Annotated in this window: 37 protein-coding genes; 16 read left to right on the top strand and 21 right to left on the bottom strand. The window is 60.5% G+C overall.

Annotated elements, in window-relative coordinates; all coding sequences use genetic code 11:
- Window positions 1-3 precede the first annotated feature (3 nt).
- Window positions 4-1,698, bottom strand: coding sequence for a carbon starvation CstA family protein (locus tag VGB22_07320; protein ID HEX9751075.1), 1,695 nt, complete (start codon window positions 1,696-1,698; stop codon window positions 4-6).
- Between the two features lie 340 nt (window positions 1,699-2,038).
- Between VGB22_07320 and VGB22_07315 the strand changes: the two genes are divergently transcribed.
- Window positions 2,039-4,618: a hypothetical protein gene (locus tag VGB22_07315; GenBank protein ID HEX9751074.1), complete on the top strand. Its 2,580-nt coding sequence runs from the start codon at window positions 2,039-2,041 to the stop codon at window positions 4,616-4,618.
- On the opposite strand, the gene VGB22_07310 is transcribed toward VGB22_07315, so the two are convergent.
- The 11 genes from VGB22_07310 to VGB22_07260 form a co-directional block, all read right to left on the bottom strand.
- Entirely contained in the window at window positions 4,615-5,142 is a 528-nt protein-coding gene (locus VGB22_07310; protein ID HEX9751073.1) for a DUF309 domain-containing protein, read from the bottom strand. The genes VGB22_07315 and VGB22_07310 overlap by 4 nt on opposite strands.
- The gene (locus VGB22_07305; protein ID HEX9751072.1) at window positions 5,139-7,100 is read right to left on the bottom strand and encodes an aconitate hydratase; all 1,962 of its coding nucleotides are present in this window, start codon (window positions 7,098-7,100) and stop codon (window positions 5,139-5,141) included. Before VGB22_07305 ends, VGB22_07310 begins: the two co-directional genes overlap by 4 nt.
- Window positions 7,101-7,126: 26 nt before the next feature.
- Window positions 7,127-7,951: an ABC transporter substrate-binding protein gene (locus VGB22_07300; GenBank protein HEX9751071.1), complete on the bottom strand. Its 825-nt coding sequence runs from the start codon at window positions 7,949-7,951 to the stop codon at window positions 7,127-7,129.
- A gap of 4 nt (window positions 7,952-7,955) precedes the next feature.
- Entirely contained in the window at window positions 7,956-8,465 is a 510-nt protein-coding gene (locus VGB22_07295) for a metal-dependent transcriptional regulator (protein HEX9751070.1), read from the bottom strand.
- Window positions 8,466-8,559: 94 nt separating this feature from the next.
- Entirely contained in the window at window positions 8,560-10,287 is a 1,728-nt protein-coding gene (locus VGB22_07290; protein HEX9751069.1) for a hypothetical protein, read from the bottom strand.
- The gene (locus VGB22_07285; protein HEX9751068.1) at window positions 10,287-11,612 is read right to left on the bottom strand and encodes a BamA/TamA family outer membrane protein; all 1,326 of its coding nucleotides are present in this window, start codon (window positions 11,610-11,612) and stop codon (window positions 10,287-10,289) included. The genes VGB22_07290 and VGB22_07285 overlap by 1 nt, the downstream gene beginning before the upstream one ends.
- A gap of 9 nt (window positions 11,613-11,621) precedes the next feature.
- Window positions 11,622-12,107 carry a response regulator gene (locus VGB22_07280; GenBank protein ID HEX9751067.1) on the bottom strand — a complete coding sequence of 162 codons (486 nt, stop codon included), beginning with the start codon at window positions 12,105-12,107 and terminating at the stop codon, window positions 11,622-11,624.
- A gap of 90 nt (window positions 12,108-12,197) precedes the next feature.
- On the bottom strand, window positions 12,198-13,415 hold the full coding sequence (locus tag VGB22_07275) for a SpoIIE family protein phosphatase (GenBank protein ID HEX9751066.1): 1,218 nt from the start codon (window positions 13,413-13,415) through the stop codon (window positions 12,198-12,200).
- Window positions 13,412-15,592 (bottom strand): ATP-binding protein, encoded by a 2,181-nt coding sequence (locus VGB22_07270; protein ID HEX9751065.1) that lies wholly within the window; start codon window positions 15,590-15,592, stop codon window positions 13,412-13,414. The genes VGB22_07275 and VGB22_07270 overlap by 4 nt, the downstream gene beginning before the upstream one ends.
- A 33-nt stretch (window positions 15,593-15,625) precedes the next feature.
- Window positions 15,626-16,066, bottom strand: a complete 441-nt coding sequence (locus VGB22_07265; GenBank protein HEX9751064.1) for a cyclic nucleotide-binding domain-containing protein — start codon at window positions 16,064-16,066, stop codon at window positions 15,626-15,628.
- A 63-nt stretch (window positions 16,067-16,129) separates the two neighbouring features.
- Window positions 16,130-18,901: an Npt1/Npt2 family nucleotide transporter gene (locus VGB22_07260; protein HEX9751063.1), complete on the bottom strand. Its 2,772-nt coding sequence runs from the start codon at window positions 18,899-18,901 to the stop codon at window positions 16,130-16,132.
- Between the two features lie 147 nt (window positions 18,902-19,048).
- Here VGB22_07260 and VGB22_07255 point away from each other — a divergent pair, with 147 nt between their 5' ends.
- The 6 genes from VGB22_07255 to VGB22_07230 all read left to right on the top strand — a co-directional run bounded on the left by VGB22_07255 (window position 19,049) and on the right by VGB22_07230 (window position 28,041).
- Complete coding sequence (locus VGB22_07255; protein HEX9751062.1) at window positions 19,049-19,912, top strand: phosphatase PAP2 family protein; 864 nt, start codon at window positions 19,049-19,051, stop codon at window positions 19,910-19,912.
- A gap of 9 nt (window positions 19,913-19,921) precedes the next feature.
- Window positions 19,922-21,073 carry a PQQ-dependent sugar dehydrogenase gene (locus VGB22_07250; GenBank protein HEX9751061.1) on the top strand — a complete coding sequence of 384 codons (1,152 nt, stop codon included), beginning with the start codon at window positions 19,922-19,924 and terminating at the stop codon, window positions 21,071-21,073.
- Window positions 21,074-21,245: 172 nt separating this feature from the next.
- Complete coding sequence (locus VGB22_07245) at window positions 21,246-21,911, top strand: hypothetical protein (protein ID HEX9751060.1); 666 nt, start codon at window positions 21,246-21,248, stop codon at window positions 21,909-21,911.
- A gap of 9 nt (window positions 21,912-21,920) precedes the next feature.
- Window positions 21,921-23,711 (top strand): ATP-binding protein, encoded by a 1,791-nt coding sequence (locus tag VGB22_07240; GenBank protein HEX9751059.1) that lies wholly within the window; start codon window positions 21,921-21,923, stop codon window positions 23,709-23,711.
- On the top strand, window positions 23,692-24,816 hold the full coding sequence (locus VGB22_07235) for a hypothetical protein (GenBank protein ID HEX9751058.1): 1,125 nt from the start codon (window positions 23,692-23,694) through the stop codon (window positions 24,814-24,816). The genes VGB22_07240 and VGB22_07235 overlap by 20 nt, the downstream gene beginning before the upstream one ends.
- A gap of 297 nt (window positions 24,817-25,113) precedes the next feature.
- A complete protein-coding gene (locus tag VGB22_07230; GenBank protein ID HEX9751057.1) occupies window positions 25,114-28,041 on the top strand; it encodes a trypsin-like peptidase domain-containing protein in 2,928 nt (975 codons plus the stop codon).
- A gap of 60 nt (window positions 28,042-28,101) precedes the next feature.
- On the opposite strand, the gene amrS is transcribed toward VGB22_07230, so the two are convergent.
- Window positions 28,102-29,184, bottom strand: a complete 1,083-nt coding sequence (gene amrS, locus VGB22_07225; GenBank protein ID HEX9751056.1) for an AmmeMemoRadiSam system radical SAM enzyme — start codon at window positions 29,182-29,184, stop codon at window positions 28,102-28,104.
- Window positions 29,185-29,248: 64 nt separating this feature from the next.
- The gene (locus VGB22_07220) at window positions 29,249-31,438 is read right to left on the bottom strand and encodes an FdhF/YdeP family oxidoreductase (protein HEX9751055.1); all 2,190 of its coding nucleotides are present in this window, start codon (window positions 31,436-31,438) and stop codon (window positions 29,249-29,251) included.
- A 105-nt stretch (window positions 31,439-31,543) separates the two neighbouring features.
- On the opposite strand from VGB22_07220, the gene VGB22_07215 reads away from it, so the two are divergent.
- From VGB22_07215 to VGB22_07180, 8 genes are all read left to right on the top strand, one after another.
- Window positions 31,544-32,200 (top strand): radical SAM protein, encoded by a 657-nt coding sequence (locus tag VGB22_07215; GenBank protein HEX9751054.1) that lies wholly within the window; start codon window positions 31,544-31,546, stop codon window positions 32,198-32,200.
- Entirely contained in the window at window positions 32,197-32,910 is a 714-nt protein-coding gene (gene queC / locus VGB22_07210) for a 7-cyano-7-deazaguanine synthase QueC (protein ID HEX9751053.1), read from the top strand. The genes VGB22_07215 and queC overlap by 4 nt, the downstream gene beginning before the upstream one ends.
- Window positions 32,907-33,611 (top strand): 6-carboxytetrahydropterin synthase, encoded by a 705-nt coding sequence (locus VGB22_07205; GenBank protein ID HEX9751052.1) that lies wholly within the window; start codon window positions 32,907-32,909, stop codon window positions 33,609-33,611. The genes queC and VGB22_07205 overlap by 4 nt, the downstream gene beginning before the upstream one ends.
- Before the next feature lie 8 nt (window positions 33,612-33,619).
- A complete protein-coding gene (queF, locus tag VGB22_07200; GenBank protein HEX9751051.1) occupies window positions 33,620-34,081 on the top strand; it encodes a preQ(1) synthase in 462 nt (153 codons plus the stop codon).
- Between the two features lie 147 nt (window positions 34,082-34,228).
- Complete coding sequence (locus tag VGB22_07195; GenBank protein ID HEX9751050.1) at window positions 34,229-35,200, top strand: hypothetical protein; 972 nt, start codon at window positions 34,229-34,231, stop codon at window positions 35,198-35,200.
- A 56-nt stretch (window positions 35,201-35,256) separates the two neighbouring features.
- The gene (locus VGB22_07190; GenBank protein HEX9751049.1) at window positions 35,257-37,410 is read left to right on the top strand and encodes a PKD domain-containing protein; all 2,154 of its coding nucleotides are present in this window, start codon (window positions 35,257-35,259) and stop codon (window positions 37,408-37,410) included.
- Window positions 37,411-37,656: 246 nt separating this feature from the next.
- On the top strand, window positions 37,657-38,187 hold the full coding sequence (locus VGB22_07185) for an ImmA/IrrE family metallo-endopeptidase (protein ID HEX9751048.1): 531 nt from the start codon (window positions 37,657-37,659) through the stop codon (window positions 38,185-38,187).
- A gap of 232 nt (window positions 38,188-38,419) precedes the next feature.
- Window positions 38,420-40,996: a hypothetical protein gene (locus tag VGB22_07180; protein ID HEX9751047.1), complete on the top strand. Its 2,577-nt coding sequence runs from the start codon at window positions 38,420-38,422 to the stop codon at window positions 40,994-40,996.
- Between the two features lie 249 nt (window positions 40,997-41,245).
- On the opposite strand, the gene VGB22_07175 is transcribed toward VGB22_07180, so the two are convergent.
- The 5 genes from VGB22_07175 to VGB22_07155 form a co-directional block, all read right to left on the bottom strand.
- Complete coding sequence (locus VGB22_07175) at window positions 41,246-41,461, bottom strand: hypothetical protein (protein HEX9751046.1); 216 nt, start codon at window positions 41,459-41,461, stop codon at window positions 41,246-41,248.
- Window positions 41,462-41,720: 259 nt separating this feature from the next.
- Window positions 41,721-42,674: a Stp1/IreP family PP2C-type Ser/Thr phosphatase gene (locus VGB22_07170; protein HEX9751045.1), complete on the bottom strand. Its 954-nt coding sequence runs from the start codon at window positions 42,672-42,674 to the stop codon at window positions 41,721-41,723.
- Window positions 42,675-42,906: 232 nt separating this feature from the next.
- Entirely contained in the window at window positions 42,907-44,109 is a 1,203-nt protein-coding gene (locus tag VGB22_07165) for an FHA domain-containing protein (GenBank protein ID HEX9751044.1), read from the bottom strand.
- Window positions 44,110-44,138: 29 nt separating this feature from the next.
- Window positions 44,139-46,658, bottom strand: a complete 2,520-nt coding sequence (locus tag VGB22_07160) for a PEGA domain-containing protein (GenBank protein HEX9751043.1) — start codon at window positions 46,656-46,658, stop codon at window positions 44,139-44,141.
- 172 nt (window positions 46,659-46,830) lie between these two features.
- Entirely contained in the window at window positions 46,831-47,886 is a 1,056-nt protein-coding gene (locus tag VGB22_07155; protein HEX9751042.1) for a hypothetical protein, read from the bottom strand.
- 156 nt (window positions 47,887-48,042) lie between these two features.
- On the opposite strand from VGB22_07155, the gene VGB22_07150 reads away from it, so the two are divergent.
- Window positions 48,043-49,458: an MATE family efflux transporter gene (locus VGB22_07150; GenBank protein ID HEX9751041.1), complete on the top strand. Its 1,416-nt coding sequence runs from the start codon at window positions 48,043-48,045 to the stop codon at window positions 49,456-49,458.
- A gap of 28 nt (window positions 49,459-49,486) precedes the next feature.
- On the opposite strand, the gene VGB22_07145 is transcribed toward VGB22_07150, so the two are convergent.
- Window positions 49,487-50,377: a DNA-formamidopyrimidine glycosylase family protein gene (locus VGB22_07145; protein HEX9751040.1), complete on the bottom strand. Its 891-nt coding sequence runs from the start codon at window positions 50,375-50,377 to the stop codon at window positions 49,487-49,489.
- Between the two features lie 135 nt (window positions 50,378-50,512).
- On the bottom strand, window positions 50,513-51,689 hold a 1,177-nt coding region (locus tag VGB22_07140), incomplete at its 5' end, for a T9SS type A sorting domain-containing protein (GenBank protein ID HEX9751039.1).

The raw sequence follows: 51,689 nt of genomic DNA, 5'->3' as shown, positions 1-51,689 counted from the left end.
GTCTCATTGGCCGCTTGTGGTGACAACTGGGCTTTCCGGCAGTCGTTCCGAACGCAGCCACTTGATTAATCCTGCCCCCACAAGATATAGCGCCAGAATGATCAAGGCGAGCGCGGCGGTAGCGTTGACCAGCGCCAAATCAAACCCCTGGGCCGCACGACAGTTTCCGATGACGAGCGCGAGGAGCGACCACAGCGTGATCGACAACACAAACAGCATCGGCAGCAAAGTAAACATGATGCGGCGACGTGAGCGGTACAACCAGACGGTTATTGTCAGAAGCGTCAGCGCGGCCAGCAACTGATTCGACGCCCCGAACAAGGTCCAGAACTTGATCCAAGACCCTTCACCGGCGCCCCATAGCAGAAACACCGGTATGGCCAAGGTCACGCCGGTGGCAATCAACCCGCTGAGTAGGTTGCGCACGCCGATCAACTCCTGAATGATGTATCGCGCCAACCGCGTGCAGACATCGAGCGTGTCGAAGACGAAAGTCGAAAACGCCATCGCGCCGAATGTGATCGCAAACGGCAGGTTGTCGCGCCCGATCAACAGCGTCAGAAAACTGCCGATGCCGTTGCCGTAGATCGTGCCCGGCTTCAGACCGGCGACCTGCTCACGTGCAAAGATCATAATCGTCACCAATGCAATCAACGCGACAAACCCCTCGGCCAGCATCGCGCCGAAGCCGACCGGACGAATGTGCGACTCGCGCTCAATTTGCTTCGATGTCGTTCCCGAGCAGACCAGCCCATGGAATCCGGAACATGCGCCGCAGGCAATCGTGACAAAGAGGAATGGGAAGAGTGTACCGGTCATGGCGCCGGTGTCCCATGTGATAAACGCGGGCTGCTGGATCTCATACCCTCCGAAGAACATGCCGATCACACCGAGCCCCAGTGCCAAAAACAAAATGAACCCACCGAGGTATCCGCGTGGCTGAAGCAGCGACCATACCGGCACTACCGATGCAATGCCGCAGTACAGCAAGATCAACACTCCCCATGTGCGCGCATCGAGAATCAGCAGATTCGAGATATGCGTTCCCAGCCATGCCACTCCCAGCGACGCGGGAACGAAGATCAATGTAATGAGCCAGAGCGGCGGCCGCAGAAACCGTTGCACCATGCCCATCACGACCGAAAGGACAAGATACATCACGCTGGCAGCCGCGACCGCTCCACCTGGATTGAAATTGACCATCAGCCCCTCGAATGATCCGCCGCGATGGACAAATGTCCCCGATGTGATGTCGGTAAAGGCGACTATAACGTAGATCAGGGCGATCCAGATAAACACGAGAATGGCGACACCCGCTTTGGGTCCGAGATGCTCGCGCGTGATCTCGGCAATGGAGCAGGCACGATGACGAACCGATGCCGCCAGTGCTGCGAAGTCGTGCACGGCGCCGATGAACACGACTCCCAGTCCGATCCAGAGCAGGCAGGGCAGCCAGCCAAAAGTCTGTGCCGCCAGGATCGGTCCCGCAATCGGTCCGGCTGCGGCGATGGCGGAGAAGTGTTGCGCGAACAAATAGAATGGTTTTACGGGGACAAAGTCGATGCCGTCGTTGATCTCGGTCGCCGGTGTCGGGCGCCCATCATCGAGCGCGACATGCCGCGCCACCCAGCGGCCATAGAAGCGATAGGCGAGACCCAGCAGGACGATGAATCCGAATGCGAGGAGAGGCAGACTCATACGGCAACTCCGGGACAAGTTAAGCGGCGGCGAGGAGTCTTGTGCAAGGCCAAATAGCCACCCCCCGCCCTTCGGGGATGTGTCACCTTCCCCATGTCATGATGGTATTGTTATTGAGATCGCGCGTGGCCGCCTCTATACTGCCATTGTCAGATTCGACATAGCGGAGGGCTCAATGATCCGTCCTGCGAAGCGATCGCCTATCGGTGTCACGATTGTGATGACGGTACTACTGAATCCATTATCTGTGAATTTAAGCCACGGCGACGATCAAGATTGGACACGGCTCGCGAGTGATCACAATACCAAGACCCTGCCTGATTCGCTATCCGTCCTGACGATGCAACTACTTGGAATTGGTAGTGACTACGCCAGCGCCACCGTCGGTACTCAGTACTCTGTCGGACAGAATGGACAGCTCGGCTTTGGGCTTCCGTCCATCGTCGAGCTTCCGACTCGAGGCACGGTCGATCTGACTGCTCTCCAGCCCGGCGTCGCGCAGCGCGGCTACAGCAATCCCATATGTCTCCGCGGCAGTACCGAAGATCAATTGGAATACTTTGTCGACGGGGTATCGCTTCAAGATCCGTTTACGAACCGATCGATCGCGTTTGCGAACAACAACTCACTTCAGTCGGCGACACTGCGTTCCGGCTCCTTTGAAGTCGACCGCGGCAGTGTGATGTCGGGGCTCACCCTTACAGACATGCGAAGCGGCGGCGGATACCTCAATGGCGCGATCGAGACACTGACCGACAATCTCGACGGCGGCGATCTCGGTTTTCATCTTTTCAGCATGGCCGCGCACGGTTCAATCGACCCGGGAAGCAGACTAACGTATTCCGGAGATTTCGAGCGAAACACGTCGGGCGAGCGCAATCCCGGAGGTCCTAATCCGTGGAATTGGCGCTGGAACTGGCGGGCCAATCTTCGCTGGACGCCTGATTCCCGATTCGCGCTGGCGGCCGGCACCATCGGCAATGAACGGGATCGGCACTGGATACCGCCGGCGTACTACTACGACGCGACCCACGCGCCGCGTTCGATCGACAAACACCATTCGGTCTGGGGGCGGGTGCAATTCAAGCCACATGAGCGCGTCTGGACCCAGACTGAATTACGGTGGTTTTCGGCTGAATCGGAATCCGGCGACGGCGTCTACTTCGATGATCTCCTCGCCTACGGCCGGCCAAATGGGAACCCGCGCAACGATGAAGAAGATTTGTTCCGAAGTTGGGACGATCTGAATCTCGATGCCGATAGCCAGGCAGTTGGCGTGCTGATCCCATTGCACACCGAAACGATGTTCGAGAGCCGGCAAGTCGAATTGCCGGACGGAACGACAATTGAGCGCGACTTTGTCGCCTCCGGCGATGAATCGCACGTACACGATGATTACTTTACACGTGAGAATTCATACATCGGTGGACGGTTCGATTTGTCGATTCACCCCATGCGTGGCAATGAAGTCCTGGCAGGGGCGGAACTTAAGCGGCACACGGTCCGTATGTACCAGCACTACTTCCCGACGCAAATCTATCTCGGTACAAATGGCGGATTCGACGACGCCAACCGGTATGGTTACGACCTTCTTGGCAATCCCATTGACGACGAAAACGTCTTGAACGGACTGAAGCACCCGGTCGATCTGGCGCTGTACCTGCAAGATGAATTCCGATGGGATGATTTGACGATCCGCGGTGGTGTTCGACTCGATCGCTTCGACTATGACTCCTACGTTTTCCGCGACCCCGACCATCCATTCGATCCGAACGGCTACCTTGATCCCGAGATTACTCCTGAACCGACAATGGACGAATTGATTGACGGACAGACACTCACTGAATCGGATTTGAATGAGGCGGAACCGCACACAAGGCTCTCCCCGCGCGTGAGCGCTGGGCTCGCGGCGGGTGAGAACACATACCTTCACTCTTCGTTTGGGCGGTACGTCCAGCGTCCCGCCTTCGAAAACCTGCTCGTGGATTACGAGTTTCTTGAGTACAAGATCCGCACCGGAGGGTACTCGGTCGCGTTCGGCAATCCCGCGTCAGAGCCGCAGGAGACGTGGTCGCTCGAGGCCGGAATTCGCCAGCGTCTCACGGGCAACGCCACAGCCAGCGTGACGGCATTCTCGAAGGACATCAGCAACATACCCATGCTGGACGCTCAGCCGGTTGAACCAAACACATTTGCGCAATACCAAATCTACGGTGAAGCAATCGCTCACGGGCTTGAGACCCAAGTCCGATGGCAGCCGACATCGTCATTTGCAGCGATACTCAACTACACGGTTCAGGAAGCGACCGGAACCGCATCGCCGCTGCCAATCCGTCGAAACATTGCCTGGACGGCCTATCAGCCGCCGACTTCGTCTGATGCGCCCATTGCTCACGATCAGACACACCGTCTGGTCGCCATCGCTGACCTTCGTTCGATTGAGGATGGTCCCGCCGTGGGCGATTGGCATCCCTTCGCGCACTCGGGTATCAGCGCGCTCGTTACAGCGGGGAGCGGATTCCCGTATACGCCGGTCACAGTTTACAATGCGATCTCTCTCGGAGCCCTGTCCCCGAATGCGACGGGCGATATCAACACCGAGCGCACGCCTGCCTACTACCGCGTCGACCTGAAAGCGTACAAAGAGATTCGCATGGACAATGTCGGCCTGGAGATTTATCTCTGGGTTCTCAATCTGCTCGACCGCGACAATGCACTCTATGTTTTTGAGGGCTCAGGCAGCGCTGATGAGACCGGCTGGCTTGACACGCCATCGGGGCAGGAGTTCTCAGACGCACACTCACCCATCGACGATGCGTCGTTGCTCAACGGTGAGCAAAAGTACCGGCTGCGTGAGGGTCTGGAACCCAACTACGACATCGGTCGCGAGATTCGCTTCGGTGCCCGAATTCTCTTCTAATCGAATTGCAGTCTGATAATCGCGGGTGTGTCGGACTTTCCGCCGAAGTACCAGAGCACATCATCGCGAAACTGATCCACGTCGACCCCCATATACGTCGCCGGCACGATCTCCAGATGCTCCAGCGCCTTCGTAGCTAATGATGCACCCGGCGTCTCACTCTGGACCTGCGAATTCATGAATCGTCTGAGATTGGCCGCGGCGATTTGGATGATCCCCTTGAGAAACTCCGACTGCACATGGTTTGACTGGACACGATGCCAGATCGCCTCCAGTTCCTCGTGACATTCCCACCAATAACCGTGGTTGTACAGGTCGATTCCGTAGAGATACAACTCGCAATCGCGCCATTTTTCCGGTGCCAGCGTCGCCCAATCGGGCTGGGGCTCGGGTAGACCGTAGGAATGCCCGGCAGGATCGCGTCGCGGGTGCGGTTTCTGCCCCGGAACAAAACGGTATGCGGGAAAAAGTCGAGTCGTGTAGCGTGGCGGCAGGTTTGATTCAATGTCCGAACCGTCCATCATCCCGCCGCAGCACCGGTCAGCTTTCGGCGCATGTGGTTGATCAGGCCGCCCGCTAACAGGATGTCGACTTGCCGGGATGAAAGGGAATGCTTCAGCGCGAATACGGTGCCGCTTCCGACCAAGGTAGCGCGCACACCGGGGCCGCCACGGATCGCGGCATGGATGTCGTCGAACCGCAGCACGTCGCCTTGGTGGACACGGGCGTAATCGTTCGAATCGGCAAAGGTCAGCGGCAATACACCGAAGTTGACGAGATTCTGCCAGTGTATGCGCGCGAAGTCCTTCACGATCACCGCGCGCAATCCGAGGTAACGCGGCGCCAGCGCCGCATGCTCGCGGCTGGAACCCTGGCCATACGTCGCGCCGCCGACCACGCAGTGCCCGCCATGGTCTCTGACCGCCATGGCGCGGTCGTGGTAGGTCGGATCGATGATGTCGAAGCAGAATTCGGCGATCTTCGGGATATTGCTGCGAAACGGCAACACGCGCGCGCCCGCCGGCAGGATATCGTCAGTGGAGATCTTGTCTCCCATTTTCAGAATGACCGGGAGCGTCAGCGAGTCGGGGATCGGATCCAGTTCCGGCAGTGAGGCTATGTTCGGTCCCTTCTCGAGTGCGACCTGTCGCGCCGCTTCTAATGGCAGCGGCGGCTGCAACATCGCGGTGTTGATGATCATGTCTGCCGGCTCCGTCACATGCGGATAGGACATTCCGAGCGTGCGCGGATCGGTGATCACGCCTTTCAGGGCGGAGGCGGCCGCTGTCTCCGGGCTGACCAGGCACACCCTGTCTTCGATGGTCCCGGAGCGTCCGGGAAAATTACGCGGGACGGTCCGCAGACTGATCTTGTGCGTCGCCGGGGCCTGACCCATTCCGATGCAGCCGTTGCACCCGGCCTGATGTAAACGCGCCCCGGAGCGGATCAACGTGCCGATGTGCCCATCGCGAATGAGGTTTTCGAGGATTTGCCGCGAAGCGGGATTGATGTCCAGCGAGACATGGGTCGGCAGTGGTTGGTCTTTGACCATCTCCGCCACGATTGCGATATCACGGTATCCCGGATTCGCTGACGAGCCGACATACGCCTGATAAATCTCCTCACCGGCGACTTCGCGCACCGGTTTGACATTCCCCGGACTCGACGGCATCGCGATCAACGGCTCCAACTTTGAGAGGTCGATCTCTTCGTCGATGTCATAGCGCGCATCGGATTCGGCCCGCAGTTCGGTAAAATCTTCGGGCCGTCCCTGCTGTGTGAGATAGCGGCGGACTTCGTTGTCCGCCGGGAACACGCTGGTCGTCGCGCCGAGCTCGGCGCCCATGTTGCAGATCACATGGCGATCCATCACCGTCAATTCCGACAATCCGGGTCCGCAGTATTCGATGATGCGTCCGACACCGCCTTTGACATCGTGCCGTCGCAACAATTCGAGTATGACATCCTTGGCGCTGACCCAGTCAGGCAGCCGCCCGATGAGCTTGACGCCCCAGATCTTCGGCATCGGGAAGTGAAACGGCTCGCCCGCAATTGCCATGGCGACTTCGAGACCGCCGGCCCCGATCGCCAGCATGCCGATCGCCCCCGCCGAACAGGTGTGGCTGTCGGAGCCGAGCATAGTGCGTCCGGGTTTGCCGAAACGGTCCTGATGCACCGGGTGGCTGACACCATTGCCCGCGCGGCTGTACCACAAACCGAACCGTTGGCACGCACTGCGCAGAAACAAGTGATCGTCGGCGTTCTTGTGGTCTTCCTGAATCAGGTTGTGATCGACATACTGGCACGACAGCTCGGTCTGGGCGCGCTCCAGCCCCATCGCTTCCAATTCGAGCATGACCAATGTGCCGGTGGCATCCTGTGTCAGCGTCTGGTCGATTCGGATGCCGATCTCGCTGCCGACCGTCATCTCGCCTGCGATCAGGTGCGAACGGATCAGCTTGTGCGCGACTGTTTGTCCCATCTGCTCGTCCTTCAATCACTGATCGATCAATGGCACGCTGCTGTAATGATTCGTTCCAATGCCTCCAGCCCGTCGGTCAATGCCGCCGGGCCCGGCTGCAGGATTATCGTGCTTTTGACCTCACAAAGACAGCCGTTCTGGACGGCGGCGACGCGGTTGAATCCGGGACGCGCCGCAACTGTTTCGGGGCGGAACTTCCGGCCGCACCACGATCCGATGATGACTTCGGGATTGCGGCGGACTATCTCATCAGGCGAAACGATCCGTCCGGAGGCGATCGGCTCCGATTTCAGCTCCGGGAAGATGTCCTCTCCCCCGGCGGTTTCGACCAGCTCGGCAACCCAGCGGATGCCCGAGATCATCGGATCATCCCATTCCTCGAAATAGACTCTTGGATGTCGCGGCAATCGTAATGCCCGCTCGCGCGCCTGATCGACCCGTCCGGCCAGACGCGCCGCGAGGGCATCGGCCGCGCCATGATAGCCGACGATCGACCCGACGACGCGAATCGTACTGAGGATTTCTGAGATGGACCGCTGGTTGAAGGTAAAGACCGACAACCCCTGCCGGATCAGCTCACGGGTGATATCGGCCTGCAAGTCGCTGAATGCGAATACGACATCGGGCCGTATCGCGAGAATCCTGTCGATGCGCGCCGAGGTGAAAGCCGAAACCTTCGGTTTCCGGCGCGCCTCCGGGGGGCGCACGGTGTATCCCGAGACACCGACGACCAGATCGCCCGCGCCGATGGAATAGAGAATCTCTGTGGTTTCTTCGGTGAGACAGCAGATGCGCGCGGGATAACCGTGCCGTGCGGCCGTCGACGTCACCGGGGCCGCTGCCACCGTCATCGCCTCACACCGCCCGGTCTGTGTCGGCGCTCTGCGGTGTTTTGCCCAATTCGCACTCGTGGCAAAAATCGCCGGCGTCCCGCAGCGAGAGGTACTCGTGGAAATGAGAAATCACAGAATGGACATCCTTGCCGCAGCGCGTCATGAACGACAAAAACGAATCCAGCCGGGTGAGTGTTTCCTTGCCGACCACGTGTTCAATCTCGCAGGCATCGCGTGCGGCGGTCTCTTCATCGACTCCAAGGACATCGTGGAGAAAACGCTTGAGCGCTTCAAATCGATGGTTCACCTCGGACGCGGCACGGTAACCCCTGCTCGAGAGCCGCACAGCGCCATAGGTGTCGTGCAGGACCAGCCCTTTGGACTTCAGCGATCCCAACGCACCGGAGACGCTCGGCATGGTCACACGCAACGATTCGGCAATCGCTTTGACCCGGACCGGCTCACCATCCACTCCCAGGCGGAGAATCGTCTTTAAGTACATTTCCATGTTGGGAGACAGATGCTTGTCCATCGCAGACCTCAATTCGAAGATACGACACCAACTCACATTGTAGGGTGAAAAACAGGGATGTCAAGCGCGGCGGACTTGCTCCTGCGCCGTTACTCTATGCGTCCCAGTCGATGCCGACAAGACGTGCCGACGCAGGCGTCCCGTCGTAGTAGAAGTAGACGCGAACCGGCTTGTGCCAACGGCCGTTATGACGGGCTTGGAGCGTAATGTTGAACACGCGGTCATCTGGTGTCTGCGCGGACTGCAGCGCATTGGCGATCTTCTGTTCGGCGCTCTGGTCGAGGGTGAGCGATGTACCCGACAACAACGATATGTACGATCCCCACGACCCGGCCTTGTGTCCGACGCGGTATCGGAATTCTGCGTTCTCCGACGTCAGGCCGTCGGTGATGAACCGATCGACAAACGACAAAGCCAGCGCGCCACCCTCTTGCGATATGGCAAACGCATCGAGCGGACTGACATTGCCGTAGTAGTAGTCGAGAATCTTGCGGCGGCGCTCCATCAATGTCTTCACGAGATACTCTTCCGCCGCCGGATCACTGTACTCAGCCGCTTTAACGCAGGCGCGCAGATCGTCCTCGGTAAACGCACCGACGATGCGCGCGCCCCAATAGGCATCCTCGTCGTCGACATTGTCGAATGCGGGATTGGCGTGCAGCGGCTTCCATCCCGGCGGGGTGAAGCGTTCGCTTTCGAAATACCCTACCGCCGGCGGCATCCCCTTCGATGATGCCTCCTCCCAAGACCACTGGCGCAGCCCAAGCGTGAAGAGCGAGACGACCGCCTGCTCCAGGTCGAGGGTGTAGGCGTATCCCTTGTAGGACGGCTTGGGCTCGTCCGCATCCGAGCCGAGCGTCGAGCCGAAATCGATCAGGTAGTGACGCACGTACGGCCCGTTGCCGTCGTCGGCGATGATATCCAGCGTGTTGTGGTCCTTGGTGTCGTAGTGGTTGACCAGTTGTGCCAAAACCTTCAAACCACGCAATTCGCGCCGGTGCTGATGATTGATGAAATCATTGGGGTCGTCTTTGCGCGTGCCTTTGTACGAGAATGGGCCAATCGGTGTTCCCGGCAGAAACCGGCTGGCCACGACCCGCACCTTGCCATCGGGGCGCCGGGCGACTGTCTGCAGAACCTCGTTTAAGACATCGCGCGTGAATGGCTTGCGATTGCCCCCTTGGTCGGCATACTCGAGACCCTCTTTGAAGCGTATCGTGTTCGGATCGAGAACTGAAATGTAATTCTCCGGGACATTGTAGCCGCAGGCATGGAAAAACTTTGTCGAGATCATTTCCGCCCCGGTCGCCAGTTCGGGATGTCCATCAGGGTCGAACTTGATGATGAACGTTACGCCGTTTGAGTCCTGCGCGAAGAACCCCGGGGTTACGCCTTCGGTCTTGGCGCGGGTGATCGTCCACGGGTGGGTCGTATCGGGACCATCGATGGTGTTGGGGCCGCGCAGGATTTCATCGGGTGTCATGCGATTGGAGCCATGACGATTGGTAAACCAGGCGGAGTTGGGGACATTGCCCCACGCATCGGCATTGTGCGCGTCCTTCGTACTTCCGGTGAGTTTGCGGGTCTGGCGGCCCAGGTTCAGCGAGTTTTCGACCAGGTAAAACGAGCTTTGGTTGACCGCGTCCCAATAGAGACTCGGATCGCGTTCCGACGGCTCCGACGGCAATGGCCGCATCTCACTCTGCTCAGCAGGGGGCGGCTCCAGACTCCAAGGCCGACTCGACGCGCAGCCGCCCAGGAGAATGCCGGCGGACACAATCCCTCCGGCTACGACTCCGAAGCGATGCGTGGCCCGCCTCATCAAAACTCCTCACCCGCTGCGAGGTAAAAACGAAACTGCTCACGTCCCTTGGCGAGCGTCAACTCCAGATGGCCGCCTGTATTCCATACGCGCAGCCCGCCGCCGTAGGCGGAGCGGAAACCGGAAAACTCAAAATCCTCGGAGATATCGTCGAAGACACGTCCCTGATCGGTAAACAGAAAGGCGTCGATCGCCCGCCACACTGGCCATCGGTACTCGGCGGAGAAGAGCACCATGTCCCGCCCCGTAAAACGTCCGCTGCGGTAGGCGCGCAGAGAGTTGGAGCCGCCCAACCGTGAGAGTTCGTAAAACGGAATTCGGGTGCCGTTGCCCGGTTCCAGATGCTGTGCGGCCGCGCGCAGACCGAATACGCGCCCGCGCCACAACTCGATGTACTGGGAGACCTCACCGCGAATGCGCCAAAACCCGACGGTCGTGTCGCCGGGGCCATCACCGCCGACGTAGGAAACTCGCAGTTCATCGCGCCCGCCGCGACGCGGCGAGCCCTTGATGTCGCGCCAGTCGAGCACGACCGCGCCGCCGAATTCGTGGAGGTCGAGCGTGGCATACAGTCCGAAAAGGTCGTCGTCGGGAAAGCGGGCAACGATCGAATCGCGTTCTCCGATCGTTGTCCTTCCGCGCCCGTCGCCGGGGGTCACATGACGGTATTCACCGAATCCTTCAGCCGCCAGCGCATCGGTAATCTGCCAGAAACCGCGCACATTGCCGAAGCCGCCCCGCCGTTCGTAGTTGGATTCATCGTCGGCCGAGGACGACGGTCCGTAACCGTAGTAGCGCTCGCGCGTGTCGCGTCGTGCTCCGATCTCCCCTTGCATTCCGAACGGCGACTCGAACAGACTCGGGCCGCCGATTCGCAGCGACAAAAACTCGTATCGATTCGTCGAGATGGTCCCCTTCAGACGCAGCGGAACACCGGTGGCCAGTGCGCTTCGTGCCCGGTACTGAAGCCCGCCGCGCAGTCCGGTGCGCGATGACGATCCGACTACGGGTCGGAGGCCGAAGGGCACGTCGAAGGAGAAAACCGACTTCAGCGATTCGAGAAAGTCCTGGTCCTCGACGAGCTTGACCGGCCCGGAAACCACGACTCCGAACACCCGGAAGGGAAGCTGCAGGGCAAAACTGGGGACGGCAAAGACATAGTCGAGCGCGTCGTGCCGGGAGCGCGATGCTCCTGACGTACGTGACGAATCCGTCTCGCCGGCTGAAGTCGCAAGTTCCGGAGTGAATGAGACGAGCAAAACAGCCCACAACGGCCACAGAACCGGGTGACCGTGCGAACGACGTGCGCGCCGGAACAGACCCATAGAGCGAAGCTACTTGAAGGCCTTCATCAGGTCGGAATAGACGCCCTTTAAGGCGGCCGAGGCGCGGTCCAGTTCGGCGACTTTTTCGGAGAGGCGTTTCAGCAGCATGCGCTTTTCGATCGCGTTGCGGATGACCAGGCGCAAGTCCTCGTTTTCCCAGGGCTTTTCGATGTACTGATACAGTCCGACGTCGTTGATGGCCTTAATCGCGTTTTCCTTGTCGGCATAGCCGGTGAGCAGGACGCGCGTCGCTTGCGGCTGCATTTCCTTCATCTGCAACAAAAACTCAATCCCGTTGATCTCCGGCATGAGATAGTCGGAGATGATGACATCCACGGGCTGCTCGCGAAGCCCGTCGATCGCCGACTTCGGCGATGTGTACGTGAGCACTTCGTAGTCGGTTTCCAGATTCAGGAAGTTCTTGATGCTCTGCAGGACCATCGGCTCATCGTCGACGACGGCGACGACACGGTGGTCATTTGTGCTGATGTCCATTGTGAATTCTCTCTTGGCGCACCGGATGTCAATATCGAAATCGCGAACGAAGATAGTCGAACGATGACCGGGAGTCAACGGCCGCCGGACTCATCGCGGACGATCCTGTGCCTCGATCAGCAGCAGATTGATGTCATCGGGAAGCATGGACCGTCGAGCGCCGCAACGGTCCACCAGCCGCTCCAAAAACTCCTCACCGCGATGATTCCGCAAGCCGTCCACAAAGGCGGCGATTTCGTGCGGCTCGCGCGACTGCCCCGATTCGATCTCGACATCCAGCAAACCGTCGGTATAGAGAAGTATGCGATCGCCGCTCCGCAACGGTCGTGATTGCGCCTCCGGCTCGCGGAAAATGTCTCGGTTGAAAGCACCCAGCGGCAGACCGTTGAGATGCCACTGTTCGACCGGGACGCCGTTCCCGGAGCCCAGGATGATCGGATGCGGCCCGCCCGCCGATGCGGCGGAGACGATACCGGCGTCCAGATCAACCTGCAGAACGAAGGCGGTGACGAACTGCTGTTGCGGGAGGAATCGCACGAGACGGTCGTTCATCTCGATGAGCATTTCGGAGCAGCCGAGGCCACGCTGCGAGGCGTCGGCGAAAATCACTTTGACCAGCATTGTCCCCAAGGCCGCAGCGACCCCATGGCCCGCCACGTCGCTGACAATGGCATTGAAGCGATTCTCACCCGTGAAGATGACATCGAAGTAATCGCCGCCAAGCCGTCCGGTGGGGTAGTAACGGTGGTAGAACCGGACCGCTCCGGCGCCGTCGAGGTCACGCGGCAGAATCGACTGCTGCACCTGTTGCGCGAGCGCCAGCTCTTGTTCGATGTGTTCCGTCGTCAGCCGCAACGTGTCCCGATCCTTGAGGACCGAATCCAATTCACGCAGGCGCTCGACCAGTTCCTGCTGGAGCGTCCGGTGGCTGACCGCGTTGCGGATCACCAGTTGCAGATGATCGTTGTCCCAGGGCTTTTCCAGGTACTGGTAGAGATTGACCTCATTGACCGCCGCAATGGCGCTTTCCTTGTCGGCATATCCGGTCAGCATGATCGCCGGCACGTCCGGCGCCATCCGGCGCAGCCGACGCAAAAACTCCAGCCCATCCATCTCCGGCATCAGGAAGTCCGTGATGACGCAGTCGATCCGTTCGCGTCGCACAGCGTCCAACGCTTCGCGGGGTTGCTGGAACGGCAGCGTCTTGTAGTCGGTCTCCAGTGCCAGCAGATTGGCGATCGAACGCGTGACGATCTCCTCGTCGTCGACAATCATGACCGCTGAGGGCCGCCGGTCTTTGCCGCTCAAGTTCCCTCTCCGTCGATGGATCGCTTCGCCGAACCCACCGGGAGGGTGAGCGTGAAGGTGCTCCCGGCTCCTGGCTGGCTTTTCACATCGATTTTGCCGCCATGCGACTGAACGATCTTGTAAACAATCGACAGTCCCAGACCGGTGCCGACGCCGACGCCCTTGGTGGTGAATCCCGGGTCGAAGATGCGCGGCAGATATTCGGGACGAATCCCGACCCCGGTGTCGCTGATGGCAACATGGACACCGTCGGAATCGGCGGACGTCCGGATCGTAATCGTCCCCTTGTCATGGATGGCGTGAATCGCATTCACCAGGATATTCATAATGACCTGATTGATCTGGTTGGGATTGCAGCGGACCGGCGGCAGCGACCCGTATTCCTTGACGATTTCGATGCGATTCTTGTATTCGTGATGCGCCAACGTGAGGGTGGATTCGATGCCCTCGTGCAGATCGACGTCCTTGAATTCGGCTTCATCCAGACGCGCGAAATTGCGCAGCGACCGGACGATTCGGATGATCCTTTCGCTGGCTGTGCGTGTCGTCTCGTTCGACTCCGTCAGGATACGCACGGCCTGCGCCATTCGCTGGTTGTCGCCGCCGCCTGAGTCGACCGCGGCCAGCAGTTCCAGCGCACGACGCGACACGTCGGCATTGGCATGGATCGAACCCAGCGGCGTGTTGATCTCATGGGCGACGCCCGCCACGAGATTGCCCAGCGCCGCCATCTTCTCCGACTGGACCAGTTGCGCCTGTGCTTCACGCAACTCCTGATTGGCCTGCTCCAGTTGGAAGGCATACGCGCGGATTTGCTCCTCGGCGCGAGTGCGCTCGGTCGCGTCGACGATCCAGACGAATATCTCCCGCGTCGCCGGCAGCGGCCGATATGTGATCGAAAAGACCCGGTCGTCGAAGTCGTGGCGCGCATCGATCACTGTCGTGTCCGACTCGATCAACCGCGCGATGCGCCGCTCAAAGTCGGGCGGCAATAGATCGGTGATCGATGCTTCCGGATGCCCGATCTCCGAAGGGAACCGGCGGGCGGCGGGATTCATGTACAGCAGGCCCCCGATGTCGTCGAAGCGCAGCACCGGAAACGGGTTGGTCTCCGAAAGCTGCGCCAACTGCGCGTTTTCCTCTTCCAGTTTGACCTGGGCGGTGATGTCGCGCAGCGCCCCGGCGGTGATCGAGGGATCGCCGGTCGTGTGGATGGTCATCTCGCAGATGACCGGCGCGTCGTCATCGGGGCGTTTGAGTTTGAGCCGGTAGCGCGAGGGCGCCGGCTCACCCCGCACGCGCGCCGCGTGAATCCCCGCAACACGTGCCAAATCGTCGGGATGAATCACCTTGGAAAAGTGCGTGGCCGCCAGCTCCTCCGCGGACCGTCCCAGGATGTGTTCGGTCACGGCGTTGACCAGCGGGAACCCCGATGTCGCCTCGCTGTAAACGAACAACCCGTCGGACGAATCCTCGAAAATGGAACGATACCGCCGCTCGGAATCCTGCAGCTTGTGGCGCAGAGACTCCTCCTCACGGCGCACCGTATAGTCGCGGTGTCGGATGCTGTACAGCAGGGCGCTGATCCCGGCGCACATAACCGTCAGCGTCAACATGAAGACGGGGAGTTCGGGAAAAACGTCCAGCGGGTTATGTCCGTGCTGCCCGGGAATCACCAGCGCGGTCAGGCCGTACGTCATCATCAGGAGAAACCCCAGGATCGTCGTCTGCCAGGCGCGAAAGGGCATCGTGCTGATGCCGACGAGCATCAGCAGACTCAGGATGCCAAACTTCGAAGGATGGTGCACACCCGCTGCGGCAAATTCCAGACTCGACAGGTACGCGATCGCCATCAGCGCGACGCCCACGATCGGTCGCCCCCATCGGACCGCGCGCGGCCAGAACGACAGCCCCTGAATCGCGATGCCGACCGCGCTGGCACTCAACGGGACCCACACAGCCAGCGTGCCGCTCCTGGCATCGACCGACATGGTCATGTCCCAATGCAGGGCAAGTGCCGTCCCAAAGGCGTAGATGGGCGGGCCGATCATCCCCAGGACACCACCCAGACGCATGCCTCGGCGCGTGGTTTCCGCGAGGTACTGCGCGAACCCCGGATCGCGTTCGGCGCGATGCGGGGCGTACAGATTGAGTCGCGACAGCAGACGTTGAAACATGGTATGCATCAGGACATTGATGCCATCGTCCTATCACCCGGGCCCGGCAACGACGCCGCGTTCCTCGAGCAGACGACGGATGCGGCGCACAATGGTGCGAAAGAGCGTCTGGATGATATCCGTGTGATCAGCCAGCAGATCATAAAAGTCTTCACGTTCGATTTTCAACGCGTGTGTATTCGATGCGGCGCGCGCTGCAAACACGCGCGGTTCGCCGTCAAACAGCGCCCACACACCGATATCCTCGCCGGGGCCGACGGACAGCTCCGTCTGTCCGGCACGTGTCATGCTTACGGTGCCGGCCAGAATCAGGTAGCAGGCGTCGGGGATTTCCCCATCGTGAAACAACCATTCTGCGGGCTGAAACTCGACCTCGTGCGCGATCGCCGCCAAATGCGCCAGTCCTTCGGTCGAAACCTCGGCAAAGATCTCATTCTTTTGCAGGGCGAGAACTCGTTCGATGGTCGTCAGCATTGGGATGGTCCTGGGGCCAAGGTTCACCTGTCGGGATCGGTGCCCGTCAATCAGAGACGGCAATCATTCGGCTGCGACACGTCCGCGCAGCGCCTGCATCGTCTCCCGCGTGAGGGCAAAGCGCCCGGCGGGCAGCAAGGCAACATCGCGGGTAATGAGATGATACAACGAGCGCTCGTGTTCCTCCCAGATCGAATACAGCGCGCATGCCGCCAGCCAGTCATCGTCGCCCGATGCCTGCCGTGTCAACGCCTCCCGACGGTCGTCCAGAGTCTCGCCGAATTCCCGCAGTGCGCGCGACACCGCGTCGCGTGACGGGCGGTCTTCGACCAGCCCTAAGACCCAACGCTTTTGCGGCGCAACCAGCAAGTTGTCGAGATACTCCACGGCATTGGCACGGATGCGGGCATTGGGCGAGAGCAGCCCCCGCGACGCCGCGTACACTTCGGCCGGCGGATGCTTCATGGCCAGGAGGCGAAAGACACGATCCTGCGTTTTGTGCGACTTCTCACGGAGTGTCTTGCGCAAGAGCAAACTCCGCTCGCCGTCCGCGCTGGCCAACAACCACCCCTGGTAACGATACGCCTTGCGGATTTCCTCGCCGAGTCGTCGCTCGACGCGCTCATTGGCGTAATCCAGTTCGGAGTGAGACGCGCGCAGTCGCCCCAGCGCTCGCAGCGCCGAGAAGCGGACGCGTTCATCGGGATCCTCGAGCATGGCCGCCAGCGAATCGACCGAGCGCTGCACGGGGATGCGTTCGAGAATCCGTGGAATGTATTGCCGTACGCGCCGGTCCGTCGCCTCATCGCGCAGATAGTCTTCCAGCGTGCCCAACGCGGCCTCTTCATAGGCAGCCAGCGCATCGCGGACGCGATGCCGCACACGACGATCCGCACAGACGGCAATCAGCGGTTCGACCAGGCAGCGGGGTTTCAGGCGCCCCGCCGCCGCGATCGCTTCGCCTCGCAGCGCCGGATCGTCGCTCTTCAGGAACCGCAGGATGTACCGTTCGGCGGTCCCATCGGCAACCGGCAGGACCCGAAGCAACTTGGCGAGCATCCGCTCCATCTGCCCGGCTTGCTGCGGTGTCGCCGAATCCAGCAGAAACTGCTCCAATGCTTCGGGATCGATCATGTCGCCGGCGGCGCCGCCCCACACCAGCGAACACATGATCGCGCCCAGACGAACCTGCGGCCGCTCGTCGGCGAAATAGAGCCCCAGTTTCAACGGTGAGACATTGCCCGCGTCGCGGCAGGACAAGCGCAGGACCCGCCCGACGACTTCCACTTCGTCGGAATCAAGCAGATCGCGCAATTGATCGACGGGAATGTCACCTTCCTGCTCGGCCAGCAGATCCAGCGCTCGACAGGCGACGGCGGAGTCGGATGCGTGAGCGATGCGGATCAAGGGCGCGATGAGCAGCGACGAGCGCACGCCGGTCACCAGGTCGAGGGCACGGGACAGTGAGGCACCCTGTGCGCGGTCGAGCGATTCGGCCAGCGCGCCAACCGTTGCCGCGTCGGTCCGCGAGATGATGAGCGCGTCCTCGTCGATGCGTCGACGCAGCAGCGAGTCGCGAAACGCCGCAACGTATTCGCGCCGCGCCAGAATGGTCACGCCCACCCAGACAAGTGACAATCCCATCAGTACCCACGAGAGAGCGCCATAGTGAAAACCCAGCGCCGATGTCATCAGCAGCACCAGGAGCGCCGCAATTCCCTTGGAAAAGCGGTCGGTGAACATGTCGATGAACGCTTTGGTCTTGTTCTTAACCACGATGGGGATGGGAAGATACAAGAGTTCCAACGATCCCTTGTGCGTCGTGTAACGAAAGGTGCCATCGGCCAGTTTGATCGCCACACCGGTTGCCATCATCGGGAACAGAACGAATGCGCCCGAGGAGAGGAACATCGCCCATGGCAGTATGGCCATTGTCAGGCCGACGCCGAAGCGACGCAACAGCCGTCCGGTCAGGAAAAACTGGGTGAGAAACGCAATCCATCCCAGCCACGTGAAAAACTGCCCGAAGAATGCGGTCTTGCCGTCCTTGGTGGGAATATGCTCCTCGACAACGAACGAGAATTGGTTGTCGACGACGGTGGCGATGATGATGCTCAGCGTGATGATCACCATCACCAGTTTCAGATATCGCGACTGCCAAATCAGCCGGAACCCTCCGGCGGTCTGCTCCACCGAAGATGATTTGAATCGTTTGGCGCGCGCCGCTTCGACAATGGCCTTCTTTTGGCTGGCGGCGAGATAGACGCCCAACGCGGCACATCCGCCCAGCAGCGCGGCCCCGATCAACAGCAGATTCTCGGTGCCGACCAGTCCCGCGCCGTATTGGGTGACGTAGCCGCCAACAATGCCGCCGAGCGTTGCGCCAACTCCGAGATAGGCGAACAGACGCTTCGCCTGACGCGGGTCATATACGTAGTTGGCGAGCATCCAGAATTGCGCGGTCGCGAGAATCCCGTAGACGCCGACCCATACATAGAGCACATAAGCCAGCGCACCCCACTCATAGGAGACCAGCCAGCGAAACACAACCAGGTTGGCGACCAACACGAGCATCGTGCCGACGATCAGCCGTCCGACGGCGACATTGCGCGAAAAGCGCTGGTACAACGCCGCCACACCCCCGGCCACGAAGGCGATCAACAGGTAGACATACGGCAGACTGGCGGCGCCGAAGCTCTGCAGGAACAGCGCCTGGCGGACCGACTTGACGATCACCAGGACCGCAATCACCAGGAGGATGTACACGAACATCGCCGCCGTGCCGGCACGCTCTCCCTCCCGGACGTCGAGGAACCCTTTCAACCAGGATGACATAGTCTGGAAGGTGGCGCGGCGGGGAGTTGATCCGGCATCGTGAGGAAACGATCTAATATACCGCGGGCGGGTTCTGCTGTACAATTCCTTTGCATCCAGGGGTCCTTGTCGCGATTGTCGCCTTCCGGATCGCTTTCCGGATGCCGCATGTGCTTACCGCCCACGATGCCCGCTCGCTGCCTGTCCGGGCGTGGCCCCGCCGTATGGCTGCTTGCCATCGTGATGGCGAGCGCTCCGCTCGCTCACGCAGAGAGCAACCTGCGCGATCTGAGTGATGGCGAGGAAGCGCTGATCATCGGCGCGTCGGCCTCGGTTTGCCTCCTGGGGTACTTCCTGCCACGGTCGGAAACGGCGATCGAATCGGCGTCGGAGTTCCGACTCAACCCGCTCGACCGAATCATGCGAAACGCGATTCACCCCGGCGACGAATGGCGCTCCAACTTTCTGGATAACCGTTTCGGCAGCGTCCTGACCCCCACCATGGCTGCGATCGGAGTGGCGGCAATCGATGCGGACCGACGCGAATTCTCCCGCGACATCCCGATGTTTTTATCGGGTTGGGCGGCGACGGCGGGACTGACTCGCATCGGCAAGTCGTTCGTGCAACGGGAACGCCCCTACCGCGCGGCCGGCGCTGAATTCCCGCCGGGTTTGGAACCAGGGGATCCTGACCACCGGCGCTCGTTTTTCTCCGGCCATTCGTCCACGGCGTTCTTCGCGGCGGCTTTTTTTAACAAGCGGTTCCGCCGCCACATGCGCAGTGAGTGGAGACGCGACGAGTATGAGACCGGCCGTTGGCTCTCACCGGCCATCTCATTCGGCTGGGCGGGCATCGTCGCGCTGTCGCGTTTGCATGCCGACCGTCATTACTTTACCGACGTCGCCGTCGGCGCGGCAGTCGGTGCGGCATTGGCCGAATTGTATTATCATTTCTCCTATGAGACTGGCGGCGACGCCACGGATAACGCCGGCGCGCGCCGCTACGTCTTCAAATTGAGCTTTGCCTTGTAAGGAGCAGCGGTGACACGATTGCGTGGAGCAACGCACTTGGCGGCGATTGCCTTGCTGGCGATCGCCTCCTGCAGCGGGACCGGCACCAATGCGGAAACGGACCTGATGTCGGCGTTTCCCGGTTTGACGTTCGACCGTCCCTTGTGGATCGGTCACGCCGGTGACGGCTCCGATCGGCTGTTCGTAGTCGAGCAGGCGGGCCTGATCCGGGTGTTCGAAAACGATCCCTCGGTCGAGTCGATGACGACGTTTCTGGACCTGCACACCAAAGTCCGCACATCGCACACCGAAGAAGGAATGTTGGCGCTGGCATTTCATCCGAAATACGCCGACAACGGATTGTTCTTCGTGTACTACAGCGCCTCCGATCCGCGTCGGGGCGTGCTCTCCCGGTTTCGCGTGTCGACAGACGATCACAACCACGCGGACCCTGCCAGTGAAACGGTCATGCTGGAAATCGAGCAACCGTACGGGAACCACAATGGTTCGACTCTCGTATTCGGCCCGGATGACTTTCTGTACATGAGTCTGGGTGATGGCGGCTCGGCGGGTGACCCGCATGGGCACGGACAAAATCTCGGGACGCTGTTGGGGTCGATCCTCCGCATTGATGTCGATCAGGGCGGAAAGGGACTGGCGTACGCAATCCCGTCCGACAACCCCTTCGTCGACAGCGTCGGCGCGCGCGGTGAAATCTGGGCCTACGGGCTGCGCAATGTCTGGCGCATGAGCTTCGACTCGATGAGCGGCGAGCTGTGGGCCGCCGACGTCGGGCAGAATCTGTGGGAAGAGATCGACCTTATCGTCAAGGGCGGCAACTACGGCTGGAACATCCGTGAGGGCGCCCACCCGTATAAACCCGCCGAAACCACAGCACCGCTCATCGACCCGATCTATGAATACGATCACTCGCAAGGCGCCTCGATCACGGGCGGGTATGTGTATCGCGGATCACGATTGAAAGACCTCTACGGTGCGTACATTTACGCCGATTTCGTCACCGGCACGATTTGGGCGCTGCGGTACGAGGTCGGCGAGATCGTTGAGAACAAGACGCTTCTCCTGCAGCCCAAAAACATTTCGTCGTTTGGAATCGATGCGCACAACGAGTTGTACCTCTGCGCCTTTGACGGCAAGATCTACAGGATTGACTCAGAGTAGTATCCGCACAGCCAATCAATTCCACGGTTTCCCGCAACCCGGGTCCGGTGTAACATTATGCCGGACAATGCTATAAGTTGCCTCGACGACCGCGGCACTCCTCTTTTTCAAAGCCGGACTAAATCGGCGGGTCCACCCATGTTGGCCCCCCTGGACACATCCGATACAAATAATGATGCGAGAACGCCTTACCAGAATTGTCGTGTGTCTGCTCCCGGCCCTGCTGGTGATGGCCAGCACGGGTCTGGCGGCCGAGGTTCGCGGAACGGTCTCTGCATCGGGGTCGTTGTCAAAAAAGCCATCACGCTATGTGACCCGAGGTGCGGCAACCGAAGCGCCGTCGACGGATGGCGGCTCGGCGATGGTGGCCGTGGCGTTGGAGTCACTCGACCATCCGACTCCGCTCATCGTCCCCGACACGCCTTTTGTCATGGCGCAGGAGAACACGGCGTTCGTGCCCGACCTGATGGTCGTACCGGTCGGCGCGACGGTGACGTTTCCAAACCGTGACGCGTTCTTTCACAACGTCTTCTCCTACTCGCCACCGCGCAACTTCGACCTGGGGCGTTACCCGAAGGGCGAAACTCGGACCGTCACTTTTGAGATGTCGGGAATTGTCCGTCTGTTCTGCGAAATCCACGCGTCGATGTTCGCCAGTATTGCCGTCGTCAATACGAATCGTTCACAGATCGTCCCGGCCGGGTCGGAGTTCGTGTTCACCGATGTTGAGCCCGGACGGTATCGGCTCCTGGCGATCGACGCACGGGGACGCCGCGGCGCACAAGAGATTACGGTTGGCGAACAGTCGGCGCGGGCGATTGCCATGACATTGGAGTAGCGGGCCTCAATGCATCTGACGCTGCGAGTCAAATTCATTCTCGTCGCCGGGAGCGTGTCGATCATCGCGCTGGGTTCCGCGTTGGTGGCGCTCAGCTACCAGTTGGAACGCGACCTTGTCCGTCAGATCGCCGAGCAACTGATCAGCGCTGAATCGACCTTCACCGAGTGGCGGCGCGAGAGCCAGGAATACCTCAGTGCCGAGGCACGCATCGTCGCCAACGATCCACGTTTCTTTGCCGCAGTCGCCGAATCCGATCCCAATACGGCCATCCCGGTCGCACGTCAATTCCAGCGCCTCTCCGGCAGCCAGCTCTTCCTAGTCTGCGATGCACGGGGAGACAAGTTGGCGCACCTCGACTCGCAGGAGGGAGTGCTTTCGCTCGACTGGCCGGATTCGATCCCTCCGAAAGGCACCTATCTGAGGTTGGACGACGGTTTGTACCTGCTCTCATCGCAGGCGGTCATGGTCGGCTCCGAGACGATGGGGTATGTCGCGCTGGGTCGTCGTGTCGATGCCGGACTGGCGGCGAGCATGGGACGGGTCGCGGGAGCCGATGTCATCTTCCACGACGACGCGCTCGTCTTCGGTTCGACGCTGGCCGACCCGCGCTCCAATAAGCTGATCGCAGAAATCCGGGCACAATCGTCGGAATACGCGGAATCGGGATCGGCGCAAACGGTCACGGTCGAGGGTGAGCGCTTTCTGTTTCGCTCCGGACTGCTGCACGCCAATGCACCGGCACGGTATGCCATTCTGATGTCATTGGATCAACGGCTGAAAGCGCCGGTGGCCGACCTGCGCGCCACGATGCTGTGGCTGGGCACGCTGGCACTGGCGTTGGCTGTCGCGGTGTCGCTGACCGTCGCACGGCGAGTAACGGCGCGGGTTCCACAACTGGTCGCGGCCGTGGAGGCGGTGGCCCGTGGAGACTACGGGCATGAAGTCACACACAAAGGGCACGACGAGTTCAGGATGGTTGCCGACGCAGTCGACAGCATGCGCCATGAACTGGCGGCCCAGATGGAAGCGATCCGTAAAGCCAACGCGGAGAAGCTCGACGCCGAGCGGCTCGCGGTCATCGGCAAGATGGCATCCAGCATCATCCACGACTTCAAGACGCCGATGCAGGTGATCCGGGGCGTGCTCGACCTGACAACCGACCGTGAGATGCCCGCGGACAAGCGCGCACGCTATGCGGCGATGGTCCATTTCGAGCTGGAGCGAATGATGGGCATGACGCAGGATCTGCTGGACTTCGCGCGCGGCGAGACGCGCATGGCGCGCCGTCCGACCAACGTCGACGCCTTCCTCGCCGAGGCGGTCGACGCCTGGAATCACATTGCCGAATCGCGCGGCATCAAAATCGAGTTCTCCGGCCAGGCCGATACGATCGCCGGCATCGACAAAGACAAGATTCGGCGCGCGCTCGACAACATTGTGAGCAATGCCCTGGACGTTCTGACAGAGGGCGGTGTCATATCCATCCGATCGCGCGCGAACGGGGGCGTCGCCCAAATCAGCATTGCCGATTGTGGGCCCGGGATTCCCGCCGAGTTGCATCAGCGCATCTTCGAGCCGTTCGCCACGTTCGGCAAGACCAAGGGTACGGGATTGGGTCTGGCCGTAGCCAAGAAGGCGGTCGACGATCACGGCGGCACGATCCGCGTCGAGTCGGAGGCGGGCGAGGGGACGACCTTCATCATCGCGCTGCCGCTCGCGACGAACGGCAAGACCGCGGAGAGAGAAACACAGCATGCCGAATCAGGGGTGTCTGAGAATGAACAAGTGGCTGCCTGAACTGACGCTCGCGCTGGCCATCCTGGCATCGGCCCAACCGGCGCGGTCCGAGTTCTTTGTATCGGGCCAGTTTGCCTCCGTGGCGCGCAATAAGACCGACGATTGGTTCAACGTCTCCAATGCCGGGTATTCGCCGTTCGATGCCTTTCGCGCACGTGTGTTCCTCGATGCAACGATCACAGAACGGCTCTCCGGGTTTGTTCAGATCTTCATGAATTCAACCTCCTATAATTTCTCGCAGTATGGCGCCTACATCCGGTACGATCACACACCGCGGGTGCATCTTGAAGCGGGATTGATCCCGACTCCAGTCGGGCTCTGGGGACAGAGAACATACGACGACAAAAACCCGCTGGTGTCGGTGCCCGCGATCTTTCACTACAAGACCTCACTGAATCCCGGAGCGCTCCAGAGCGTCGAAGATTTGCTCGCATATCGCGGAACATCGGAATACACGCCCATCGTATACGACTTTTGCTGGAACACGGGCGTCCATGCGTATGCGACCCTGGGCCAGGTCGATTGCGGCGTGGCTCTGACCAATGGCGCCCTCGGACAGCCGGCTCGCGCGATCATCTACGAGTATCCGAACATCGCCGCGCATCTGAGCGTTACTCCCGCACCGGAATTGACGGTCGGAATCTGGGGAGCGATGGGTCCGTATCTGAGCCCCAAGCTCAACGGATCGCTGCCGGACGGGAATCGACTGGAAGACTACCAGCAGTTGACGGGCGGCGGGCTCGTTCATGCGTCCTCGGGCCACTGGGACGCCTATGCCGAGGCCCTCGTGAATCGATTCGAACATCCGACGCTGGGCGACCTGGAGAGCGTCGGCGGGTATGTCGACGTGAAATACTCGCTGGCCACCTGGTGGTATCTCGCCGGCAGGGCCGACTTCCTCACCTTCTCAGAACTGGCCGATGCAAAAGGCGATGGCGCCCGCTGGGACTACCCAATGCAGCGGTTCGAAGCGGGCCTGGGACGCCGACTCAATGAAAAGTCGCGGATCAAGCTCGTGACTCAGATTGTGCGGTTCTCCGATCTCCCGGACGGTCTCGACCTCGATGATGAGATCGTTGCCCTCCAGTTCTCTACCGACTTGTAGACCTAAGCCGATCTCCGCGATGTCCGTCCCTCGCGGGCGGTCTTGTGTCCGCGATGGCAGGCCACCGGCCCATCCCGATGGAGACAGATGGCGGCCCAAGGCAGCCCCTCAATGGGCCGATTACATAGATAGGGGGCGGAATAAACGGCGGATATACGGGCGAGCGTGATCGGCCGAAAACCTTATGCGGACGCCGCAAATGCCGTTGCAAGCGTCGGACCCCGGGGGTATCTTAGATTGGCCGATTCATCGATGTGGCCGAACCCCCTATCCCGTTAATTTCGTCCGAGGAGTGTGATGACAATTCGCAGCGCTCTGTCCGTCGTTTTCGTGGCCGCGACACTCGTGTCCGTTCCGTTTTGGCAAACAAACAGCCCGGACGCGGCCGGTCCCGGAAACCGCAGCGTGTCGCCAAAGCCGGAGATCGTCACTCCAATCGAGACCGGTGTCGCGCCTCGGCGCGCACATGCCGATTCGGTTTACGGTGACGTTCGTTCGGCCCCCGAAGGACTTGTTCCCGGGCCCGCCGAAATCGAAGTCATCTATGGCGCGGACAATCGTCGCGAAGTGTACGATATTATCAATCCAAATCTGCAAGTCGTCGCAGAGGCGGTTTGCGTGGTCGTCGTCGAAAGTGAACTGACGGACAACGGCAACGGCACCTACACGCTGGCGACGTCGTCATGGACCTTTCAGAGCGGCAGCCCGTTATGCCCCGATGAGCGCTTCTTTGGGCAGCAACAGGCCGGATTCTGCACTGGGTTTCTCGTGGGCGACGACATCATCGCCACGGCAGGTCACTGCGTCAGCGCCGGCGACTGCGGGATTACCGCATTTGTGTTCGACTGGAAGAAACCCGATTCGATGACGGCGGCGCCGACCGTTATTCCAGCCGCCAACGTCTACTTCTGTACTGGCATCATCGACCGCGTGTTGGCAGGCGACCAGGACCACTGCGTGTTGCAAGTTGACCGCGCAGTGACCGGTCGCAGTCCGGTGCCGATTCGCCGCACGGGGATCGTTCCAAACAGCGACCCGCTAACGGTCATTGGACACGGGATTGTGCTGCCCATGAAAGAAGCCGACGGCGCCGAAGTGAAGAACAACCAGCCCGCGCTCGATTACTTTCAGGCCAATCTGGACACGTATGGCGGCAATTCCGGCTCGCCGGTCTTTAACCTGAACAGCTATGAGGTCGAGGGCATTCTCGTCCGCGGCGCCCCCGATTTCGTCTTCGACGCCGGCGGTTCCTGCACGCGTTCGAACGTGGTTCCGAACACCGGCAACACCGGCGGCGGTCTGCAGTTCGAAGAGGTCAGCAAGACCACGTCGTTCGCCGCCTCGGTTCCGCCGCTGGTGACATCCGCTGGCGAAATTAAATTCATCGGAGATCCTTATTTGTGCGCCGACATGGTCACCGTGGAGATGCGCGACCTTGATCTGGCCGGATTGGGAAGCTACGCGGTCGATGTGACATCGGATGCCGGTGATGATGAATCGGTCACGCTCACCGAGACGACCCCGGGGTCGGGGATCTTTCTGGGGACAATCCCGACCGCCCCCGGCGCACCGGTGGCATCCAGCGGGACACTGGAAGTCTCCGACGGCGACCAGCTCACGGCCACATACGAGGATGCCGATGACGGAACGGGCAGCCCGGCGACCGTCGAAGACATCGCCGATGTGGACTGCAACCCGCCGGTGATTTCGAATGTAGTCGTGCAGGATATCGACGGCACGCAAGTGACGATCACCTTCAACACCGACGAGCCGGCCGGCGGCACAGTCCGCTTCGGCCCGTCGTGCGGTTCGCTGACAGGCGCGCAGACCGGCGCTTCGGGACAAACCGCGCACACGGTCGTACTGACTGGCCTGTTGCCGTTGTCGGATTACTATTTCGCCGTCGATGCTGAGGATGCAGCCGGCAATTCCGCCACCGATGATAACGGCGGTGGCTGCTATACGTTCACGACCGAAGATCAAGCCGACTACTTCACCGAGCATTTTAACGAGGCCGAGCTTGATCTGGAAAACTCGACGCTGAAATTTGCCCCCAACGGCTCGCCGGACTTCTATGCGGTCTGCCGCGAGGATGCGACCGCGTTCCCGACCGATCCGACCGGCGGCACGACACTGTCGATGAGCGATGACTCCAATCTCCAGGTCAACGTGACGGGCGGCAATCAAGTGTCGATCTATGGGACGGCATACTCATCGTACTTCGTTGGTTCCAACGGCTACGTGACCTTCGGACAGGGCAGCAGTGACTTTAGTGAAACGCTTGAAGAGCACTTCTTGCTGCGACGGGTCGCGGCGTTGTACGATGACCTGAATCCCGCCGCGGGCGGTACGGTCTCCCATCGGCAACTGGCCGACCGCGTGGCCGTCACCTGGCAGAATGTCACTGAGTACAACGAAGGCAACGTCAACAACATGCAGATTGAGTTGTTCTTCGACGGCACGATCACCATCACACAACTGTCGATGGACGCGTCCGACGGCATTGTCGGACTCTCGAATGGCGCCGGCCTGCCGGCCGACTTTGTCGAAAGCAACTTCTCCAACGCGCAGTCCTGCACCTGCCCCGATGCGGACAGCGACGGCATCTGCGATGCCGACGACAACTGCCCGAATGTCGACAACCCCGGACAGGAAGACGCTGACTCAGACGACATCGGCGACGCGTGCGACAATTGTCCATCGGTGGCCAATGCCAACCAGACCGACACCGATGCCGACACGTTCGGCGATGCCTGCGACAACTGCCCGACGGTCGCCAATCTGTCACAGAGTGACGGTGATGCCGACGATGTCGGCGACGACTGCGACAACTGCCCGTCCGTGGCCAACCCCCTGCAGGAAGACGGTGATGCCGACGACGTCGGTGATGTGTGCGACGATTGCCCTGAGTTCCCCGATCCGGGCCAGGACGCGTGCGCCCATCACGCCGACCCGGTCGCCGACGATGTGACCGATGTTTTTGACATCGTCGCCGCTGTCGACATTGCGTTCCGCGCCGAACCGGCGATCATTCATGGCGACTGCCCGCACGCTCCCGGCGGTGCAACCGACGTTGACTGTAACGGCACGACGAATGTCTTCGACGTCGTGCGCTTTGTCGATGTCGCCTTCCGCAGCGGTCCGCCCGAGATGTTTTGCAATCCGTGTGAGTGCAGCCCCTACCCGTCAGGCTGTCCACCGATGCCTTTGCGCGCAGCTCGATAGAAACCAGCCCGCCCCGCCTGAATGCGGAGATTCCGGCGGGGCGAAGTCCATCCGGATCGATCACGCAAAGTCAGAAAGTCGCACCGGCAGGCGCTTGGGTCCCCAATCTCCCGGCGGACCATCGAAGACTCCGTTACATGGTGTGCCGCAGCCGCAGCAACGACCCTCGTCGGTCAGGTTCCACGCCGTGAGCTTGTACCAATCGCGGCCGATGAGCCGCTGCCCGCAGGCGTGGCAGTACGTCGAGCCCCCCGATTCGTCGTGGACATTGCCCGTGTAGACATAGCGCAGTCCATTGCGAACAGCGATGTGACGGGCACGTGTCAGCGTCGAAGGCGAGGTCGGCGGCCGGTCGAGCATTTTGAAATCGGGATGAAACGCGGTGAAATGCAGCGGGATCTCGACACCGAGATGATCGGCGATCCAGCGGGTCATTGCGTCGATCTCTTTGATCGAATCGTTGCAGTCGGGAATCAGCAGATTAGTGATCTCGAACCAGACATCAGTCTGCGTTTTCAGATAGACCAGCGTCTCAAGCACCGATTCCAGATGTCCGCCGCAGATGTTCTTGTAAAACTCCTCGGTGAATCCCTTCAGGTCGACATTGGCCGCATCCATATATCGGTAAAACTCTGCACGCGGCTCCGGGGCGATGTATCCCGCGGTCACGGCAACGGTCTGGATTCCCTCCGCACGGCACGCCGCCGCCACGTCGATGGCATACTCCATGAAGATGACCGGGTCGTTGTAGGTGAAGGCGACGCTACGGCATCCCAGCGCGCGCGCCGCGTGCGCCAACAGCCCCGGTGAGGCACTATCGGCCAGCGTGTCGATTTCCCGCGACTTGCTGATGTCCCAATTCTGACAGAACTGGCAGGTCAAATTGCATCCCGCGGTCCCGAAGGAGAGCGCCGCCGTGCCGGGGAGGAAATGATTGAGCGGCTTTTTTTCGATGGGATCGACGCAAAATCCGCTGGAACGACCATAGGTCGTCAGGACGATACGGTCGTTCTGTCGCGCGCGGACGAAGCACAGCCCCCGCTGTCCCTCGTGGAGCTTGCAGTACCGCGGGCAGACGTCGCACTGGACACGCCCGTCGTCAAGGGCATGCCAATACTTCGTTTCGACCACAGTATTCGTCACAGATGCGTCCACACCATCACCCGATAGATTGATACGGATGATCGCGAGCGATTCTTGAGAGGACTTATGGCCCGTCTGGCACGACGATCCGCGCCGGAATCGATTTGAAGGCGGGCGTCTTGGAGCGATTGTCGAGGCGGCGCGGTACGATGGCGTTGGCTTCGGGATAGTACATGGCCAGATTGCCGGGTCGGATGTCGATCAGCGCCACCGAGGCAGCCATCCGACCGACTTCTGTCTCGACCGTCACGCGGTCGGCTTCATTGAGATGCAGTTTACGCGCATCGTCGGATGACATCATGACCACGTCACGGCGACGATTCCCCCGGTACAGGTCCTCTTCTTCGTAGACGACCGTATTGAACTGCCCTTCCGAACGTAATGTCAGTAGTTGAAACGGATACACAGATCGATCCGCCGCCCGCACGGCAATGACATGGAACTTCGCTCTGCCGGTCGACGTCGGGAATTGGCCATCGTGAATGGTCCGCCCGGCGATCTGAAACTCACCGCCGCCATTGTCGACCGTCTCGATGGCGCTGTATCCGGGGACAACGCGCGCGATTTGATGTCGCAAGTGCTGATGCGAACGCAGCGCCGTCCAGTCGAAGCGGCCTTCGGGCAGGATGCGCTGAGCCAGTTCGGCGATGATTGCGACTTCGGAGCGCATGTGTCCTTCGACCGCCGGTTGTCCGCCGTCGGAGAAACGCACATAGTTGAACATCGACTCCTGGGTCGTCGACTGGGATTCCTCATCGCGTGCCAATACCGGCAGAACGATCGAGGTTTGGCCGCGTCCGTGGATGTGTCCCTCATTCAGCTTGGTCGTCAGCGCGATGCTCGTGCCGATTCGTTGCAACGAAGTTGCCGCCCAGGCACGATCCGGGTTGCTGGCAAATAGATTGCCGCCCAGCAGAACGCAAGCGCGTATGTGTCCCTCCGACGCGGCGGCCACCGACGCATACGTGTCCTGTCCCGGCTCGCGCGGAAGTGCGATTCCATAGAGTTCCCCCATCTTCTCGGCGAACGCGGCTTTCAGCGTGGGCGTGACGCCGACCGAGCCCACCCCCTGCACATTGGAATGGCCGCGAATCGGCAGAAATCCGCATCCGGGCCGTCCGACCCATCCACGCGCCATGCCGAGGTTGATCAACGACAGGATGTTGTCGACACCATGCTCGTGGTGGGTCAGTCCCATCGCCCAGAGGAAAATGCCCCGCCTGGCCCGCATGATCGCGGCCACCGTGCGGCCAATCAGATCGCGCGATACGCCCGAGGCGTCAATCAACTCATCCCACGAAAGACCCTCGATGTGCGCGCGCAGTTCATCCCATCCTTCCGCATGCTCCGAGACAAACGACTGGTCGATTCCCCCCTGCTCGATGACTCCCTTGAGCACTGCCGCAAAGAGTGCCGCGTCCCCTCCGGCGTGGGGCTGCAAGTAGATATCTGAGACGTCGGAACCAAAGAGCAGACTCCGCCAGTCCGAGGGGATACGGAAACGCACTAATCCCACCTCACGGATTGGATTGACGACGATGACCGTGCCGCCGCGCCGACGGAGATTGACCAGTTGCGTGATCAGCCGCGGATGGTTTGATGCTGGGTTGGCGCCGGCGACCAGCGCCAGATCGGCCCTGGCCAGATCATTGAGCACGACCGTTGCGGTGCCGGTGCCGATGGCCGCGCTGAGCGCCACGCCGGAAGCCGCATGGCAGTAGTATGAGCAGTTGTGAATGTTTGCCGTGCCGTAGGCACGCGCGACCAGCTGGAGCAGAAATGCCGCCTCATTGCTGGAGCGTCCCGAGGAATAGAAAAACGTCTCCGTCGGAGGTGCCGCTTTCAGCGCCTCCGCCGAACGCTGCATCGCCTCTTCCCAGGCGATGCGACGGTAATGATTATCGCCCGGCGCGGCGACGATGGGAAAGGCGAGGCGCCCCAGCCGTTCCAGTTGAGCCGACGTCAGTTGGGACAAGTGGTCGAACGAATTGCCGGCGAAAAACTCCTCACTGATCGCCCCCGCCATGTCCCCGGCCTGCGATTGTACCGACTTTTTGCAGACCTCCGGGAAAATCCCTGCCTCGTTGACCATCCCCCCGCGCTGGCCGCCCATTCCCAAGGCGCAGGTCTTGCAGGTGTTACGGGAACGCAGCCGCCGGTACAGCGACAGTAGGCCACCCGCCTCGCGCCCCTTGCGCAGCACATAGGCGATCGCCCGGAATCCTCCCCCCGACCGGACCTGCGGCTTGGCCATGCGCATCAACTAATGCGTGCCTGCGATGCGATACAAGGCGCATCCGACGTTGTGGCCCGTCCGAGCCGGTTGCACCGGCGCCGCGCGAATCGGTATGTTTACGGAATGGAAACAGCGCCGCCGGGGCTGCTCATCAACGAAATCTACGCCAGCATTCAGGGCGAGTCGACGTGGGCGGGCAGGCCATGCGTCTTCGTGCGGCTGACCGGCTGCAACCTCCGCTGCACTTATTGCGACACCGAGTATGCCTTCTACGAAGGCACAAGAATGAGTATCGATGACGTGGTGGACGCAGTGCTGCGGCATCAAATCGAGCTGGTCGAAATCACCGGCGGCGAACCGTTGCTGCAGCCGGGATGTCCCATTTTGTCCAAGCGACTGCTCCAGAAGGGGAAGACCGTTCTGGTCGAGACCTCCGGCGAGCGTCCCATCGATGTGCTCCCCCAAGGCGTCATTCGCATCATGGATTTGAAATGCCCCTCATCCGGAGAGTGCGAACAGAACCGTTGGGGGAACATTGCGCACCTGACAGCGCGTGATGAGGTCAAATTTGTGATCGGTGATCGCGCCGACTACGACTGGGCCGCCGATACCGTATCCCGTCACCGACTGTCCGGCCGGTGCACGGTACTCTTCTCGACTGTCTTCGGAAAGCTCGATCCGGGCACGCTGACCGAATGGATTCTGGCAGACAAACTCGACGTCCGGCTGCAATTGCAAATGCACAAATACATCTGGGATCCGGCAGCGAGGTCGGTGTGAGCGGCCAGCGTCGAGCCGTCGTGCTCCTGAGCGGCGGATTGGACTCCGCTGTATGCGCGAGTATTGCGCGCCATGAGGGGCTTGCACTCTACGCCCTGACGGTGGACTACGGACAGCGCCATCGCGCCGAATTGGACGCCGCCAGCAACATCGCCGGCGCCGTGCACGTCGAGCGCCACCTCGTGCTGCCGGTCGATCTGACGCGCTGGGGCGGTTCGGCGCTCACCGGATCAGAACCTGTGCCGACCGATCGCACGGCACAGCAGATCGGTTCGGATATCCCGATTACCTATGTCCCGGCGCGTAACACGATATTCCTCGCGCTGGCGATGGGATGGGCCGAGACACTCGGTACCGGCGACATCTACATCGGCGCGCACTCTTTGGACTATTCGGGATACCCCGACTGCCGCCCGGAGTATTTCAGCGCGTTTGAACAATTGGCCACGCTCGCAACGAAGGCGGGCGTGGAGGAATCCTCGCGATGGCGCATCCACGCCCCCTTGTTGAGGATGACGAAGACTGAGATCGTGCAGCGTGGCGCCGAACTGTGCGTCCCCTTCGCGCTGACCCGCAGCTGTTATCAGCCGTCGAAGTCCGGCGCCGCCTGCGGACGCTGCGATGCCTGCAGGATTCGCCTGCGGGCATTCGATGCCGCCGGACTGACCGATCCTGTTACGTACGAAACCAATACCGTCGCGGTACGATGACCCTCACACTCTCCCGCCGCTTTCAGTTCGACGCCGCGCATCGCAACACGCATGTCGCCGAGGCGGATATCCGCGCACGCATGCACGGGCACACGTATGAAGCGCTGATCTCTGCCACCGGCCCGCTGGACGAGAAGATGGGTTGGCTTTTGGACTTCGGTGATTTGAAGGCGACGGGCAACGCGGTGATCAACCAACTGGATCACTACTGTCTCAACGAGATTGAGGGACTCAAAGTCACAACCCTCACCGGGCTCGCCGATTGGATCAGGAGGCAAGTCGCGGAGAGACTGCTTAGCGCTGGGATTGGCTGCGACGTCAGGATCGTTGGGGCTACCGCCTACGCGCCGATAGTGACGCGCAGCGATGGCGACGATTCGATCAGCCGCATCACGTTCGGCTTCGCGGCCGCCCACTATCTGCCGCGCCTGCCGCAATCACACAGGTGTCATCGTCTGCACGGACACAGCTTTGAGGTGACAGTCGCGACACCGGATGACTACCGCACATTGTCGGCATTGGAGCACTTGTACCCACATCTCGATCACCGGTGTCTCAATGATGTCCCGGAGCTGGAGAATCCCACATCGGAAATCTTCGCCCGTTGGTTGTGGAGCAAACTGGCCGCCGCGCGCTGCCGGCCGCATGAAGTCATCGTGCGCGAAACCTGTACGACGGCGTGCCATTACACCGGAGATTAGGAGCGCAAATGCCGGCACGAAGAAAGAAACCGACACGCAGGCGGCGGGCAGCAACGGGACTGACGCTGTTGGGACGCGGCGCAACCAAACCGACGCGCCAGTTGGAGACTTTTCCCAATTCGCATCCCGAGCGCGACACGGTCGTCACTTTTCGCTGCACCGAGTTCACCTGCCTCTGCCCGATCACCGGCCAGCCCGACTTCGCGACACTTGAGATTTCCTACATCCCCGACCGTCGTGTCCTTGAGAGCAAATCGCTCAAATTGTATCTGTGGACCTACCGCGAAGTCGGCATCTTCCATGAGCGATTGGTCAACGAACTCCTCGATGCGCTGACCGCCGCCATCGCCCCGCGCTGGATGCGCATCACCGGACACTTCAATGTCCGCGGCGGCATCGCCATCGACGTGACGGCGGAGCAGGGCAGCCCTCACACGCGAAACGTGGCAAATGACGTTGTACGGCAATGACTTACTGAGGTACACCCAACAGGCCGCACGGGATTCTCCGCCAGGAAACTTCAATGAAAAGTCGCGGTCAGTGTTATCTTGTGCATGGTGCGCGACTGTACTGCGTTCGCCATCTGGTGGCGCAGGTCGACTGATCGATCAAAACTGATGTCTTCGCCAAGCGCCGTCAAAGGACTAAACGGCTTGTGTTGCCGGTACGTCGTCGCTTTAGTCATCGTGTCATTGTTGCTGACCACCTGTGATGCCCAGGGGCCGACCGGCGGGGCGACGGAGGTGCCGACGGTGAACAACACGCCGATCTTCGTCAACACCGTGCGCAAGCACCCGCTGGGGCAGCCGGTGGGGCCCACCGTGCTGCCGGAATCGTTGTTCGCGTCGCCCTACACCGGAACGTATCGTTTTCTGATTCCCGACAGCGCTGCAGCGATTCTCGACACCGCGTGGCTGACCGGATTCGACTTGTTCGTCAACCTCGCCGGTCTGCCGGACAACTATCGCAACTCCGACGGGACCTTCTGTCTGTCGTGTTTTATGGGCCGCCTCGATGAGTATGCCTCGGTCGGATTTGCCCCCTACGTCGCCTCCGGGACACTCCGCGGTCACATCATGTTCGAGGACGCCGACGATCCGGCACAGTGGGGCGGTGAGCCAATCCCGCTGACCGATATCGCCGCCGCCGCGACATACAGCAAGAGTCTCTTTCCGTCAGTCGACGTCGGTGTCGGCGCATCGGCCGCATACCTCGATCAGGGCGGACCCTGGTCGGATTTGAGATTCGTATTGTCCAAATACACGACCGATTCGGGATCGTTCGGCGCCTGGCGCGAACAAGTGCGCGCGCTGGCCGAAAAAAACAGTCTCAGCACGATCTATTACTTCGATGCCCAGACCGCCAACGGCGGTGGACCGATCACCGCACAGCAGATCTATGCGTGGGGCAAGTCGGTCGCATGCTATCCATCGACGCGGGGCATTCTGTTCGGGCCCTATGAACCGTCGATCTTCGACGATCCCGAAGTCGAAGCATCCATCAACTCGATCGTCCAGTTGCTCTTTTTGGTCAGCGTCGGTGGTCAACCGGCCGACGTCATCTGCCGGAGCAACCGTTTCATCGAATAGAAATCACACTGGCTATGAGATTACACCGAACCCTGTTCCCGCCACGGAGACATCACATGCGCCATCGTCGTCTGCTCATCGCCGCCCTCATCATCGCGCCCTCACTCTTTCTCCTGCTGACTGCGACCGTCGGCAACGCCGACCGAACGCCGCAAAGCGAAACCTCCCAGGCCCAGCCGGACCCGCCGGTCGATGTGGCGAGCGCCGGCAGCGCCTTCGACTGCGGATATCAAAAGTCCGGTGAGGCGTTTGAGAAGTTCATCGAGGGGATCGAGCGCGGCGAGTATCCCGATCCGGAGCTGAAGGGCGCGATGCCCAAGCCGCCGGCCATCAGAACCGGTCAAAAGGGCATCAGTGCATTGTCTGACGCCGACTTGTTCATATTCGAGGACGGAAGCAACCTGTTGCAGTCGAACTTCAGCGATGGCGCCCTATTCAACCTGATGACGCAGGCCGCCAACGCGGTGATCGCCGAGCACGGCGATCAGTTCGACTATTTCGCCTTCTTCGTCAGCGCCAACCCGAACCATCAGATCGGCGCCGCCTTCTATCTGCCGATCTTCAACGATGTCGCCGGGATCGGGGATGGATTCTTCAATTTCCGTAACGCTTACGGGCTGAACTCGAATGTCGCCTACGGCTATGTCATGATGTGGGAGGTCAACGACTGGCAGCCGGGCAGCGGCGGCCCGGCCGGTTTCACACGTCTGGTCCTGGCCCAGGAGTTTGAGCATCGCTGGGCGATGTTCCTCAACCCGATCAACGGCGGCCGGGCGATGCAGGGCGACGACGCCGGCTGCGGACGCAGCGCCCACTGGAGTTTCCGTGTCGACGGCCAGGGCTCCGGCATGGAGATTCGTGAATGGACCGGGACCAATCCCGCCACCCGTGTGCCCAGCACGCTGACGTTTAACACCGACATCCCCGGCGGCGTGTTCAGCTACACGGATCTGTATTTGATGGGCTATGTCAGCCCCGCCGAGATGGACGCCGGCAATTCCGAGCTGCGCTTCATGGACAACAGTTGCAGTTCACCGTACGTCGGGCCCATTTTCAACATGAACTCCGCCCACATCGTCGCCACCAATGGACAACGCATTCCCAACTCGACGGACGCGCAGAAGGATTTTCGCTGCGCCTGGACGATGATTCATCCGAACAACCAGCCCCCCAGCCAGGCGCAGATCGACCGTGCCTTGGACATCATGGACCAACAGCAGCTCGACTGGAACTACAGCACGCTGGAGCGCGGCACGCTCGACAATTCACTGATCGCCGGCAGCTTCAGCGGGACACCGCTTATGGGACCGGCACCGTTGACGGTCGACTTCACATTCGACTCGCTGTACGAGACATATTCGTGGGACTGGGACTTCGGGGACGGCGATGTCGACACTATTCCCAACCCGCAGCACACATTCGGCCCCGGCCTATACGACGTGGAATTGGAAATCGACACCGAGCTGGGAACGCGCTTTGTCATCAAGCGCAACTATGTCACGGCGTGGGCCGATACGGTCGACCCGGCCGACATGACGGTCCCCTACGACACCGGCAGCTTTTACTGGGAGATTCACGCCACCAACGGCGTGCCCATCGAAGAATTCGTGATCCCGGTCTCGCTGACGAATGTCCCGGCCGTGATCAAGCTCGACTCGGTCAGCCGGGTGGGCACGCGGACCGAATACTTCGAGTTGAAGCAAAACGTCTTCAACAACGCACTCTTCGGGCAGCTCGCCGTGCTGCTGCGCGCCGACAACGGCGGCGGCTCCGTGCCGTTGCCCCCCGGCAGCGGCCCGATCGCGCGCATCTGGATGACGACCAAACCGGCGGCACTGCCCGGCGACACGATCGCGCTGACATTCGCCCCGTTGGAGGGTATCGCGCTGGAGCATCAGACGATCACGACCTCATTCGAGCCGGTCTCCTATCCGGCGGTCGTCACGCTGACCGGCCCGCCGTGCGGCTGCGACTGCCACGCGGACCCGCTCTGTGATCTGGTGACGAATGTCTTCGATGTCGTCAAAGCGGTCGATGTCGGCTTTCGCTCGGTCCCCCCCGAACCCGACCCCAACCCGCTCTGCTCACGGCAGACCACCGACATCAACTGCGACGATGTGACCAACGTTTTCGATGTCGTGGGCTTAGTCGACGTCGCCTTCCGCAGCGGCGACCCGGAAACGGTGTTCTGCGATCCGTGCGCGCTGTAGGCGTGCGTGCGCGCTGGAGGTGTCGAACGCAGGGACGCGGCCGTCGCGGGAGTTGAGGATCTTTTGAGGTGAGTTAAGCGAGCCCCGACCGAAGAAGAAACCGGCCCGGGCCACCCGGCCTCCCCCCTGTGCAGGTCATGTTCCCGTCACACGATGAGAGTCTTGAGCATGAGTTGGCCAAGGATCCAAAGTTGGCGAAGTGGCTCTCCAAGGTCGTACGTAAACCAATAACGGCGGGGCTGTAAGATGGCGAAGTCGACGATGGGGCAGGAACGGATAGAGAATCGGGTCGAGAAGATTCTCAAGGATCTGGGGCTGGACACGCCGCCGATCCCTGTTGATCGTGTTGCTCGTGCTCTCGGTGCGACCGTTCGGAAGGAGCCGTACCAGGGTGATCTCTCCGGAGCATTGTATCGCCGTGAGGGATTGTGCGTGATCGGGATCAACAAGAACGAGAACCCGCTTCGGCAGCGATTTACAATTGCGCACGAGTTGGGACATCTCGTGTTGCACGACGGGGCAGTGTACATCGATCGGCAATACACGGCGGGGCTTTCAAAGCCCGCAGAAACGGAAACAGGCAAGAAGTTTTTCCGAGACAAGGTGTCGTCGCTTGCAAACGATCCTCAGGAGATTGAGGCGAATCGGTTCGCTGCTACCCTCCTTGATGCCACAGAGTCTACTCTTTCAGGACATGGAGAGACAGAACATCCTGATGCCGATTCGGAGTCTCACAGAAATAAAACCGCTGGCGTCCCGCTATCGTGTAAGCCTTGAGGCGATGGTGTTCCGATTGATTAATTTGGGGGTGCCAGTTGAAACGGCATAGCGCACATGAAATGCTCGTGGGCAAAATCTCAAGCCGTAGCCTACTCGCAGAATCTCCCCTTTGAGTTTCCGCACGGCCCTTGAATTGGTCGGGTCATGAACTATACCTTAGGCACAAGAGCTCCTGCGCCGGAGAGCACTTCGGCTTACGTGAACCGCTGTTCACTCGGAGGGAAGTGACATGAGACGCGTTGTGACGCTTGCTGTTGCGGCCACAGTGGTGTTCGTGTGTGGTTTCGCCAAGGCTGAAATGCCTCGTACGCTGAGTGTGCAGGGAAGGTTGACTGACACGACGGGCCAGGCACTTCAGAACGGCTCATACGAAATGGACCTTGATCTGTTCACCGTGCCGAGTGGAGGGACCCCGATTTGGAGCGAGCACCAAGCCGCCGTCGGTGTGGTTGACGGATTATTCAGCATAGCCCTGGGCAACTCGACTCCCTTGGACGTCCCCTTCAATCAGCAGTACTATCTTCAAATCGAGATAGGAAGTGGGCCAGGAATTGTCGCCCCGGTGGTATTCCCCGGGCGAATCCCATTGACCTCGGGGCCGTACGCGCTTGGCGCGGACTCAGCCAATATTGCTCTTGGCGCTTCACCAATAGGTCCGGCGGGAGGTGATCTGAATGGCTCTTACCCGAATCCAGACCTTGCGCCCAACGCGGTAGGGTCATTGGAAATCGCAGACCAATCAATCCAGTCGTCGGATGTCTCCGCGAGCTTTAAGGCTCCACGTGCTGATACAGCGGATTACGCCTCGGCAGCTGCGCTTTCGAGACCAATAAGTCCTGGGATTTCATCCGCCGAATTGCTGGATGGATCCATTGAGCGCATTGATGTGGCGGTGGACTTTAAAGCCCCGCATTCCGACTCAGCTGACCATGCTGATGCCGCGCCGCCCATTGGAACGGCTGGAGGAGACCTCAGTGGGTCTTACCCGAATCCGGTGTTAGGTACAAATTCAGTCGGATCAAGTGAGATTATTGATGGGTCAATTCAACGCACAGACGTCGAAACAAGCTTCAAGGCGCCGTACTCAGATTCAGCCGACTATGCTGGTTCTGCGCCATTGGTACGACCTATTACTCCGGGGGTCGGCTCGCTTGAAATCGCGGACGGGGCTGTAAGTTCCATTGATCTGGCGACGGGTGCTGTTACGCAGGCTAAGATCGCAGACTTGCAGGTCACGAATGGAAAGATTTCTGACGGGGCAGTGACCACAGAGAAGATGGCTGATGCAGCCGTGAACACCGGAAAGCTGTCCGATAACAGTGTTACAAATGTGAAACTTGCCGAGGGAAGCGTGACTACAGGAAAGCTCTTGGACGCATCTGTCACGAACGCAAAGTTGGGACCACAAGCCGTGACAAGCGACAAGATCCAGAATTATACAATTCAGACAGAGGACTTATCTCCTACAATTGTTGTTCCGAATGCAGACTCGATAAGTGGTATACCTGCTTCTCGGAATCAGGTTCCGAACGCTCTGTATCCATTGAACGCCACTGGCGGACTTGAGCTACGACGTGATGGGCCGCTCACGAAAGACGCGGACTCAGCTGCAGCCATCGGCCCATTGGCTGCCTTCTTCGTGGGTTACGTTGGAGGAAAGGTGCTCGACGTAGTGCTGGAGGGCCTTGGTGATGCAGTCGGGATTAATGCGCCAAACGGAGGCACCGCACTGCACTGTCAGAGTCCATCCGGTTACGCTGGATTGTTTGAAGGAAACGTCCAAGTCAATGGCGGCAGTCTCACGGTTCAGAATACCATTATCGGAAGCATCCAGAACTCGGAGCAGCTCGGGGGATACCTCCCCGGAAATGCGGGAAGTACGATTCCGATCAGCAATGGGCAGGTCTGCGTCAACTTGAATGCGGACAAACTGGACGGAATCGACGGGTCGAATTTTGTGAATGTCGCAACGGATTACGGACGCTTTAACGTGGTCTCAGATCTGTACGAGGGCACCTCGACGCTCACAAACAGATATGTAAACGAGGGGCAATCCAATTCAATCACGTCGTCAATGATTCAGAGTGGTGCAATCGGCAGTTCTCACATTTCAACCTCAGCAGACGTGACATTGGCGGCAATTACAGCCGGGAATATCAATTATGCAGTACCCGCATCGGCCGTTGAAGGTTTTAGCACCGCCGTAGATGGTGCATATGGATACACTGGCAGAACAGATGGGACTGGTGTAACAGGGAGGTGTGACAATGGGACACTTGCGTATGGGTTGTGGGGTAGGTCGACAACGGGTTATGCGGGGTATTTCAACGGAAAAGTGCACGTAAATGGAGCACTGTCGAAGAGTTCGGGGACGTTCAAGATTGATCACCCACTTGACCCTGCAAACAAGTATCTCAGTCACAGTTTTGCAGAATCTCCGGAGATGTTGAATATTTATCGCGGGGCGGGAGAGCTTCATGGAGGCGTGGCAACGGTGGAGCTGCCGAGTTACTTTTCCGCATTGAACTCCGATCCAACTGTCTCACTAACATGTGTTGGAGGCTACTCAGCATTGTATGCTGAAGAAGTAGCGGGGAACTCATTTGTTGTGCGTCTCGCAGACGGGAATCCAGATCAGAGGTTCCATTGGGTCGTGTACGGCGTGCGGAAAGATGCATGGGCATTGCAAAACCCAGTTATAGTTGAAGAAGAGAAGGAGAGTGATCTGCGGGGCCGGTATCTCAATCCCAAAGTGTTTGGCCTCCCAGAGGAGCGGAGCATAGAGATGGCTAAGCCTTCAAACTAAGAGGATCTCATATAGGGCGGGCAGATGTTCCGCGAGCAAAAAAAGGGCAAGAGGGCTGGGTTTTAGACCCAGCCCTTGAGAAGGAGTAGCAATCCAAGAATGATTGTGGCTCCGACTCCGAACTCGACGAAATCCTTGATGAGATACGCCCAGAGGCTTGGTGAGTGGTAGGTTTTGCGCATACGTGATACCGATTAGCTGATAAGTTGAGTGCAGGCGGATGAGCCGCCGCCTGCGCCGGCTGGTGCCCTAAACCTTGGGCACCGTCACCTCGTCGGACGAGACAGTCTCGCCCTTCGCGGTGCGCGGTCGCCGTCCGGAACCGGATTTGACCCCGTTCCAGAACGACTTCCGAATCTCCTCGGCGACGAACTGCCGCATCCGCTCCCGTACTTCTTCGTACGGGACCTGCGGGTCGGCGATGATCTCGTCGAGGCGCTTGTAAACACCGTCTATGTAAGCCATACGACGTGTGTCCTTTCTCCAGCGAAAGAATGATTAAGCGGATTGGCTGTGGCTCGACCGTGCTCGCCACAAGACGCTGGTTTGCCGTTCCTGCCCTCCTCCATTGGCATAGAGGGCTGGAGTAGCCGAAGAAGACTCATGCCGTCAGGCAGAGTCTTCGTAGGCCAAGGCGTCCTGCTGTGGCCCGATGCCCTGCGTGACGATTAGGTGACCGCGATCAGAGATCGCGGCCGCCCATTCACTCGGAGCTCCCGCCCGCCTACTCCGGCGGTCTCTGCTGGCGTGAGAGATTCAGGGGAATGCGGTCTGTGCGTTCTTCGGTGAGATCGATGCTGTCGGCGTCGCCGGAGCCGAACATCATGTCGAGATAGGCGTCTTCCTTGTCGCCGATTTCGGCGGGGGACTCGGGAACGGTGCCGCTCTCGCTCTGCAGCGATTGCGGATGGTCGGCGTCGCGCACGACCGCGATCGCCGCGGTGATGTTGTCGGGTCCGCCGCGGTCGTTGGCGCGCTCGATCAACTCGCGAATCACCTGCGCAGGATCGTTGCTGTTGCGGCGGATCGTGTCGGCGATGTCGCCGTCGGTGAGCACGCCGGAGAGTCCATCGGAGCAGAGCAGATACCAGTCGCCGGTCTTCGCGGGGATCACATTGACATCGACCGCCACGGCGGGCCGTGTCCCCAGTGCGCGCGTAATGATATTGCGGTCGGCGAAGGACTCGGCCTGTTCGGCGGTGATTTCATTGCGTGCGACCAATTCCGCCACCAGCGAGTGATCGACCGTGACCGGCTCCAATTCACCGGCGTGCCAACGGTACGCGCGGGAATCGCCGACATGGCAGACTGTGACCGTGCCCGACGCGACACGCAATGCGACCAGCGTGGTTCCCATGCCGGCCATCTGCTGTTGCGACTGCGCAGCGAGGAAGACACGCCGGTTGGCCAGCCGGATCGCCCAGACCAACTCACGAGCTTCGTGGGCCAACTGCGGCTCGTCCCAATCGGGCTGCGCCACAACAGGCATGCTCGCATCGCGGGTGAGATACGCCTCGACCGTCTCGACCGCACAGCGCGATGCGACTTCCCCCGCCGCGTGGCCGCCCATGCCGTCGCACACGATGGCCACCTGCTGCGCCGGGATCAGCCGATAGCTGTCCTCGTTGATACGTCGGACCTGGCCGATATCGGTCTCTGCGAGCAACTCAACTTTCATGGGAAATGAATGCGCGGAGTCCCGACGGTTTTCGACATCGTCTGGGTTCGCTTCCCTCGACTCCGCTTCCCCCGACTCCGCTCGGGACAGGTGGGACAGGTTGCTCACCACGAGCCGCTGGGGCATCACCTCATGACGGCCCGGCGTCGATCCCAGACTCTCAAACATAACGGTCGCTGACCCCCTCAGGCAACGATTAGAGGCAGCGGATTCGGAATTGCGCCGGGGCTAACTACATCAGCCACAAGAACAAAAACCCGACGACAAAGACGATCGCCACGATGATCGCCGCCCACATCCAGGGGGGCCGTCGACCACCGCCTCTTTTGTCATCAATCGGCAGAAACGGGTTCTCATCTAAGCCCCCAGGCGGCGCGGCATCTTGTTTTTGCGGCTTCGCGGCAGGCAGCTTAACAGACGCTCCCAGGGGGTCCAATGCGGAGGGGTCAGCAAAAGGATCGAAAGGGCCGGGCGGTCTGGGCTGGGCAGGCGGCTCGTCGAGCGACAGGGACACGGCCTCTCGAATCGGCCGGGGCGCGGCGGGTTTCGGCGGAGACGCCGCCGGCCCGGAAGCTTGCTGCGCTCCGAAGAGCTCAACTCTCAGCAACGTACTCTTACGCGCCGAGCGAATCTCGATTATATCGTTGTGGTTCAATTGGATGGGTCTTCCTGGCACGACCTGAGTGTCGTTGACGAACGTCCCGGCCGCGCTGCCGCAATCCTCGACAGATATCGATTTCCCTTCGACATGGACAGTGGCATGCCGCCGTGACACGCTTGTGTCTACTTCCCCCTTTTCGTCAAGACGGACCACGACGCGGTTCTGTGAAGGGTCGCGTCCGATAGCGGTCTCGCCCGGAACGAGCTCCCATGATTGCCCCTGCAGTGGTCCGCCGATCGCCACCAGCCGTCCGATCTTCTGTATGAAGACTGTCCGTTCCGCATCGCGCGTCGGTGCGGGCGCTATCTGGCTCGACTTGGGCGCGGCAGGAGCAGGAGTCACTCGTCTGGGAGGCGGCGGTGTGTCATCCAGCGGCGGAGGCAAATCCGGCTCCAGCGGCGGCGGCAACGGGACTTCATCGTGCACCCGCGCTGAGGGCTTCTCCGGCTCTTGCGCTCTGAGCGATCCGACGGCGGCACCGCCGTAGCTGACTTTGATTTCGTATCCCTCGACTGAGACGATCGCGCCCTCGTCCACGGGCGTTGGCACCGACACCGTCTCACCGTTGACGGTCATCGGCGGAACGGGAGTGCGTGGGTGCAGTGAATAGCGCCCCTGCGGCTGGTCTTTGACGAAGGCCGCTTGTTGGAGTGCAATCAGCAGGTCGTTGATATACAAAGCGCTGGTCTTGGCCGAACCCAGTTCAATGCGTTCCTGATCCAGGGAGACCTCTTGTACGGTGCGTCCCTGATGAGCGATCTCAAACCGAGGCATGGAGGATTGAACCGACGATTGGGTTTCGGTTACAACGGTCTCAGACTCAATGTAATCTTCTTGGTTCTGTCGCTGGGCGAAATACGTTCGCCGTTGATCTTGCCCTCAAATCCGTACTTGGACGCCTGCCAATCGTAGTCGCCGATCGGAACCTGTGTCGTCAGTTCCCCGTCGGGGTCGGTCAGTCCGTAACGTACGATCTCCCCGGAGGCTTTTTCAATCCCAATCACTTCGGCCCCGGCAACCGGGGTGCGGCCATCCCGCACGATAAACCGTACCCACGATTCCGATTCAGACTCGTCCGCTGTCTGACGCAACGTTGATCTTTCGGCCTCGCGCATCGCCACGGTCAATTGCATCGACTCGGCATCGAGAAGTACCGTCGTATCGGCAAAGCCATCCGCCGTCAGGTAGATATCATGCGGACGTCCGTCGAGGGTCAGCGAGTACGGCGTGGAGAGACCGTCGTCGGGCGAGCGCACATACTGGTCGCCGACACGAATCCATGCGATCGCGGCGGTCACCTCTTCACTCCGACGCCGCGCGTTGACGGCGTTAATGCGCACGGTCCGCCGCAGCACCGCCGCGTACACCGACGGCGTCTGCTCACCGACGTCCAGCGAGAATTGGTAGTCGAGAAACGGCGGCCGCTGCAGGTGGACCGTGTGCTCACCGTAGGGGAATTCGATGAACGAATTCGTCGTACCGACCGGCTGCAGGTCGCCATCCAGGAAGATGAGCGCCCCGGGCGGTTCAGAGACAAGGCGAACTGTCCGTACGAACAATCCGGTGAGTACCGCGATCGCGCCCTCACGCGAGGGTTCCCAGCGCCACATCACGGTATCGGTCGGTGGCAACAACCCCACAACGGGGTTGAGTCGCGCCGAGGGACGACCCCCCAAGGAACCCTGCCCGCGAAACTCGAACTCAACGGTGATTGTGTCATCGGCGGCGAGTATATACCCGACCGCCTCGCGATCGCGCAAGGGCCGGCCATCGACGATGGGACGCCCTCCGGCGGGAAGCGTGCTGAATGTCATTGATGTAGTAAACACGAAGTCCGGCATCTGCGACAGCGCATCGGTCTCCCGAATGACGAGCACCGTCTCAATCGGCGCGAATCCCGCATAGACGAATTCCAGCCGCAATGGTCCCGGCTCCAACCGTCCGTATGGCCACGGAGTGATCCCGACCGAATCGCCGTTGATCCGGACGCTCGCTCCCGGAGGCACAGTCTGCAAATACAAGGAATCGTTAAAAACGCTGCTGGGCGCCCCGGCCATTCTGTTAATGCTGCGATCGAGGAGATACCACGCGGCAAGCGCCAGGATGGCAATCAGCCCCCCGATTGCGACCCGCCTCCGTAAACGCCGAGGGCGACCCCCCCTCGGTTGTGAGGGCAGAGCTTCTGACGGCCGCTCGCGCGGATACGCGGGCGAGGACTCGGTCCGATGCGCCATCGGGACCGTGACGGAAAACCTGCGGGTCGGCATATCGTCCGGCGCGACGGCCTCAGTCGGAGTTTCGGGGTCGACGGGAATCTCGGATATCAACAAATCAGTCGTGGCAATGTCTTCGACGGCGCCGCCTGATCCTCCGCGCAACATCACGAGACGACGGCGCTGCTCCGCTTCTGATGGGCTGAGCAGTCCCTGCACGACCAGGGACCATTCGGCACGGCAGCGTTCAGTGTCGATCGGACCCGCGCTTCGACGCAGCTCGTCGCGCATGACGGTGGCCGAGGCAAAGCGCCGCGCGCGACTCGGTGCAAACGCCCTGGCCAGAAAACCCTGCATCTCCGGCGAGAAACGCGCGACGCCGAATGCCCGCTCGGCCTCTTCGGACAAGCCAGTGCTGCCGATCCGGCGGAACTCACGGCCGGACGCCGGCGATTGGTCGCCGGTCATCGCCTCATAGATGAGCCACGATATGCCGGTCAGATCATCGGTTGGATCCGGTAGCCGTCGTGTCGGATCGCGATCACTCGCCTCGGCAGCTTCTCCCCACCGCTGTGATGCCGCGTGTATCGTCCGCCCAAGCGCCCGACGCACCTGCGGTGTCACGAAATCGGTGACGAGAACGCGCCCGGTGGCGTCGACCAGCACGCGCTCGGCATCCAGCATGCCGTGGATGAGGACCGGACGCTTCGATGTGGACATGGATGAGCCGTGCGCAACAACAAGTGCATCGAGCACATGGTCGACGAGATACCAGACCAGCATCTCCGGGAGTCTCTTCGAGAGCGCCGCCAGCCGGTCGAGGACGGAACGGATGTCTAACCCGTCAACGAATGACGTGACGATGTAATGGGCACCATGGGCGTCCCGACTTAGCGCGTACGTCGGCACGACCGACGGATGCGCGAGAAGGGCGGCCTGACGTGCGACACGAAGCCAATCCTGCCCCGGAGAGGCGGAATCGGAGGTGCGCATCTCACGCACGGCGGCCGCGCGCTGATGCAGTCTGTCCCACGCGTAAAACAGACGTCCGCCCGAGCCGGAGTGAAGCTCAACCAGAATCTCGAAGCGTTGATCGAGAACCCGCCTCATAGTCACACGTAAAATAGTGCTCCGTCCGCACTGGGGTCTACGTCTTCAACACCTCATTTGTTCGGGCGGCACAGAGAATGAGGAAAACAAAGACGGCGGCTCGATTCCGAAGCCGCCGTCAGACTTGCGGGAGTCAACCGTGGACGGCGCCCTGCGGCGCCGGGGGCGCCCGTCACTTGACTTTCTTGAGTTTGGAATCGGGCGTGAAGTGGTCGGGCGTGATGCCGCCGGTGGAGATCTCGGTCACTTCCGCGATGAACGTCATCATCGCGCCCTCATCGCCGGATTGCGGCTCCGTCTCGTCGTCTGACTTTTTGTCGGACTTGTCGTCTCCGCCCATGAACTTCTCCATCATTTTCATGGCTTCGGCCATTTTGGCATCCTGCTCAGCGTCGCCGTCTTCGCCGGACATGCCCATGCCTTCGCCCTCCGCGAAAAGATTCATGCGCGTGTGCAAGGGCGATCCCTTCAGGTCCGCGGCGAACTTCGCGAATTCGTCGGATTCGAATCCATACTGTGTGAGCGCTTCGGCCATCACCTCGGCCGAGTTGGCGCCGGAATACTCCTCCAAACCCGTGGCCTCAGCGTAGGCGCGTGCAAAGGCGGCTTGCTCATCCATCCCCGGAACGTCTTCGGAGAGCATCAGGTCCATGACCACGCGAAACCTCACCTTGCCGCCTGTCTCGGTGTTCACGCCATTGACTTCCATCTCCACGCGGCTTTCGGTGCAGTCGTACCCGGCGTACGTTCCGGTCTTCCCCGTCTTGGCGACCGTGAGCTTGGGCTTCTCCATCTTGAACTTGCTGGTATCAAAACCCTGATCGTCAGACTTTCCGTCTTCGCCCATTCCCTGGCCGCCGAAGAGACTCGACTTGTTTTCTTTGATTTCGGAGATGGGGGTCACGCGCACGGTCTTTCGTTCATGGTCGATATCGTAGACGTTGCCCTCATCCAGACGTTCAATGCGCGTCGTTTTAACCGGCTTGCCGCCGCCGACGAGGCCGCCCAAAATCTTGCTCTTCATGTCGGTTTCGGTCACGGTGCACTGCTTGTCGGCCTGAATGTAAGTCTCGGTGGTGATCTCCGTATTGAAGAGGCCGCCCATGCCTTCGCTGCGGATCGTCTGCTTGATGGTGACATCGGCCATCGCGCTGCCGGCAGCCCACATGCCGCAGGCAGCAACGACCAGCAGGACCGCAAAGCGACGCCAACTGTTCGGAAGTCTCATGCGAACCCTCCTGATTGATTGAATCCATTGCGAATGGCAGTTGGTACGCCCGGAAGATACCCCGGTCCGGGAAGCAATCAAGCCACTTTTCTCTCGCTTGCGACCGTGATACGGAAAGACTGATCTTGCCTCTGGAAGTCATCCCCGGACAGCCACATGCACCCGGAACAGACGCCGATGTCCCGCGCGCGACAACTCATTCGTGATCTGGCCGACGCCATTCGCGGGACCGAGCAGGACTACACGCAGGGCGGCCTCGGACGCGCAATCGTGCTTCTGGCCATCCCCATGATGCTGGAGATGGTCATGGAGTCGGTCTTTGCCGTCGTCGATGTCTACTTCGTCTCATCGCTGGGGTCATCGGCCATCGCCACCGTCGGGCTGACTGAGTCAGTGCTCACGCTCGTATACGCGGTCTCCATCGGACTCTCGATGGGGACGACCGCTCTGGTGGCGCGACGCATCGGCGAGAAACGTCACCGAGAAGCCGCTGACGCCGCGGTGCAGGCGATCATCGTGGCGGCGATCGCCGCGGTGCCGTTTGCGGTCGCCGGCATCATCTTCGCCAAAGAGATTCTTGCGCTGATGGGGGCCGATGCCTGGAGCATCGAGCACGGTTACCGGTACACGGCGTGGATGCTCGGCGGCAACGCCGTGATCATGCTGATCTTCGTCATCAATGCCGTATTTCGAGGCGCCGGAGATGCCGCGATGGCGATGCGTGTCCTGTGGATTGCCAACGGCATCAACATCGTGCTCGATCCGGCGCTCATTTTAGGATGGGGACCGTTTCCCACGTTGGGTATCGAAGGTGCGGCCATCGCCACCAACATCGGACGTGGTGTCGGAGTCTGCGTCCAGCTCTGGGTCTTGTTGCGAGGGGCCAAACATATCCGCGTGCTGCTCTCGCAGATACGGCCGCAAGCGGACGTCATGAGGCGGCTGGTGCGCACGTCCCTGGGAGGAATCGGGCAGTTCGTCATCGCGACATCCTCCTGGATCGGACTCGTGCGAATCGTCTCGGTGTTCGGCAGCGAAGCGGTCGCGGGATATACCATCGCCTTGCGCATCTTCGTGTTTACGTTCCTGCCGGCGTGGGGACTGTCGAATGCCGCCGCCACGTTGGTGGGGCAAAATCTCGGCGCCAATCAGCCGGAGCGCGCGGAGCGCTCTGTCTGGTTCACCGGTTTGGCCACGATGGTCTTCATGCTCGCGGTGTCGAGCGTGTATCTGCTGTTCAATGAATCACTGATCCGGTTTTTTACCTCCGAAGCGAGAGTCGTCGCAATCGGCGCCGACTGCCTGCGCATCGTATCGTATGGGTATCTGTTTTACGCGTGGGGGCTGGTGATGCCGCAAGCGTTCAACGGCGCCGGCGACACCATAACGCCGACCAAAATCAACTTCTTCTGCTTCTGGCTGCTGGAGATTCCCCTGGCATACGTGCTGTCGATGAAGCTGGGTGCGCAGCAAAACGGTGTATATTGGTCGATTGTCGTCGCCGAATCGGCGGCGGCCCTGGTCGGGATTTGGCTGTTCCGTCGCGGGAAGTGGAAGGAGACGCGCATCTGACTCCGCGATTCCCACCAACACGCACCCATCAGGTTTCCCATTCATCGATTGTTCGCGGCCAGTCCTTCTTCAGCAATCGCGACAGGGCGCGATCGGCCAGCAGACGTCCTCCGGTCTGGCACCGTGCACAGTAGTTCGTCTCATTGTCCGCGTATCGAATACGCTGTATCGGGCTGTGGCACACGGGACACGGCTGCCCAAAACGGCCGTGCACCGCCATCGACGCATGAAAGGCCGTTACGTGCTTGGGAAATGCACCGCCGGCATCTGCGAGGAGCCGATTGGTCCAATCCGTCAGCGTGTCGCGCACCGCGTGATACAGCCGCGCAGTTTCGTCCGCGCTCAGCTTGACCGTCAGGAGCATCGGCGAGAGGCGCGCGCGGTGCAGGATTTCATCGGAGTAGGCATTGCCGATGCCGCTGAACAGTCGCGGATCGGTCAATGCGCGTTTGAGCGTATGATTTTCCAGCCGCAGCCGCGCTGCAAACTCCTCCGGTGTTGCCTCGAGGACTTCGATTCCGCCGCGGTCAAAGGTGTGGAGCGACTCCGCTGCCGGCACCATGTGGATGGAAGCGCGCCGTTTGGACCCGGCTTCCGTCAGTATCAGCGTTCCATCCGGAAACGTGACACTCGCCAACGCGATCCTGCCACCGGGCAGCTTCTCTCCGGGTCCGCGCCAATGCAGCCGCCCGGCGATCATCAGGTGGATGACCAGATACAAACCACCTTCAAATCCCAATACAATGCGCTTACCGATGCGTCTGATCTCAATGACCCGCTTTCCCTGAGCATCAGAGATCGCCGGGTCAGTCGTACGGAGCACAAACGGGTTGCGGATGTCGATCCGCTCGATTGTTCGACCCAGAATCCGCTCTTTCAGGCACTCGATGTAGACCGTAATGTCGGGCAATTCCGGCATGATACAAATTCCATCGCAACGGACAATTCGAGCTTCTGGAAAGAATATAATTCATGCGTCGCTGTTTCTGCGGCCAACAAAAATCCCCCCGCGACCGCGCGGGGGGATTGAGATACGTCTCAATGAGTACAGACATTACTTCAACAGGACCATTTTACGAATCTGCGTGTCGGTCTCCTGTGTGAGGCGATAGAAATAGATTCCGGTCGGTACAACATCCCCGCGTTCGTTGCGTCCATCCCACACGGCGTGCCCGATTCCGGCGAATCGAACTTCATCGAAGAGCGTGCGGATCGGCTGGCCGATGATATTGATGATCTCCAGACGCGCGCGGCCGGTGTTATTCAGATTGTACGCGATCGTCGTCGACGGGTTGAACGGATTCGGATAGTTCTGCGCCAGCGAGAATTGATCCGGAAGCAATCCGCCCCGGTCATCGCCGATGCCCAGAATCGTTGTGACTTCCAATTCGGTGAAGATACCGGAGTTGCCGGGGGCATAGCCGTCGACTTCGGCAAACAGGCGGATCTCGGTCGTCATGTTCGGCGTCGCCGGTGGAATCTGGACTTCGACGACAAGCTGAGCCGACTGACCGGTGTTGAGCGCGACACCGAGTCCTTTGACCGAATTCACTGTCGTCGTCCAGCCCTCGTCGTTCTCCGCCCAGATGGTAAATGTCTCATTTGTCTGCCCGGAGTTGGTCAACGCGACAACCATTCCGGCCGTCTTGCCGGCCTGCCCGACGATGTCTGAGGGACCGGTCGTCGTGGCGCCGGGAATGTTCGCGGAACCTACCGTAATATCGAGGCCATTGGTGCCGCTTCCCATAGTCCAGAGGTACGGTGCGGGATCGAGGACGGCCGAGAGCCCGTTGATCGAGAATACAATCGGGTCATTTGTCTCCGCACCCTCATCGACGCCCGGCGTGCCGGAGATGTCGCCGTGAATGTGCACCAGGTAATCGCCTGTCGCCGGGTTGACCGCGGCGGGACCGACGCCGGCGCTCACGTCGTCGGGATCGATCGCTTCAACGATATCGCCGGACTTGATGAACGCACCGTCATATGACGCCACGCCGGTGACATCGGTCGGGAACATCGTGGGATCAGTGGCTGTCTCGTCCGGCGCAGGAAGCAACCGCACGAGCGCATTGTCCGTCGAGATGGGCAATTCGCGCACGACCGTCGGATAGTACCCCGACCTGTAGACGCGCACATCAAATGAGCCGACACCCGGGTCTCCCAGCGCGAATGCACCGCTGCCGTTGGTCGTCCCGGACAATAACACCGATCCTCCGGGGTAGGAGTCCCAG

The sequence above is a fragment of the Candidatus Zixiibacteriota bacterium genome (assembly GCA_036397555.1).
GTDB lineage: Bacteria > Zixibacteria > MSB-5A5 > WJJR01 > WJJR01 > DATKYL01.
The sequence above is the reverse complement of the archived record's forward strand: the minus strand, read 5'-3'. Positions and strand labels throughout refer to the sequence as shown.

Bases quoted from the DNA above. Each gene is read 5' to 3' on its own strand.
- VGB22_07160 (HEX9751043.1), bottom strand. From the start codon at position 46,658: ATGAGGCGGGTTCTCGATCAACGCTTCGAGATTCTGGTTGAGCTTCAC.
- VGB22_07260 (HEX9751063.1), bottom strand. From the start codon at position 18,901: ATGTCATCCTGGTTGAAAGGGTTCCTCGACGTCCGGGAGGGAGAGCGT.
- VGB22_07305 (HEX9751072.1), bottom strand. From the start codon at position 7,100: ATGGGACAAACAGTCGCGCACAAGCTGATCCGTTCGCACCTGATCGCA.
- VGB22_07175 (HEX9751046.1), bottom strand. From the start codon at position 41,461: ATGGCTTACATAGACGGTGTTTACAAGCGCCTCGACGAGATCATCGCC.
- VGB22_07205 (HEX9751052.1), top strand. From the start codon at position 32,907: ATGACCCTCACACTCTCCCGCCGCTTTCAGTTCGACGCCGCGCATCGC.
- VGB22_07220 (HEX9751055.1), bottom strand. From the start codon at position 31,438: ATGGCCAAGCCGCAGGTCCGGTCGGGGGGAGGATTCCGGGCGATCGCC.
- VGB22_07245 (HEX9751060.1), top strand. From the start codon at position 21,246: ATGATGCGAGAACGCCTTACCAGAATTGTCGTGTGTCTGCTCCCGGCC.
- VGB22_07280 (HEX9751067.1), bottom strand. From the start codon at position 12,107: ATGGACATCAGCACAAATGACCACCGTGTCGTCGCCGTCGTCGACGAT.
- VGB22_07255 (HEX9751062.1), top strand. From the start codon at position 19,049: ATGTGCTTACCGCCCACGATGCCCGCTCGCTGCCTGTCCGGGCGTGGC.
- VGB22_07315 (HEX9751074.1), top strand. From the start codon at position 2,039: ATGCAACTACTTGGAATTGGTAGTGACTACGCCAGCGCCACCGTCGGT.
- VGB22_07295 (HEX9751070.1), bottom strand. From the start codon at position 8,465: ATGGACAAGCATCTGTCTCCCAACATGGAAATGTACTTAAAGACGATT.
- VGB22_07185 (HEX9751048.1), top strand. From the start codon at position 37,657: ATGGCGAAGTCGACGATGGGGCAGGAACGGATAGAGAATCGGGTCGAG.
- VGB22_07165 (HEX9751044.1), bottom strand. From the start codon at position 44,109: ATGCCTCGGTTTGAGATCGCTCATCAGGGACGCACCGTACAAGAGGTC.
- VGB22_07310 (HEX9751073.1), bottom strand. From the start codon at position 5,142: ATGATGGACGGTTCGGACATTGAATCAAACCTGCCGCCACGCTACACG.
- VGB22_07150 (HEX9751041.1), top strand. From the start codon at position 48,043: ATGCACCCGGAACAGACGCCGATGTCCCGCGCGCGACAACTCATTCGT.
- VGB22_07155 (HEX9751042.1), bottom strand. From the start codon at position 47,886: ATGAGACTTCCGAACAGTTGGCGTCGCTTTGCGGTCCTGCTGGTCGTT.
- VGB22_07180 (HEX9751047.1), top strand. From the start codon at position 38,420: ATGAGACGCGTTGTGACGCTTGCTGTTGCGGCCACAGTGGTGTTCGTG.
- queF (HEX9751051.1), top strand. From the start codon at position 33,620: ATGCCGGCACGAAGAAAGAAACCGACACGCAGGCGGCGGGCAGCAACG.
- VGB22_07195 (HEX9751050.1), top strand. From the start codon at position 34,229: ATGTCTTCGCCAAGCGCCGTCAAAGGACTAAACGGCTTGTGTTGCCGG.
- VGB22_07320 (HEX9751075.1), bottom strand. From the start codon at position 1,698: ATGAGTCTGCCTCTCCTCGCATTCGGATTCATCGTCCTGCTGGGTCTC.
- VGB22_07290 (HEX9751069.1), bottom strand. From the start codon at position 10,287: ATGAGGCGGGCCACGCATCGCTTCGGAGTCGTAGCCGGAGGGATTGTG.
- VGB22_07265 (HEX9751064.1), bottom strand. From the start codon at position 16,066: ATGCTGACGACCATCGAACGAGTTCTCGCCCTGCAAAAGAATGAGATC.
- VGB22_07170 (HEX9751045.1), bottom strand. From the start codon at position 42,674: ATGAAAGTTGAGTTGCTCGCAGAGACCGATATCGGCCAGGTCCGACGT.
- VGB22_07145 (HEX9751040.1), bottom strand. From the start codon at position 50,377: ATGCCGGAATTGCCCGACATTACGGTCTACATCGAGTGCCTGAAAGAG.
- VGB22_07190 (HEX9751049.1), top strand. From the start codon at position 35,257: ATGCGCCATCGTCGTCTGCTCATCGCCGCCCTCATCATCGCGCCCTCA.
- VGB22_07285 (HEX9751068.1), bottom strand. From the start codon at position 11,612: ATGGGTCTGTTCCGGCGCGCACGTCGTTCGCACGGTCACCCGGTTCTG.
- VGB22_07230 (HEX9751057.1), top strand. From the start codon at position 25,114: ATGACAATTCGCAGCGCTCTGTCCGTCGTTTTCGTGGCCGCGACACTC.
- VGB22_07235 (HEX9751058.1), top strand. From the start codon at position 23,692: ATGAACAAGTGGCTGCCTGAACTGACGCTCGCGCTGGCCATCCTGGCA.
- VGB22_07240 (HEX9751059.1), top strand. From the start codon at position 21,921: ATGCATCTGACGCTGCGAGTCAAATTCATTCTCGTCGCCGGGAGCGTG.
- VGB22_07300 (HEX9751071.1), bottom strand. From the start codon at position 7,951: ATGACGGTGGCAGCGGCCCCGGTGACGTCGACGGCCGCACGGCACGGT.
- VGB22_07215 (HEX9751054.1), top strand. From the start codon at position 31,544: ATGGAAACAGCGCCGCCGGGGCTGCTCATCAACGAAATCTACGCCAGC.
- VGB22_07270 (HEX9751065.1), bottom strand. From the start codon at position 15,592: ATGTTTCAACGTCTGCTGTCGCGACTCAATCTGTACGCCCCGCATCGC.